Origin of the sequence: Pandoraea anhela (genome assembly GCF_902459655.1) — a bacterium.
In the GTDB taxonomy this organism is placed as follows: Bacteria; Pseudomonadota; Gammaproteobacteria; order Burkholderiales; family Burkholderiaceae; genus Pandoraea; species Pandoraea anhela.
Genome location: NZ_CABPSB010000006.1, coordinates 57672 through 115342 on the forward strand (window position 1 = coordinate 57672; position 57671 = coordinate 115342).

A 57671-nucleotide genomic window follows, 5' to 3' on the forward strand; every position below is an offset into this window, starting at 1 on the left:
ATTGGCCCCGGCAAACGTTCCGCGCACCGCATGGGAGAGCGACCACGAACCCCGGGCCAATGCGAAGTAGCCCTGCGTGTTCATGCGCGACGTGAACGAACGGGTCAGCCCCTTCGCGCTCACCCCTTTGCCTCGTGCGACCTGCTTCGCCGCCGTTTTGGCAACCTTGTCGAAGGCGCGCGCCGCCATCTTCTCGATCATCTGCTGCGTGAACTGCTCGGCCATGCGGTTGAAACCCGCCTTTGCCAACCGACGCGCACTCTGCGTGCCGCTCTGAAGCAACGATCGGCCTACACGCTTGCCGACCCCGTTGCCGACCACGTAACCGATTTCGGCAACGACTCTCGTCCTGATCGCCGCGACGGCCGCCTTGTCGCCCGACTTCACCGCCTGCTCCAGCGCCTGCGCGGCGCCCGCCTTGAACACGCGACTGGCCGCCTTGGTGGTCGCGCGCTTGGCGAGGAAGCCTTTCACCGACGTACCGAACCCGACGGCCATGCCAAGCATCTGAAAGGCCAGTTGAGCGTGTCCCCACTTGGCCGCTTCCTTCTCGTGATAAACGGCGTTTTTCGGATCCGTCAGCGCCATCGTCTTGTGATACGCCGCGCCCAATCCGGCGATACCGGCGCCCACATCGGCCACGCCGCCCGCAATCATCATGGGGTTCATGGTCAGCACGCCCGTCACCACCTTGACCGCGCCGACCACGACATCGACCGCAGCGATCAGCCAGTCGAACACCACGCCGAAAATGCCGCCCTTGCGGGCCTGATTCGCATCCTCGGTTTTCGCGTCCATCTGCTCGCGATACTTCTGGATGTCTTCCTGACGCAGTTTGTCCTGCCGCTCCGCCAGCAATTCCAACGCGCGCTGCGTCGACTTCGCCGTATCCCCCAGCGAGTCCATGGCGATCATCGACGCCATCATGGCGAGCGTCGACGGATCGACATTTTCCAACGCGGCGAGGTCCGAACGGTTCGCGGCATTCGAGGCGCGCAACGCACGCTCGGCCAGTCCGCTGCCCATCGCCAGCAAGCGATCGAGCATGCGCGAGAAAGCATCGTTGGCGTCGCGCCAGTCGGCGCCGGCCGGTGTGTCCGGCGCGAAGTCTTCGCTGCCGAGGCAGTCCGGTCGCTGACGATGCGAGCGCGCCGCCCCGACCGCTTCGGGCGTGGCGTGTGTTCCGTTCGCCGCCGACGCGGGATCGTCGTCACGGGTCGCAATCGGTGCGTAGCCCGTACCTATGGATTGAATGACTGTCATGATCGAATCGGTTTTGAGTCGCTATTGAGTGCGTCGCACCGGGCTCGGGCCGAGCGCGCGAGTGGTTCGTGCTGAGGCGACCGGGCGCAAATGCGCAAGGTGGCGCGATACGCCCGAGCGGCGAATGTCGGATTGCCCATGTGCTCGTAGCTGATACCCGCGAGATATGGTGGGCGCGGATCGGACGCGCAGATCACGCCGGCCTTCGCAAAGCACGGCAACGCCTGCTCGTGCTGTCCGAGGCGCTGGTAGCAAAGTCCCAGTCCGAACCAGTCGTCGAACGACCATTGGTCGAGCGTCGCGAGAATGAAATACACCCGCTGCGCGCCGGCAATGTGTCCCTGTGCGAAGCGCTGCGCGGCATACGCCCGTACGCTCGCGAGATCGGCCTCGTCCAGATCGGCCAGCATGCGCAACGCGCCACCGCGTTCGAAGAAGCGCGTGAGAATGGCGGGCGCGTCCTCCATGCGTTCCACGCCCTCCATTCCCTCCATGCCCTGCGCCTGCTGCACGCGCGCGCCGGTGAATTCGCTCGGCTCGATATCCGGGACCATTGGCGTGCTCACGTGCGCATCGACCCGTTGATCTGGTTGAGCTGCGAGCCCTGCGACGAGTAGATCGTGTTCACGAGCGTCGACGCGCCGTTGTATTCCTGAAGCTTTTTGTTGATCTTGATCTGATCGACGGTGCGGCTGTCTGACGCCTTCTCGACGAACCCTTCGGCCGCCGCCTTGAGCGAGCGAAGGTTCGCGGCGGTGTACTCGTTGTTGCCGCCGGTCGGCGCCTGATAGCCGCTCTCGCCCAGACGCTTCGTGCGGTTCTCCCACTGCATCAACGTCTTCTTCGTCCCGTTCTGGTCGACGGAAATCTCGATGTTGTGCTTGTCGAAGAAGCCACGAATGCCGTCGCCGAGACCGACCTTCTTCGCGGTATCCGAGCCGATTTCGTTGATCAGCGATTCGATCTGGTTGGCGGCGTCGCGCGCTTCCTGCCCTTCCTTCTGGCGGCTTTGCATCTCCTGAATCATGTTCTGCGCTTCGCCGTTGTTCATCTCCATCATCAGCATCGCGTACGCGGCGAGCGTGCCGTGGAAATCGAGTTTTTCGATGACGCCACCGATGGAGACATCACGAATCAGTCCGCCCATGAGCGGGCTATTGAATGAAGCCGTACGCAGCGATGTGTTCGTGCCGGAAACAAGGGTCATAACGTTGGGTTCCTGAAAATCGGGGTAAGAGGGAAGAATGAAGCATGCCGGTCGTGCGCCGGCGATCAAAAGCTGCTCACGATCTTCTTCACGATTTCGCCGAGTTTCGAGACGACCGCGTTGTACAGCGTCAGGGTGTTGTCGTAACGGGTTACGAGACGCTTCAGATGAATCTGATCGATCGTGCTCGAGGCATCGGATTCCCGCGCGTCGGCGTTGCGCGCGCGCACGTTTGCAAGCCATGCGTCCGCCTGCCCCTGTAATGCGCCGAGCTGCGCATCCGCCACGGCGATCGCCGAGAGCATCGGATTGTCGGAAAGCGACGACGGGGACGAACGCGGGGGCGGACGCGATGCGTGGCTCCATGCACCGGGCGTGACAGCGGCGTCGAAATACGCTCGCGCTATCTGCCCCTGGTTTCGGTAGATCATGGCCGGCTCCCGATCAGGCGCAGGATCGGCGCACAATCGGTGCGCGTTGGATCGTGGGAGGCGTGGGAGGCGTGGGAGGCGTGGGGGGTGCGGGGGGTGCCGGGGAAGCGTTCGCGGGCGAATCCGCCCTCAGCCGCTCGACGCTATGCGCCAGTGCGGCGGACAGGCGACGGATCTCGCGCTCGTCACGGCGAAACGGCTCGCTCTGCACGAGCGCTTCGAGACGCTCGAGTTTTTCGCGCGCCTGCGGCGTGCCGGCGGCTTCGAGGCGCGCGACCTCGTCGAGCACCGTCTGATACGCCTGCATCTGCCGGTGCAGCTTCTGGCCGACGCTTCGCATCTCGGCACAGGCACGTTCATACTGCGCGAGCACATCGTCCGCCTCGGCAGACAGGGGAGCGGCTTGGGAAGGTTGTTGCGACGGTTCAGACATGAAAACGCCTCCGTACGTTGCGGTCAGTCAATCGAGACATGTCGCATCGTACGGAGGCGTTGGAGACGCGCCTTTGCAAAGCCCGCTATCCCTTCCGGGAACCGGTCCTGCTTCAGTCATTTCCCAGTAACGCAGAGGTCACGCGCATCGCGTTGCACGATGCGCGGCCCCTTATGTGGTGGGGCGCAGCGGGGCGCGGCGGGCACGCCGGCGAGGCCCTCACGCCTGACCGAAGCCCCCCCCTCCCGGCGTTTCGACGACGAAGATGTCGCCCGGCTGCATTTGCGTACGACCGATATGCGCCAGCGCTTCCCGCGAGCCGTCCACGCGTTCGACGTAGTTGGCGCCCAGCGCGCCGGCACCGCCGCCCTGCGCACCGAACGGTGCGTACACGCGGTTGTTCGAGAGAATCGATGCCGTCATCGGCGTCAGGAAACGAATGCGTCGCACGGCGCCGTTACCGCCCTGCCAGCGTCCCTGACCGCCCGAACCCGTGCGGATACGGTGGCTTTCCAGACGCACCGGATAGCGCCACTCCAGCACCTCCGGATCGGTCAGACGCGAGTTCGTCATGTGCGTCTGCACGGCGTCGGCGCCATGGAAGCCATTACCCGCGCCGCTACCGCCCGAGATAGTCTCGTAGTACTGATACGTCTCGTTGCCGAACGTGAAGTTGTTCATCGTGCCCTGGCTCGACGCCACGCTGCCCAGCGCACCGTAAAGCGCGTTGGTGATGGCCGACGACGTCTCCACGTTGCCCGACACCACGGCAGCCGGGAACACCGGGTTGAGCATCGACCCTTGCGGCACGATCACCGTCAGCGGCTTCAGGCAACCGGCATTGAGCGGAATGTCGTCGTCCACCAGCGTGCGGAAGACGTACAGCACGGCCGCCATACACACCGCGCGCGGCGCATTGAAGTTGTTCGGCAACTGCGCCGACGTTCCGGTGAAATCGATGGTGGCGCTTTTCGTCGCCTGATCGACGCGAATCGACACTTCGATCACCGCCCCGTTATCCAGCGGATAACGATAGTGACCGTCGGCCAGCGCGCCGATCACGCGGCGCACGGCCGCTTCGGCGTTGTCCTGCACGTGGTCCATGTAGGCGAGCACGACGTCGCGACCGAAATCGGCCACCATGCGACGCAGTTCGTCGACCCCCTTCTGGTTCGCCGCGACTTGCGCGCGCAGATCCGCCATGTTCTGGTCGATGTTGCGCGCCGGGTAGCGTGCACCGGCGAGCAACTCGCGCGTTTCACGATCGCGCAGTTCGCCGGCGGCCACGAGTTGCCAGTTGTCGATGAGCACACCTTCCTCCTCGACGTGGGTCGAGTCGGGCGGCATCGAGCCCGGCGTAATGCCGCCGATATCCGCATGGTGACCGCGCGAGCCAACGTAGAACAGCGGTTCGGGCGCGCCGACACGCGTGGCGTCGTCGTCGCTCTTGACGAACACGGGCGTGATCACCGTGACGTCCGGCAAGTGCGTGCCGCCGTGATACGGATCGTTGAGCATGAACACATCGCCTTCGCGCATCTTGCCGCGATTGCGCTCGATCACAGTCTTGATGCTCTCGCCCATCGAGCCGAGGTGCACGGGCATGTGCGGCGCGTTGGCGATGAGATTGCCGTCGCGATCGAACAGTGCGCATGAGAAGTCCAGACGCTCCTTGATGTTCACCGAGTACGCCGTGTTTTGCAGACGCAACCCCATCTGCTCGGCAATCGACATGAAGAGGTTGTTGAAAATTTCCAGGCGTACCGGGTCTGCCTGCGTGCCCAGACCGCGTTGGGTCTCGCGCGGCACCACACGCGTGAGCACGAGATTGCCTTGCCCCGTCATCTGCGCTTGCCAGCCCGGCTCGACCACCGTCGTACCGCTCTTTTCCGCAACGATGGCGGGACCGTCGATGGTGTCGCCCGCGAGCAGGGTGTCGCGCTCGAACAGCGATGCCTCATGCCAGGCGCCGCCCGCGTAGAGCTTCACCTGATCCGCCGGCTGCGGCACACCGGAGGTGCGCGCTTGCAGCGGCGTGATATCGACCGGGGCGTCCGACAGGCCGATCGCTTCAACCGACGCCACTTCGACGATCAGCGCCGCACCGTCCATCAGGAACGAGTAGCGCTGGCGATACGCCGCTTCGAACGCGGCGCGCATTTGTTCGACACTGCCGAACGGCACGGCGATCGCCGAGTCCGTGCCCGCATAGCGCACGTGAACGCGACGCACCGTCTCGATGCGCGACGGCGGCACACCTTGCGCGAGCAGCACGTTGACCGCTTCGTCCGCGAGCGCACCGAGGGCGTCTTCCAGCGCGATGAGACCGTCGTTGCCCAGCGGCGCCTCGATCATGCGCTCGCGCATGGCGGTCTGGTCGGCCAGCCCCATGCCGTACGCCGACAACACACCGGCGAGCGGATGCGCGAAGACCTTGGTCATGCCGAGGGCATCGGCCACGCCGCAGGCGTGCTGACCGCCTGCACCGCCGAACGTCGTCAGCACGTAACGGCTCACGTCGTGGCCGCGTTGCACCGAGATTTTCTTGATGGCGTTGGCCATTGCGCCGATCGCGATTTCGAGGAAACCTTCCGCGAGCGCTTCGGGGGTTTGACGACGCCCCGTCGCCTTCTCGATCTCGGCGGCCAGCGCGGTGAACTTCTCGACGACGACGTCGCGATCGAGCGGTTCGTCGGCGTTCGGGCCGAAGACCTTCGGGAAGTGCGCCGGCTGAATCTTGCCGAGCATGACGTTGCAGTCGGTGACCGCGAGCGGGCCGCCGCGACGATAGGCCGCCGAGCCCGGGTTCGCGCCGGCCGAGTCCGGCCCCACACGCAAGCGCGTGCCGTCGAACGACAGCACCGAACCGCCACCGGCCGCCACGGTGTGAATGCTCATCATCGGCGCGCGCATGCGCACACCGGCGACCTGCGTCTCGAACACACGCTCGAACTCGCCGTTGTAGTGCGAAACGTCGGTCGACGTGCCGCCCATATCGAAGCCGATCACGCGTTCAAAGCCCGCAGCACTCGAAGCTCGGACCATACCGACGATGCCACCAGCGGGACCCGATAGGATGGCGTCTTTGCCTTGAAAGTTGTCGGCGCGCGTGAGCCCTCCGCTGCTCTGCATGAATTGCAGATTCACACCGGGCATTTCCTTCGCGACCTGCTCCACATAGCGGCGCAGAATCGGCGACAGGTACGCGTCGACGACAGTCGTGTCGCCACGCGAGACCAGCTTCATCAACGGCGAGACCTCATGCGACACGGAAATCTGCGCGAAGCCGATGTCGCACGCCATCGCGGCGAGCTTCTTCTCGTGCAGTTGATAGCGGTAACCGTGCATCAGCACGATGGCGAGCGCACGAATGCCCTTGGCGTAGATGCCTTCGAGCGCCAGGCGAGCGGCGTCGAGATCGAGCTCGCGCACCACTTCGCCGTGCGCGCCGACACGTTCGTCGACTTCCACGACTTCGGCATACAGCGCTTCGGGCAGCGCGATATCGAGGTCGAACAGACGCGGACGGTTCTGATACGCGATACGCAGCGCATCGCGAAAGCCATGCGTCGTCACCAGTGCAAGCGGCTCGCCCTTGCGTTCGAGCAGCGCGTTGGTGGCCACGGTCGTGCCCATCTTCACCATATCCACCAGATCCGGCGTGATCGGCTCACCGGCGGCCAGACCCAGCAGGTGACGAATACCGGCCACGGCGGCGTCGCGATATTGCTCCGGGTTTTCCGAGAGCAGCTTGTGCGTGACGAGCGAGCCGTCCGGGCGGCGCGCCACGATATCGGTGAAGGTGCCGCCACGGTCGATCCAGAACTGCCAGCGCGAAGCGGTCTGATGCGCAGGCGCGCGGTTTTGGGCGGAGGGCGTGAGAGCGTTCGTCATGGTGTCACTCGCAAAGCAATGGTCAAACGAAAATCGAAAAGGGGGGAACGACACGCGTCGTATCGTCTTGCATCATTCACTTTCATTTCGTAGTCCGAAACACAGGACGCACGAATCCCGGCGTGGATCCGTTCGGCATTACCGGACGAATCCGCACACTAGCGACGTCGCTATCGGGAAAGATTCAACAGAGCGTATCGGACGCGGCAGCGACGGCTGCCGCGGTGATTCATTGGCACATGGGGTGCGGTCTTGCGTCGATCAGTGCGTGCGCGTCTCGAGCGATTCGAGTTCGCGACCGCGCGTCTCGGGCAGCGTCAGCGCGGCGAGGATCAGCACGCCGTAGGCCACACCGGCGAAGATACCGATCGTCGTGCCCAGACCGTACTCCTTGGAGAGCATGCCGATCAGGAACGGGAACAGGGCGCCGACAGCACGACCGACGTTGTAGCAGAAGCCCTGGCCGGAGCCGCGAACGCGCGTCGGGAACAGTTCCGTCAGAAACGCGCCCATACCGCTGAAGATGCCCGAAGCGAAGAAGCCGAGCGGGAAGCCGAGCCAGAACATGGCGCCATCGGTCAGCGGCAGCGAGGTGTACGAGAAAGCGATCACCATCGAGCCCACGGCGAACAGGATGAAGTTCGGCTTGCGACCCAGACGATCCGTCAGATACGAGCTGGCCAGATAGCCGACCCACGAACCGAAGATGATCATCGCGAGGTAGCCGCCCGTACCCATGACCGTGAGGTGACGCTCCGTCTTCAGGAACGTGGGCAGCCACGTCGTGATCGCGTAGTAACCGCCTTGTGCGCCGGTCGTGAGCAGAGCGGCACGGATCGTCGTCGAGAGCAGCGCCGGGCTGAAGATCGCGGCCAGACTGGGGGCGTCATCCGACTTCGCCTGCTTGGCCTTTTCCTTCTGATACACCTCCGGCTCTTGCACGTAGCGACGAATGAACACCACCAGCAGCGCGGGCAACAGACCGATCAGGAACAGGGCGCGCCAGGCGAGATCACCGGGCAACAGCGAGAACAGCACCGAGTACAGAATCGCGGTCAGACCCCAGCCGATGGCCCAACCCGATTGCACGAGGCCCACGGCTTTGCCGCGATCGCGGGCACGGATCACTTCACCGATGAGCACGGCGCCGGCCGTCCACTCGCCGCCGAAGCCGAAGCCCATGAGCGCACGTGCGACGAGCAGCTGATGGTAGTTCTGCGCGAGACCGCACAGCCCGGTGAACACGGCGAACCACAGCACGGTGAGTTGCAGCGTGCGCACGCGACCGATGCGATCCGACAGAATGCCGGCGACCCAACCGCCGAGGGCGGACGCGAGCAGCGTGAGCGTGCCGATGAAGCCCGCATCGGCGAGGCTGATGCCCCACGTCGCGACAAGCGTCGGAATGACGAAGCTCAGCATCTGGGTATCCATGCCGTCGAGCATGTAACCGACTTTGCAGCTCCAGAACGCGCGCTTTTCGCGCGGCGTGGCGTCGCCGTACCAGCCGAACAGGCTGCCGCCAGCTTCCGCGGGGGCGGAGGCATTCGTCGCTGTGGGGGGCGCGAGTGGGGTTTTGCTTTCCATGAGAAAAAGGCTCCGGTGATGTCCTGACTTGCCGTGTGGTGCACTCGGACCGCGCTCGTCCGACCGGCGTGAGCCGTCACCGGCGAATGATCGCCGGCAATAGTTCTCCCGCCGCTGCCGTCATGGCGCGGTTCTTTTGTTAAAACGTGATACTTGTTGACGCAGGTGTTGCAAGGGCAGACGTGATGCGAAGACGCGCATCCGGAAGCGAACGCATCACGTCGAATACGTTGTGCAAAAACGTCGAAACCTCACTGGCGACGTCAGCGGGCGCGGCCGATCATGCGCACGACCCGGGGCACGCCGTGTCCGCCATCAGAAGACGGCCAGCGAGGCGTTCGGGATATCCGTCATCAGCATGTAGCCCGGACGATGTGCAATCGCGAGCGGCAGCTTCGCGCCCATGAGCGCCGTCTGCGGGGTCACGCCGCAGGCCCAGTACACCGGCAGTTCGACTTCGCGAAGGGTTACGGCGTCGCCGAAGTCGGGCTTGGACAGGTCCGCGATGCCCAGCTCGGCCGGGTCGCCGATATGGATCGGTGCGCCATGCACGCCGGGGAAACGCGACGTGATCTGCACGGCGCGAATCGCGTCGGCCCCCTTCATCGGGCGCATCGATACGACCAGCTCGCCACCGAACTTGCCCACGCGCTGATTCGCGATCTTCGTGCGGTACATCGGCACGTTACAGCCTTCTTCGACGTGACGCAGCGGGATGCCTGCCTTGGCCAGCATGTCCTCGAACGAGAACGAGCAGCCGATGGCAAACACCACGAAATCGCTCTGCCAGAACTCGGCGAGATTATCGACCTGCACATCGAGCTTGCCGTCGCGATAGACGTTGTAGCCAGGTACGTCGGTACGAATGTCGACCTCACGGCCCAGCGACGGCACGTGCCACTGGCCCGGCTCGCCCACGCCCAACAACGGGCACGCCTTCGGATTGCTCTGGCAGAAACGCAGGAAGTCATGCGCATGCGCCACCGGCAGGATAGCGAGATTCGCCTGCGCGAAGTCGCCGCAATAGCCGGCGGTCGGTCCACGGAACTGCGCCGAGCGCACGGCCTGACGGAATTCGTAAGGCGTGATGGTCTCGCGTTGCGAAGTGAAATCGTGCGGCGTGGCTCGATGGTTCATGACAGATCCGGCGTTTGGGGGGAGATGCCATGGCGGCATCGGATAGGCAGAAGCATAGAAAGAAAAAAAATTTATCGCTAACGAGTTTTTGTTCGCATCGCCGTATAGAATTTCTTAACGACTTCGGGGGTTTTCCCGAGGTTCGTTGCATTTATTTTCACTGCCCCGTTCACCGTACATTGTGGGTTTTGGGCAGCTTCCCGGCTTGCAGACCCCATGAATACGCGCTTTCTCGAAACCTTCGTCACGCTCGCGGTGCTGCGCAACTTCCGGGCGACGGCCGCCGCATTGCACGCGACCCCGGCCGCCATCTCGCAACGGCTCAAGGTGCTCGAAGAAGAGTTGAAGACGGAACTCGTCGACCGCGAAAGCCGCGAGTTTCGTCTCACGCCGAACGGCGAGTATCTGCTGGGGTATGCGAAGGCGGTGGTGGAAGCGGCGCGGCGCCTGCAAGCCGCAGCCTCCGGCGAGAGCACGCTGCGTGGACGACTGCGGCTCGGCGTGATCGAGACCGTCGTGCATAGCTGGCTGCCGCACTATCTGCGACGCCTAGCGGCCGACTATCCCACGCTCGAAGTCGAATTGACGGTCGACGTCTCCGTGCAGTTACAGCGCCGTCTGATGGCCGACGAACTCGATCTGATCATTCGTGTGGAAGGCAGCGACGACAGCAGCGTGGTGTGCAACGCGCTCGCCAACTATCCGGTGCATTGGATTGCGCGCAAGGGAATGTTCCCGAACCCGCGCAGCGGACTTGCGAAGCAAGTGCTTCAGCACCCGATCCTGACCTATGGACGCGGCACTGCGCCCCATCGTGCGCTCGAAGACATCGTGGCGAAGCTCGCGGGGGTGCACGGTGTGCCGCTGTCGGAAACGCGCGTGACCGGGTCGCCGTCGATCGCCGTGATCGTGCAACTCGTGCGCGACGGTTTCGGCGTAGCGGCGATTCCGCGGCTGTTCGTCGATACGCTGATCGCGAATGGCGAAGTGGTGGAGTTGCCGTTGCAGCCGGCGCCGCCGTCCATCGTCGTGTCGATGTCGCGACGCGCCGATGCACCGCTCTTCGTGCACGGCGCCGCGACCGCCGCACGCACGGCGTGCGCCGAGTACTGCCAGAAGAGCGATCGTCGTCTGGTGGAATTGCTGTGAGGGCGTGAGACGTCGGCGATTCAGCGGAAATGCGCCAGGCGCGTGACGAACGTGAAGTCGGCTTCCGCCGCCATCAACGACATCAACACGAGCAGCGCCAGCGGCGGAATCAGAATCGCGTAGACGAGCGCAAGACGCTCCCATCGCATGTGCATGAACACGGCGACGATCAGCCCGGCCTTGGCGATCATCAGCACGAGAATCAGTCCCCATCGCAACACGCCTTGCAGATTCGCGTAGTCGACGAGATACGAAAACGTCGAGAGCACGAACAACAGCCCCCATACCTTCAGATAGAGACCGACGGCGTGTTGCTGCCCGGCGGGTTCGCCCGCCGCCGCGCCGGCAGATACCGTAGAGGATTTCATCGCTCCTCCTACCAGAGATAGAACAGCGCAAAGATGAACACCCACACGAGATCGACGAAGTGCCAGTACAGGCCGGCGATCTCCACCAGTTCGTAGTTGCCGCGTCGCTCCAGCGTACCGTTGAGCACGTTGCGCATGACGCTCAGCAGATAAATCACACCGGCACTCACATGCAGCCCGTGAAAGCCGGTAATCATGAAGAAGCACGCACCGAACTGCGATGCGCCCATCGCGTTGTCCCATGGACGAATGCCTTCGTGCACGATCAGATTCGTCCACTCGAACGCTTGCATGCCGACGAAAGCGATGCCGAAATATGCCGTCGCCAGCAGGCAGGCAGCGGTCTTGTCGCGGTCGCGTCGATAGCCGTAATTCACCGCCATCGCCATCGTGCCGCTGCTCGTGATCAGCACGAACGTCATGATCGCGATGAGCAACAGCGGCACCGGATGACCATTCACGCTGAGCGCGAAAATCTCTGCGGGATTCGGCCATGGCTCGGTCGTCGACATGCGCACCGTCATGTAGCCGATAAGGAAGCTGCTGAACACGAAGGTGTCCGAGAGCAGGAAGATCCACATCATCGCCTTGCCCCACGGCACGCGGAACGTGGCGCGATCTCCTGCCCAGTCGGTGACCACGCCGCGCCAGCCGTCGGGTGGCTCGGCAGGCGAGGCGACAGACGATGACGTATTCACGATGCGACTCCTCTTTGCGACGTCCTACGCCTGCAGATCAGGACCCGACGCCGGTGCCGCACAGACGCTGCGCGATCTCGGGTGTCAGGTTGACGATGGCCGCGAACAGCACCACCCAAAGCACGAACAGGAAGTGCCAGTACTGCGCCGTGAGCGACAGCCGCTGCGCGCGCGCGACGTGCGTCATGCGGTGCGACGCGAGCAACGCCCACGCCACCACGCCGCCGCACAGGTGCAACGCATGCAGACCGGTGAGCAGAAAGAAAAAGCTGTTGGCCGGGTTGCCGCTCACGCCATAGCTACGACTGGCAAGATCGTGCCAGACCCACAACTGACCGGCCACGAAGGCCAGCGCCAATGCGCCGGCGAGCCCCCAGTCGCGCCGGGAACGACGCAGCTCCCCGCGACGGGCCTGAGAGGCCGAGGACTGCATCACGATGCAAGCGGCGGCCAGTACCCCGGTCGTCACCCAGAGCGCATCGACGGGCGGCAGCGGACGCCAGTCGCCAAGACTCATGCGCATCACATAAGCCACCAGCATCAACCCGAAGAGCATGCCGATCACGCCCATGAGCCACCAGAGCGCGATCTGCGACGCCGAAAGCCGACGCGGCTGCGCCACGGGCGCCCCGCCGGACGGTAGGGGAGGTATCGGTGGCCAGGACGGAACGGGTCTCATGGTGTCGCTCCTTTCGGGGAATCCGGCGGCGGCGTGTTCGGCTTGTGCGGATCCGAAGCGTCGCGATGCAGCGCCGCCGAGTCGCCGTGCACGAGCGTGGCGGGACGCCGCGGGTCCGGCGCGAGGTTCTGCGGCACGAAGTCGTCGATGTCGTCCGGCACGCTGTACTCGTAGGGCCAGCGGTACGCCGTCGGCAGCACCGGCCCCCAGTTGCCGTGTGCCGGCGGCACGTGCGGCGTCTGCCATTCGAGCGACGCCGCACGCCACGGATTGGCCCCGGCGAGCTTGCCGTGCCGCACACTCCACGCGAGGTTGAACAGGAACAGCAATTGCCCCAACGCCACGACGAACGCCGCCACTGAAATATAGGCGTTCATCGTATGCGCCGAGTCGGGGATGAAGCTGTAGTTCTTAAACTCGTAATAGCGACGCGGCATGCCGAGAATGCCGAGGTAGTGCATCGGGAAAAAGATCGCGTAGGTGCCGAGAAACGTAATCCAGAAGTGCCACTGCCCGAGGCGATCGTTCAGACGTCGGCCGGTCACGAGCGGGTACCAGTGGTAAATGCCCCCGAAGATCACCAGCAACGGCGCGACGCCCATCACCATATGGAAATGCGCCACCACGAAGTACGTGTTCGACAGCGGCATGTCGACGCTGACGTTCCCCAGGAACAGCCCCGTCAGACCGCCGATGCAGAACGTGCTGATGAAGCCGATGGCGAAGAGCATCGGCACCGTCAGATGAATGTCGCCACGCCAGAGCGTGAGTACCCAGTTGTAGACCTTGATGGCGGTGGGAATCGCGATGATGAGCGTGGTCGTCGCAAAGAGAAAACCGAAATACGGATTCATGCCGCTGATGAACATGTGGTGCGCCCACACGACGAACGACAGCGCCCCGATGGCGAGAATCGCCCAGACCATCATGCGGTAGCCGAAGATGTTCTTGCGCGCGTGCACGCTGATCAGATCGGAGACGATGCCGAACGCAGGCAACGCCACGATGTAGACCTCGGGGTGGCCGAAAAACCAGAACAGATGCTGGAAGAGGAGCGGACTGCCGCCACGATAGTCGAGCGGTTGTCCCATCGAGACGAGTGCCGGCATGAAGAAGCTCGTATGCAGCGTCTTGTCGAGCAGCATCATCACACCGGAGACGAACAGCGCGGGGAAGGCCAGCAATGCCAGCACCGTCGCCATCACGATGCCCCAGACCGTCAGCGGCATGCGCAGCAGCGTCATGCCCTGCGTGCGCGCTTGCAGCGCCGTGGTGACGTAATTGAGCCCGCCCATCGTCGCCGCCACGATGAAGATCACCAGCGAGACCAGCATCAGCACGATGCCCCACGCCGTACCGGGCGTGCCCGGCAGGATCGCCTGCGGTGGATAAAGTGTCCAGCCCGCCCCGGTCGGCCCGCCCGGCACGAAGAAGCTCGCCATCAACACGACGACCGCCAGCAGGTAGACCCAGAAACTGAGCATGTTCAGGAACGGGAAAACCATGTCGCGCGCACCGACCATCAGTGGAATCAGGTAATTGCCGAACCCGCCGAGAAACAGCGCCGTGAGCAGATAAATCACCATGATCATGCCGTGCATGGTGACGTACTGGTAATAGTGGCTGGCGTCGATGAAGGCGAACTTGCCGGGGAAGCCGAGCTGCATGCGCATCAGATTCGACAGCACCAGACCGACCAGTCCCACGGCGATGGCCGTGCAGGTGTACTGCACCGCGATCACCTTGTGGTCCTGACTCCAGACGTATTTCGTCCAGAAGCTTTGCGGGCCATGCGCACCGTAAGCGCCGGCGTGGCCGGCATTGTCGGCATTGCTGGCGTGGTCGCTGTCGGCATTCCCAGTCATGGCCCACCTCCCAGTGAATTCCTTGCAGTTCCTCGTTATCGCCGGTGCGCTGCCTGCGTCACACCGAGCGGTCTATGGCGCGGGCCGGATCATCGGCACGCCCGGCTGTGCCGGCCCGGACGGCTGCGGACCGGCGCCCTGACGCGGCGGGATCGCGAGCGGCGGCGCGGTCGTCGTGGGATCGTTCAGCAATGGCAGACCGGGGGTGCCGCCGGGCCGGCGCGCCGGTGGCGAGGGCTGGGACGGTTGCATTCCCCGGCTGGACGATGAAGGAGACGACGGCGACAGCGGTGCGTACTGCGCCGGTGCCCGGGGCGTCTGGAGCGTGTTCTGCGCCAGTGTCAGCGCCGTCGCAGCGGTTTGCGTGGACGTTGACGCCTGCGCAGTGGTCGACGCCATGGCCAGAGGAAAGAGAGCGACGGCGGCGGCTCGTTGAAGCGGTTTGAACATATCGATCGATGACAAGGCGACGGGTTGAACAAGGACGGTACGCGCGACGACGGCGTCCGTGCGGGCGGCATCCGGCAGCCAGGCCGCCGGATGCCGTTGCGCCAGGGGCGCGGGTGCATCGGGCTTCGCCGGCGGGCTCGCGCCCAGCGTCCGGATGTAGGCGATCAGCGCTTTCAGTTCGTCGTCGCTCAGTGCCACGATAGGCATGATCGGCGCAAAGCCTTTGGGCACACGCGCTGTCGGATTGCGAATGAAGGTAGCGAGGTAGGCATCATCGACGTGGGCGGTACTGCCGTCCTGAAACGTCTCCGTCTTCCCGTAGAGGCCATGCCACGTCGGCCCCACACCGGGCGAGCCATCCACCGAATGACAGCCGACACACCCCTTGGCCTGCGCGAGCCACTTGCCCTTTGCCGCGAGCGGGTCGGCCGCGGTCGCCCCGGCTTGCCTGGCCTGCAACGCGGCGAAGGTCGGCAGGCTGGCGACCCAGGCGTCGTAGGCGGGTTTGTCGTCGACGACCACGACACCGCGCATGTTCGCGTGCCCGACACCGCAGAGTTGTGCGCAAAGAATGTCGAAGCGCCCCGTGCGCGTGGGCGTGAGCCACATTTGCGTGACCATGCCCGGCACCATGTTCATGCGGGTGCGAAACGGCGGGACGTAGAAATCGTGCAGCACATCTTTGGCGCGCAGCAACAATTTCACCGGCTCGCCCACGAGCAGGTGCAACTCGGGTGCGTCGACGATGCGGTTGTCCTGATTTGCGGGATCTTTAGGATTCAGGCCAAGCGGATTGTCCGCGCTCACATAGCCGGGATCGGAGGTGCCCAGACGCCCGTCCGGGCCCGGCAGCCGGAAGCGCCATTGCCATTGCTGACCGACGACTTCGACGACCCGCGCGTCTTTGGGCGGATCGATGAGCCGCGCGTAGACGAACAGCCCTGGCGCGAGCATGGCGGCGATGCCGACGGTCGTGATGCCGATCAGCCAGGCTTCGAGCCGCCGGTTATGGGGTTCGTACGCCGCCCGATGCCCGTCGCGATGGCGGTAGCGGAAAATCGCCCATGCGACGAAAAGATTGACGACGACGAAGGCCACGCCGGTGATCACCAGCGTAATGGTGAGGGTGTCGTCCATCTGACGCCAGTTCGACGCCAGCGGGGTCAGCCACCACGGACTCCAGACATGAAAGGCGAGCGCGGCGGCAACGACGACGATCAGGAGGATCGGGAGGGCCATGGAGCGCGTTGCACGCGCAGCGCGCACACGCCGATGTGCACGCCCGCACGGCCCTTGCCGGACGAATCGTCTTGCACGATGTCGGTCTCCCTCTTGTTATGTGCTTTAAGGCTAGTCGGACATGACGACGTGTCAAGGCAAACTTGGGTGCGCTGGCGTCGCAACCCTATCCGGCGTAGCATTCGCTCAAATTGCTTGCAAACGAGAGATGAGTGCAATGGAAATGCATCGTAAGGAAATTGGCCAGTTCATCGCCGCACGTCTACAGGAAAATCTCGAGACCGCCCGTACCCAATGGCAACAGAGTGCGCCGGTAAATTATTTCGTCGTCGACAATGTATTGCCCGAAGCGCTGGCGGCGTCGGTGCGCGCGGGTTTTCCCGATGCGTCGACGATGATGCTGCGCAAGAGCCTGCGTGAGCTGAAATACGTGTCGGCGCAGATGAACCGGCACGCGCCGATTCTCGAAGAGGTGATCTTCGCGTTTCAGATGCCGGAAGTCGTCGACCTCGTCACACAGATTACCGGTCTGCGCTCGCTGTATCCGGACGAGCATCTGTATGCCGGCGGGATTTCGATGATGGGCCCGGGCCACTTCCTGAATCCCCATCTGGATAACTCCCATGACAAGGATCGCGCGCGCTATCGCGTGTTGAATCTGCTGTATTACGCGTCGCCGGGCTGGCGCGAGTCGTTTGGCGGGAATCTGGAAGTGTGGCCGAACGGCACGAAGGCCGAACCCGTTACGATCGTCAGCGAATTCAATCGTCTGGCCGTGATGGTGACCAATCAGCATTCCTGGCATTCCGTGTCGCCCAACCTCAGTCAGGAACAGCGCTGCTGCGTGTCGAACTACTATTTCTCCGATCACCCGGTCGGCGACGACGAATATTTCCATCCGACGTCGTTCCGCGGACGCCCCGATCAACCGGTGCGCGACGTCGTGCTGCAAGCGGACGCGGCAGCGCGTCGCATCGTGCGCACGCTGTTCCCGCACGGGGTGACGGATAACAAGCACGTCTACAAGAAGGACTGATTCCCGATGTCCAGACGCGAGCGCATACGGATTCTGTCGGTCGACACGCTGTCCGCGCAGCAGCGCAGGCTGGAGCGGCAAACCTTCGAATATGCGCGCGAAGACGGCGCAACGCAGGTGCTGGACCGTGAGATCTATCACGTCGGCGACGGCGCAGCGGTGCTGCTCTACGATCTCGCGCGACGCACGGTCATTCTCGTCGATCAGTTCCGCTTGCCGGCCTATTTACGCGGCGAAAGCGGTTGGATGCTCGAGGTGCCAGCGGGATTCGTGGACGGTATCTCACCGGAGGTGCGCGCTCGCGAAGAGGCCGCCGAAGAAGCCGGATATCGGGTGGGAGAGGTGCGGCAAGCCTTTAAGGCGCTGATGATTCCCGGGTGCATTCCGCACCTCGTGTACGGCTTCGTTGCACCGTACACGCCCGACGACCGCATCGGCAACGGCGGCGGGCTGATTCAGGAAGGTGAAGACATCACGGTCGTGGAGCTCGACATCGACCGCGCCCTCGACATGGTCGCCAGCGGGGAGATCACCGACGCAAAAACGATCATGCTGCTTCAGCATGTCGCACTTCACGTTTTTCGCTAGATGACGGGGCTGCGCGTGGCGATCCGGGATTGCGCCACGCGCCCGGCCAGGGGCGCGCGCGTGCCGCGCGCCTGATGAATTTGCGGCGCCCGACACACGGAATGAAGGCTCAGGACGCGGCCACGACGCGCCGACGCACCTTGTTCAACACGAAGTGCACACCCCGGCGGAGGTCGCCGTTGGAGATGCGGCCGACCGTTGTCGCCATCATGCCCCAGGCGAGCGCGAGCGGACGCGGCCAGCAAATGATCGGCGCCACCCAGAAGCGGAACAACGCACGCTTGCCGAAGCGCGCCGAGAAACGTCGGTAAGTCTCCCGCAAATCGCCTTGCCGCGCGAGTCGCTGGCGCACCAGATTGAACGGATGGTAGGACTTGAGCATGCGCGTCTCGAACTGTTCGATGGCGCTCGCGCTCAATCCTTCCGGACGATAGGAGTCGAGAATTCGGCCCAAACGCTCCACGAAGACCTCGGAGAAGTCGTAACCGCCGGAATTCGCCCGCTTGCACGCGAGAATGTAGCGCTTGAGATAGGCGTTGTGGCCGACCTTGAGCGCGGCATTGACGACCAGATGCACCTGCACGAGGTTGCTGCCGCAGAATTGGCGGGCGTCGATCTCCTGCTGCACACGGCGGTTGATGATGCACGCCGAAATGAACGTGATGTGCGAGCCCAGCTCGGAGAGAAACGTCCCCATGTCGTCGAACACGTCGACACGGGAGTCGCCGCCCGGATGCTCCGCCACCGGATCGACTTCATAGCCGAAAGGACGCAGACCGACCACACCGTACTCCGCCTTTTGCAGATGGTCGATCAAATACGAGAGCGTGCCGGCGACATAGATATCGTCGTCGCCCATGATCTGGACGTAGTGGCCCTGGGCCTCGTTGAAGCACTGCGCAATGTTCGCGTCGGAGCCGATATCGACCGTATTTCGGATGTATCGGATCGGCAGACCCTGCTTGATGGCGCGCGCGACGACCTCGGGCGTGGCGTCGGTCGAGTGGTTGTCCGACACGATCACTTCGAGCAGGCCGGGCGCAAGCGAACGCGACTCTTCGATGAGACTTCGCAAATTCAGTTCGAGATAGTTCGCCCGAGTAAAAGTCGGAATTGCGATAGTCAGCAGAGGTGAAGCTTCAACGTTCACGAGTCATGTCTCCAGGCCCGATTGCACCGATACCAGATAAAGCAGGCAATGGGTAAATTCACAAGCAGATTAACCGACGCCAGCACCGTCACCAGTCCGGCCGAAGAATAATGGGTGGCGGCCCAGAAAATGATCGGCACGGTGACGATCGCGGACGTCGACAGCGCCGCCATGAACGGCTCGCGCCGGAAGCTGCGCAGATGCGCGGCCAGACCGCCGATCAGTTGGTTGCTGAATACGAAGACGAGCAAGCCGGCCAGTTGCCAGAAGGGCAACACCCGCTGCGCGTACTTCGTATCGGCGAACCACCAATCCGCCGCCAGCACGCCCAGCGCCATCACGACGAAAATCCCGGACGACATGGCGAAATCGCGCCAGAACATGTGATCGAGGGTGTGCCAGTCGCGCATGGCCGCTGCGCGCGCCATCTGCGGAACCCGGCGCGTGATCCAGGATTGTGCGACAAGTCCGAGCGTATTCACAATCGCGAGCGACAACCCCAACTGCCCGGCGATGACGGCGCCCTGAGTGTGGAACAGAATCGGGATGTTGATCTGCGTGAGCAGGTAGCCGCACAGCAGGTTGATGCCGAGCCGCCACTGCAACGGCCACACCTCGTTGCGCCAGGCAAAACCGTGCCCGGCGTTGCTGAGCGCGATTTGCAGCAGCCCGCGCCGGTAGCGCAGCAGCCAGACGAGGGGAATGAGCAGCGTCGCGGCGGGCACCATGACCGTGGCCCAAAGCCCCGCGCCGCTGGCGAGCGTCGCCCAGCAGGACAGCGATCCGCAGACCGCCAGGGTCAGGCGCAGCGCATACACGCGACCGATCTGGCCTGTGCCTTCGAGAATCGACAGGAATGGCGTGACGATGAGGCCGGCCGCCGTGAACGAACAGAGCACGAGCCAGGGCGTGAGCCACTCGATGGCGGGGGAGTGCTTGGTGCCGAAGAACAGGATGCCTCCGGGCACGATCAGCAGCAGAAAGACCAGCGCCGTGACGCCATACCAGCGCAGGGCGCTGTGCGCGAGGGCATGGAAATAGGCGCTCGCTTCGCCTTCGACGCTGCCGTCCGGCTTCCAGGTCAGACCGGTGAACGCATGTGCTGACACCTGCACGAGCACCATGGACAGCCCAAGATCGAACAAGGAGTAGAGCGCGGCAACGCTGATAAAGCTGTAGTACCAGCCCTGAATTTCCGGCGAGAGGAAATGAACGGCAAGAATCGTCGTCAGCAGCCCGGCTCCGGCCTGCCAGAGCCGGAGCGAGAGCACGAGTGCGAGATCTCGCGAAATGAACGACTTGCGCAGAGGTATGCTGTTCACCGGCGCCGTGCTCCTGTTTCGACGTCGGTCATGACAGTCATACGCGGGCTTTGCTCAGAAAATCTTCGATGCGAGATCGTAATCGCTCGGACGGCCGACGTCGAGCCAATGTTCGAAGATCGGGAAGCACGACACCGGCTGCGACGCCTTGATCAGGTTGGCCGCGACATCGGTCATGTTGTAGTGCCCCGTTTTCGGGAGCGTGTCGAATACGCGTTTCGAGAGGAAATAAATGCCGCTGTTCACGAGGAAACTGAAACTCGGCTTTTCTTCGATATGCGTGACGAGCGAATCGGTTGCGCTGATGACACCGAACGGCACTTGATAACTGTATTGCGTTGCCGCAATCGTCATGGCCGAATTGCTGCGCAGGTGGAAAGCGAGAAACATGCCGATATCGAGATTCGTCAGAATATCGCCATTGAACACGAGCGTGTTTTCGTCCTGAAACGGCACGAGCGAAAGCGCACCGCCGGTGCCAAGCGGCACCGTTTCGTGAACATATTGAATATCCACACCGAACTTCTCGCCATTACCGAAGTGTTCGGTAATCTTTTCCGGCAAATAGTGGGTGGAAATAAAAATCCGATTTGCGCCGTGGCTCACCAGTTTCTCGATGCTGATTTCGAGCATCGGCCGACCGTTGACCTGCAACATCGGCTTTGGCGTGTCCTCGGTAAACGGACGCAAACGCTTGCCGAATCCGCCCGCCATCACCACCGCCGTGAAATTCCGGTTGATGTAGTGGGGAGCGTGGTTGACGGCCTGATGATCAATGACGGAGACGGGGTGTCCGTCATTGTCCGTCAGCACCAGTTGCCGCAGCGAATGTGTTCTAAAGAGACGTTCGCGCTCTTCACGCGATGAATGAACGCTGGCGGTAATCGGAACCGGCCTTGCGCTGCTACTCTTGATTCTGTGTATCTCAATGGCCAGATCCTCGAGTTTGTTGCCCTCGAGGAAGGCGCGGCGTACATCGCCGTCCGTGATGATATTGACGAATTTCCCTTGGTCGAACAGCAGTGCGCAGGCAACCGGTCCGCTTGCCTGGATTCGGGCGATGACGTCGGATATCTTGGAGTCGAACGATACACTAAGGCTATCGATGTTGTCGAAGTTCATCATGATCACTACTGCAATAAAAGCTGAGGAATGAATACGCAGTGGGGCGAAAGCCGCGAATCAGGCGGCTCGCCCACCAGTCGTATCGGGACAACGACACGACTTATGCTGCATGCAGCGGTGGAGGGGCATGAAACAGGCCCGAGGCACTCGACTTCACGCGAACGTGACGCCTGAGGCGCCGCCAGAAATAGCGATCCCCGAGTTAATCCAAGGATAGCATGTCACCCCGTCCATCCAGCCCGCTCACCATAATTGGGCGCCTGTCGTCCAAACGCCGTAAGCTCGCCGCCCCTGATCGATGAGCGCCGGGTGGGCCTGTTTGGCGTAAGCGTAATCCGGCGGATTGGCGTAGATCAGCTTGTAATCTTCGCCATCGGATATGTAGAGATATTCAGGCGCTCCGGCAGAAGCCGGCTGCATCGTAATGGGCCGCGCCATGTATTCAGGAAACAGTCCTGGAATATCTCCATGCACCGCCGCCGGTATGATTTTGTCGCCCATGAGCTGCTGATATGGCGTTCCGTTGGCTGCCGGAGGGACTTGCGCCGGAAATGCGCCGTGCTCCGACTTGTACCGCGCAAGCTGCTTTGCGATGTCGTACATCTCACGAATGCGGTCTTTCGCCTGAATTCGCTCGTATGACAGCGAAATCATCGTGAATCGCTCGGCGCCGCGTCGCCAGTTCTCACCTCGCAAATACATCATGACCACGTCCAGCACATCTACCGTCTTGGTTCTTCGGGGACTATTGTTCACCGTGATGATGGCGTGCGGCTTTCTGAAGTCGTAGTCGGCGATATTGAAGCGCTGGCGCAGGTAGGTGTTCCAAAGCAATGGCACGCCCGGCCCCCAATCGGCATACTCGGCGGCCGAAACACCGAATCGGTCCCGCGTGCCGTACACCGTGATCAGATAGCCGGTGTACTCGTAATTCCAGATCATCCGGTTACCGATTCGCGTCCCAGCCGACTGATCGTAGAACACAAAGGTACGCGTGTCCTTGAGCTCCGACTCGTGCGCCTTGACGAATTCCATGATCGCGGTCTGACGGAAAAAATCGCGCCATAGCAGGGATCCCACATTGACCGCTGCGCCGAGCGACGACCCAACGACATAAGCGACGAGCAGATTGCGGCCGAAAAGGCGCCACACACGCCATTTGCCGAATGCCAGATCGATCAGGTTGATGAACGAGAGGATCAGCAGGACGACAGCGGCGACGCCCGGCAGGATATGCCGGCTTTCGTAAAAACTCTTCAGGTCCGGCGTTTTGCCGACCACGATGTAAGGATAAGTGGCCGCAGCAAAAAACAGCATGCCCAGCCCGAATTGACAGGCCACGAACTTCAGCGAGCGGCGCTCCTGTGAACGCGGCAACAACTGAAGCAAAACAAACGCGATGACCGTCCCGCCGATAATCAACGGCGCAGGCGTATGCGAAGCGAAATAGTCGCGCACTACCGGTACGACGAGCGTGAACGATTTGACGATCGCACCGAACAAGTGACCGCGAGCGATCTCGTTGTAGCTGTCGTACAACGGCGACTGCACCCGGGTGATTCGCACCACCATGAAAATGAATGGCAGGGCAATCAGCAACGCGTGTCGCAGCACAAATGCCAGGAAATGCGGCCAATAGCGATTGGCAAAGCCGATCAGCCGGCGTTTGGCCCACGTCAACGTCCAAGCGTCATCGGCAATGATCGGCTCGGGAACGGCCACTCGCCACCCCCGTCGATCTTCATAAAGCAGGAACGCGAACAACAGCGCGTAAAGGAGCAGTAGCGAATTGAGATAAAACGAGAAGAAGAAAAACGGAACGCTGAAGAGAATTGCCCGACGACGATCGTTATTCGCGACAAACACCGCAGCGCCGATCCAGAATGACGCAATGTAGACGTTATAGAACGCGACGCTCGTCAAAAACCGGATCAACGCCACGTGGGCTGCGCAATAGAGCAGGAACAGCTCGAACGCCTCGGTGCCGCTCAGGCGTTTGCGACGATACAGCACATACGCAAAAGCGGCGCCCGATATTACCCACGCGACCAGAGCGATTCCTCGCATCGCCAGCGAGGGCGATGGTAATGCATTGATAAAGCTCGTTACGTAACCGCCCCACCAGATACCAAGCTCTTTGCCGATTCGAATCGTCTCGGTCGAGTTCTTAAAGATCCAAACCCAGTCGTCCCAGAAATATCCGGGATTGCATAAGATAAGGGCCGTCCCGCCGAGTATCGCGAACAACGCGATAGGGAGGCGTCTGATCCATAGATTCGCCTGATTCATTCGACTACTTCCTCGATTACTTCGCGCCTACATAAGTGAGCCACGCCACGCCTGCTGGGAACAGGCGTGGCGTGGCTCGTGCATCTTCCAATTAAATTGTTTCGTCCTGGGCGTAGTCGCGCGCAGCCGGTTGACCGATCAACGAATCCCAGCGGGCCGGTGAAATGCCGTTGCCCGGCCGCCGAATAGACAGGTTTTGTTCGGAAAAAACCTCGCCTTTCGCAATCGGGCGTGCCGCAACGATGCTCTTTCGTGCGATCTGCCGATTCGGCAATTCAGAAGCCGTCGGGCGTTTTCGGCCATCGCCAAGCGCCACGCCAACGCGCCGGATCGCGCGCACCATGGCCGTTAATTCGTCTGGTTCGAGACTGGCCTTGTGATCCGGCCCTTCCATGGAGCGATCGAGCGTGAAGTGCTTCTCGATGACCTGAGCGCCTAATGCAACTGCGGCGATCGGAATTTCGATGCCCTCGGAATGGTCCGAATAGCCGAATGTCGCCCCCGGAAAGGCCGCAGCAATCGTCTGCATGGCGCGAAGGTTGATCTCTTCAGCAGGCGCGGGATACTCCGTCGTGCAATGCAGCAGCGTGAGCTTGTCGATCGGCACACCAGCCTTCTCGCATGCCTCCACCGCTTCCTCGATCTCCCCAAGCGTCGCCATTCCCGACGACAGAATGATCGGCAATCCCATCGTCGCCAGTTCGCGCAAAAACGGGATGTTCGTCAAATCCCCCGACGACACTTTGAATGCCGTCACGCCGAGAGTTGCAAGAAATCGCGCGGACTCGATATCGAATGGCGTCGATAAAAAGCCGATGCGCTTCGATTTCGCATAAGCGGCCAGATCGCGGAAAGCGTCCTCATCGAGTTCGAGCTTCTTGAGCATCTCGAACTGGCTTTCGGAATGGCCTGTGGTTCGCTTTTGATAATCGGCTTTCTGCGCCGTGCGAGTCACGAGGGCTTCCGTGCGAAACGTCTGGAACTTGACGAAGTCAGCATCGGCCTGCGCCGCTACGTCGACGAGTCGACGAGTCGACGAGCCAGATCCAGTGAACCGTTGTGATTCACACCGGCTTCGGCGATCACTATGCAACGCTCGCTCATGTCAAGCATCCTTCTGATTTTTTAGGGCGTTCGGTAATGAGGGCAACGCCATAGGTTATACCGACGGCGTTGCGCATTCGTGTCAAAGGGCTTGCGCGAGACGGCGATTTTCTTCGATCTCTTCGGCCGGCAGGAACGGGAACATATCGTCGAGCGGTTTCGATTCGATCTTGCCTTCGGCATTCTTGAACGACGTGGCCTTCGGCGAAATCCACTGCTCCGGCGAAACCATTACTTCACATAGCACCGGGGCGTCGGTGTTCACCACCTCAGCAAGCGAGTCGCGCAATGTCGAATGCTGACTGACCTTCACGTAGCCCAATCCAAACGCCTTGGCCAGCGCCTCGAAATCGGGATTGTAGACGTTGGAGCTGGGCCCGCTACCCACAAAGCGACCTTCGAAGAAGTTGTTCTGCGTGGCCTTGATCGAACCGTAGCCATCGTTGTTGAACACGAAGACTTTGACCGGAAGCTTGTTGGCGCCAATGGTCAGCAGTTCCTGCGCGTTGAGCATGAGGCTGCCGTCTCCGGTGATGCACAGTGTGCGTTTGCCAGTGGCGTAATGCGCCCCCACGGCCGTCGGCAAATCCCAACCCATGGAGCCCCAGTTACCGTTCAGTGCGGCGCGCTGGTGCTTCTTGATCTTGTAGGCCTGATAGAAGCTCACACAATCGAGGCCGTTGCCGGTCACGACCACATCGCCTTCGGCCGCGACATCCGAAAGCGTGTCCATGAACACGTAGGAGTTGATGAACTCGCCATCGACACGCGGGTCGTCGGTGACCATGGGATAACGAGTCTTCCAGGTCGTGCACAAATCGAGCCACGGACGATGCGCTCCTTCGTACTCGCGCAGCGCACCCAGCAAGCCCGGCACGAAATCGCGCAAATCGGCCAGAATCGGCAAATCCGCCTTCAACGGGTGCCCTTCAAGCTGACCCGCGTCGACATCCACGAAAATCTTCTTTGCACCAACAGCGAATTTCTTGGTTTCGAACCCTGTTTTCGCGACACAGAAACCCACGCCAAGACCGAGAATCAGATCCGAATTTTGCAGGATGATGTTCGCGTGACGTTGGCCGGCGGTGCCGAACACCCCGAAGGAATATTCGTTGTCCCACTCGAGCAGATCTTTGCCGGTATAAGGGATCAACGTAGGAATTTCGAGCTTGTTGACGAGGTCGAGCACCGCTTCATGCATGCCGGACAGTCGCACGCCATTGCCCAGAACCAGTACCGGCCGCTTCGCGCTCTTCAGCGACGCCAGAATTTCCGGCAGATGCAACGCGGCCTGATCCGGCGTCTCCGATTCGCCCGTCCAATGCGGGAGCGAGTCCCAATCGACTTCAGCCGACTGCATATCAAGCGGCAACTCGAGCCACACCGGCCCCGGACGCCCCGACTTGGCGATGTGATAGGCCTTTTCCAGTTCGCTCAGGATCGTGTTCGGGTCGCGCAGCGACACGGCATATTTGGTGACCGGCTTGACCATCTCGAGGACGTTGCCCTCCTGCGGGCCAACCTGACGCACCTTCGTGTAATCCGCAACCAGGTTGGAGCGCACCTGGCCCGAGACGATCAGCATGGGCACGGAGTCGTACCAGGCGCCGACCACGCCGGCCAGTGCATTCACCGCGCCGGGACCGAACGTCGCGAAGCAAACCCCGAAACCGTTCATCCGCGCGTAACCGTCCGCGGCAATTGCACACGCCTGCTCGTGATAGTTGCACACGTAGCCCAGTTTTTCGCTTTTACCCAGCGCGTCGAGAAGGTACATGATGCCGCCGCCGGACAGCATGAAAACTTTACCGATACCGCGCTCTTCGAGAAAACGGATAACAACGTCAGATACGTTCATAACCAGCTCTTAAGGGTGTTGGGGGGTGACAATACTTGCCGAAAAAATTAGCGCGAAAAATAGTCGCCATCCGCGACATCGGTGTCGACCACCACGCCGGCCGCGATCAGCGCGTTATTACCGACCTTGACGCCGGGCAACAACGTGGCGCCCGCGCCAACGAACGAACCTTCGCCCACCGCAGCACCGCCGCACAGCGCGACCATTGGGGCAATGAAACAGTGCGCGCCGACAACGCAATCGTGGTCGATACTCGCTGCCGTGTTGATGACCGTGCCCGTACCGATTTTGGCGTGCGGCTGAAGGATCGCACCCGCCATGATCTGGCATCCCTGCGCGAGTTCGACTTCCGCGCCGACGATTGCCGACGGATGCAGCACAGACACGAAGGCGAAGCCCTTGGCCGACCACAGGTCGAACAACTTGCGGTTCACGCGGCTTTTGACCGTGGCGCCCACACCGTTGGCAAGCCGGGCCTCATTCGGGTCCAGCTTATCCATCCATTCGTCCCCGCCAATCACGGGCACACCTAGCACGCGTGTTCCAACTTCCAGCCGGGGATCGATCAAACCGTCAATCGTTGCGCCGCCTGCGCGAAGCGAATCGATCACGACCTTTGCGTGACCACCACCGCCCAGCACATAGAGTTTCGAGTTCGTCATACTGCGTTCATCGCCATCGCGGCAATCAAAGGTGAAAATCGAAAAATTTCTTCATCAGGATGTTCGACAGATCGCAGGTTTTGAGCACCTGCTTGATCTGCGGGGCCGCCTGTCCCTGACCGTAAAGCGACACGTTCGCCGGCAGTGCCGTACGGAACTGCGCAGACAGCGCACGATTGATGGCCGCCACGATCGATTCGGCATCGTCCGCGCAGTCGATGACCGAGGCCGCCTTGAGACGTCCGCGTTGCCGATCGCCAATATTCACCGTCGGCACACGCAGGGCCGGTGCCTCGATCAATCCGCTCGACGAATTCCCGATGACCACATCAGTGATTTGGAGCAGCCCCAGATAACGTTGCTGCCCGAGCGAGTCGAAGAATCGGGCACGCTGAGGATTCGCAGCCGTGAACGCCCGGATAACGCGCGCGATCGCCGAATTGCCGGGGTCGGCGTTGACGCCGGTGAATACAATATTAGCGTTCGGGAAGCGTTCGAGCGCGGCAATCAAGGCGTTTGCCGCAATCGCGGGGTCCTGTGCGTTGAGCGTGACCGGGTGATAGGTCACCGCAAAAACCGGCGCATCGAGCGGGAGGCCGGTGTGCTGCATCAGTGCCGCACGGTCGGGCAACGTCGTACGCGTCAGATGATCAAGTCCCGGCGCACCGAAGTTGAACACGGCGGCGGGGTTCTCGCCGAGTTGCAGGACGCGGCGACGATAGTCGTCGGCGGCCACGAAGTGGAGGTGCGAGAGCTTCGTCACCGCATGGCGGATCGATTCGTCCATCGCACCTTCGCTGGTCTCGCCGCCATGAATGTGCGCCACCGGAATTTTCATCAGTAACGCCACCTGCGCCGCTGCGAGCTCCTCGTAGCGATCGCCCAGCAGCACGATCAGGTCCGGCGCCAGACGCTCATAAGCATCGGCCAGCCCGATGACGGCAAGCCCCGTCGATTTGGACGTGGCAACCCCAGAGTCGCCGGACAGCTGCATGTCGACCCGTGCGTCGATCGGAAAACCATCGCGCTCGATCACGTCCACCGTCCGACCCCATGCATTGCAAAGATGGGCCCCCGTGACGATCACCTGCAACTCCAGGTCGGGGTCCGCCTGAACCTCGCGCATCACCCAATACAGATGGCCATAGTCCGCACGCGTGCCCGTGACGAAACAGATCCGACGGCGCGTATGACTCATGAGCCGGCAATCTCTCGACGAACGGCAGCAACGACTTCGGACAATTGTGCCTCGGTGATCGATGTCGAGCACGGCAATGTCACGATCCGTTCCCAGATGCTTTCGCTCACGCGAAAATCGCCACGTGGCGCATCCGCAAATGGCGCCTGATAGTGCAACGGCTTCCAGAACGGACGCGCGTCGATACCCGCCTCACGCAGCGCCGCACGAAGCGACACGGAGTCGCCCGACTTCAGAATGAAACCCGAGAACCAGCAAGCGCTCTGAGCGAACTCCGGCGCCGGGAACGGCAGCGCTTGCGGCAGATCCTTGAACGCCTCATCGTAAAAACGTGCGATCGCACGCTTTTTCGCCACGAAAGTGTCCAGCAACTCCATCTGCGCGCAGCCGACGGCCGCCTGCAAATTGGTCATCCGGTAATTGAACCCGACACGATCGTGATCGTAGTCGGCACCGACTCGCGCCGTCGTTGTAAGGTGACGAACCAGATCGACGAGCTTCTTGTCGTTGCCCGAAATCGCACCGCCACCGCCGGCCGTAACGGTCTTATTGCCGTTAAACGAGAACATGGTCAGATCGGCGCCCATGTCGCCAAGCTCACGCCCCTTGTACTTCGCCCCCAGACCGGCCGCCGCATCGGCGACCACGGGCACGCCGTGCTGACGCGCGGTGGCAACAATCGGGTCCATATCGGCGGGCATGCCGAGCGTATAGACGGGCACGATGGCGGCCACGCGCTTGCCCGTGGCGATATGCACCGGCAAACCGTCGGCACCCGGCTTCGTCTCCCGTTCGAGTGCATTTTTCAGCGCTACCGGATCGAGTGTCCACGAATGGGCATCGATGTCGAGCAACCAGGGCTGCGCATGCGCATGCGCGACGGCATTCGCCGTTGCGATGAAGCTCAGTCCCGGCACCACCACGAGATCGCCGGGCTTGACGCCGACAGCCACGAGCGCCGCATGCAGGCCCGTGGTGCCGGCCGACGTAGCGACCGTGTAAGCGTAGCCGGACGCCTCGGTGATCTGTTGCTCGAAGCGGGTGACAAAGGGGCCGACCGTCGAGACGAACGTGCTATCGATGCACTCGTTCAGATATTCGCGCTCTTTGCCCGCGAGATTGGGGATGGCTAACGGAATCATTGTGCAGTCTTCCCTTGACCTTCGAATACCGTATCGCGATACCAACGGTACGTCAGTGCGATACCTTCGTCCAGAGAGACGACACCCTGAACACCAGTGAGCTTGTCGAGCAAACGCGTACTCGGGCAACGACGTGCCGGCGAACCAGGCGTCGCGGCCTGCGGCACCAACGTCAATTTGCGGCCGACTGCCGAGACCACGGCGCTTGCGACCTCGCCGATGCTGACTTCGGGGGACTCGTTACCGATATTGACCGTCTGGCCGAGCGCGCTATCCGATTCGGTGAGTGCCCGAATCATCCGCACGGCATCGCTGACGTAGCAGAACGTGCGCTTGTGGTCGACACTGAAGACGTCGAGCGAATCACCGTCCTTGGACTTCCAGGCCTTGAAGAGCAGTTCGGGAATAACGTGCGACATGCCCATGCGCGGACCGTACACGTTGTGCAGACGCACGTTGGTCACCGGCAGACCGCTCATGTTGCACATGGCCTCGCCGTACAGCTTGGAGAGCATGTAGCTAGTACGAGGCTGCTCCAGTGCCGTCAGCGCGATCGGCGTCGTTTCCGGCGTCGGGATCGGCATATCCATGTGAATCAGCGTGCCGGCGTACACCTCGGAAGTCGAGCTGAACAGCAAGCGCTTGAGTGCCTTCTGACGTCGCGCGAGGTTGATCACGTTTTCGGTCATGCGCACGTTGGCGGTCAGCACTTCGTAAGGACGTTGCAGCACGTGCACGACACCGATGATCGCCGCGAGGTGGTAGATGTGCGTGTAGTCGTCGTCCAAAGACTGCAACGTGGATTCATCGAGCAAATCCGCGTTGATGATCTTCACGCCATACTTGGTGACAGCGTTCTCGATGAACGGATCCTGAACACCACGCTTGAAATTGTCGAGAAGATGAACCGTGTGACCTTCCTCGCCCAAACTGTTGGCAAGGTGTCCACCCACGAAACCAACCCCGCCCGTAATCAAAACCTTCACGTTTCACTCCTGTTTGTTTGTGTGTCGGCGCGTTCGTCGCGCCGTCGGTGTACTCGCCGTTGCCGGGATCATCAGGCCCCGCCCGCGCCCCGACAGACCTCAGGCGGGCGAACCTCGTCCGATCGATTCGACGCGGCAGCCCAGCGCCGCGAACTGTGCTCGCTGTTCGTGCGAAAGACAATCGTTGGCGTCGAGGATGTAAGGTTTACGCCCACCGAGCCACTCGGCCGGCTGCAATCCTCGGAATTCCTTGTGCGGTACAGCGAACACGACGGCGTCGACATCCGGGCAAGCGTCCAGATGCGTCGAGACGTCGAGTTTGAGTTCGTCCCAATGCGCGAGCAAAGGATCGTGGCACGCGACTTCCGCGCCTTCAATGACGGCGCCTTCGTAGAACGGTTGCGACGGCGAATAACGGGTATCTGCGACGTCCTGACGATAGGAGATACCTGCGAGGAGCAATCGCTTGTCCGCAAGTCCACCGAGCGCACCGCGGACCTTGTCCAGAGAGTAGAGCGGCATGTCCTGATTGATCTTCACCGCACTGCGCGACAGCGGAAATTCCATGCCGGAAAGACTGAAAATGTCCTTCGCCGCGAGATCGGCAAACAACGGATCTTTCGTCAGGCAATACCCGCCGACACCGAAACCCGGTTGCTTCATGTTGTTATGCGTCGGACGCTTGCGGATCGCATTGATCACTTCGAACATGTCGATACCGACCTTCTCCGCGAAACGGCCCCATTCGTCCATGAACGCGATGTTGACAGCGCGGTAGCTGTTCTCCAGCACCTTCGACGTCTCCGATGCGGTGGTATGAGACAGGCGCGTCAACGGGAATGCCTCGACATTGACGACATGCGAGAGGAATTTTTCGCACGCGTCGCCGGCTTCAGGCGTATCTCCGGCGAACACGCGCCAGAAATCGGTGATGGACGCAAGATAGTTATCGCCCGGCATCACACGCTCATACGCATGCGCGAGGAGGAAGGCCCCAGCCTTGAATCCGCGCGCCTCGGCGCAACGATCAAGCACCGGGCGGATCACCTTCGAGCAGGTGCCCGGCGGCACGGTCGTTTCGACGACCACCAGCGTACCCGGCTGGATATGCTCACCCAGCGTCTCGATCGCGCGAATGAAAGGCCCGAACTCCAGGTGGCCTTCGCCGGTGAGATCGCCAATATCGAAGTGCACGTCCACCACAACGATCGACGCCGACGCCAACACATTCACATCGGTGCTCGCCTTCAGATTTCCTGCCTCGTGCGCGCGACGGGTCTGGTCGATGAGATTCTGGTCGGTCGTACCGAACGGAAACTCTCCGTTGTTGATCTTGCCAACGCGGTGCTTACCCGTTTCGGTGGCAAGGTCGAGCCCGACGACGTCGAATACCGGCTCACCGCCGTGACGCGTCCCGGCGCGGGCGCAGGCAACTGCCATGGCCGCACCGACAAAACCAAGGCCCTGAATGCAAACAAGCTGTTTCATGTCTTACTCGGATATCAAATCGGGTTCGTGAGGCGGGGTCCGCGCGCGATGCCACTCCATCGTGCGCCGGATGGCTTCTTCCAGCGGAATCGAGACCTGCAAATCCAGTTCCGTCGCCGCGCGCTGCAACGACGGCAGATACGCCGACGGCTTGGCGCCGGGCACCGGCGTGCCCTTGATGACGACCGTGCCCGGGCGTCCTGCGACATTCGCCACCTTGTGCGCGAGCTCACCGATCGAGACGATCTCGTCGCCGCCCACGTTGTACGGCACGCCCGAGCGCCCGCGCGTGAGGATGCGAATCAGCCACGTGACGAGATCGCCGGCATACAGATACGAGCGCAACGGCGTGCCGTCGCCCCCCACGACGATGTCGCGTTGCGCCAGCGCATCGCGCATGAAGTTGCCGATCGCGTAATTGCTGTCGAGCGAGAGATACGGCCCCACGAACGCAAAGCAACGGGCGATCAACGCGCGGTAGCCGTGCTGCTGCGCGGCCACCGACGTCAGAATTTCCATCATTCGCTTGGACTGACCGTAGACGATACGCTCGGAAGCATAATCCGCCACGCCCGCCGGGCCCTCCACGCACAGATTGTCGACAACCGAGTCCATCGGCGAATAAACCGCGCCCGACGTGGTGATGAGCACCGCTTCCGAGCGATGCGCCGCAGCCATATCGAGCAGACGCCGCGTGCCGTCGATGGCGGCATCGAGATGCCGCTGCGCCCAGTCGGCCGACTGCTCGAGATTGGTCTCCGACGCGGCATGCAGAATGTGCGTGCAGGGTTGGGCGGGAAACGCGAAATCGGTCAGGCGACCGGCAACGAAGTGCAACCCGGTGCGGCCACGCAGATGCGGTGCGCGCTGCTCGAGGAAGGTTTCCGGCGAACGGCTCAGCACCGTAATGCGCAAATTCAGCGCGTGCTTCTCGTTAGCCCACAGCAGGCTTTCGAGCAGCCAGATACCGAAAAAACCGGTGCCGCCCGTAATGAACAGGTGCGCCCCGCGCAACTGCGCCAGATCACCTTCGAGTTGGGCGGCGATATGTTCCAGGTCCTGCTGAAACAGCGTGTGGCCGCTCGGAATCGTGTGCGCCATAAAACTCTCAGTCAACTCAGTCAAAATTGATGCGTTCGCGCTCGACCACCATGGGACGCTTTACCGTATGCGTCACCAGCAGGCCGACATACTCGCCAAGCAGTCCCATCAGCAGGAACAGCATGCCCATGAAGAAGAACACGCCGACCGCCAGCGGCGCGAGGCCCATCTGGAATTCGTCCCACGCCAGAAGCTTGCGCACGACATAATAAATGCCCGCGAGAAAGCTCAGGCCGCTCAGGCCGATACCGATCATCGTCGCCACACGCAGCGGCGCCTTGGAATGGTTGACGATACCGAGCAGCGCGCTGTCGAGATAAACGAGGAAGGTGCCTTTCGAAATGCCGCGTTTGCGCACCGGCTTGTCGAACGGGATCTCGGCGCGAGCGTAGCCGATCTCGCAGATCAGCCCGCGGAAATACGGATACGGGTCTTCGATCTTGCGAAGAATGTCCATGACCGCTTTGTCGTAAAGCCCGAAGCCGGTGAAGTTCTGCACCTGCTCGACTTCCGAGATGCTCGTGATGAGCTTGTAGTGAGCCTTGCGCAACAAGGGCATCAGGCCGCGCTCTTCATGCTTGCGACGCACGCCGATCGCGACCTTGTAGCCCTCTTCCCACTTGCGGATGAATTCCAGCAGCAGTTCGGGCGGATCTTCCAGATCCGACGCCATGCCGATCACGGCGTCGCCCTGCGCGAGCAGCAGCGCATGGTAGGGCGAGCGGATATGACCGAAATTGCGCACATTGACGATGGCCTTGAGGCGTTTGTCCCTGGCTGCGATTTCCCGGATCACCTCGACGGTGCCGTCGGTCGACGCGTTATCGATCAGCAGAATCTCATAGTCGAGATGGGGCACTTGCGCCATCACGGACGTGATGCGCTGATGGAGTTCGGCGATGTTATCGCGCTCGTTGAAACAGCCAGCAACGATACTAACCAGTTTCTTTTCGCTCATCCGCGCTGTACTTTTTTGAATGTGAATCGATCGTGGCCCGCAAAGGAAATGACCACGCTGATGACCATGAGCAGCCCCTGCGCCAACCAGAACGGCATGCCAAGGACATTCACCAGCAGCCATAACCCGGCAATGCCGATGAGCGCGCTGCCGCCATACACGACGTAGCAACGCAAATACTCGCGCCACCACGAGGCGCGCGAGTTGAACACGAAGAACTTGTAGGTAATGAACGACTCGGTAATGCAAACCACGTTGGCGATCGCACCGATCACCACAATGTGCAGGTGCGAGCGCAGCGCGTAGTAAAGGCCAACCGTGGCGAAGTAGCCGAAAGCGGTATTGCACCCGCCCACGATCAGGTACCGCAACATCTTCTTACGGGTTTCCCGATCGCCGGTAAAAGCCGCTTTCAGCTTGTTCAACATGGTGCTTTGCCGCCTTTCGTTGAGACCTCGCGCATCCGAGTCGTCACACTCAGAAGTTCACGCCAAGGAATGTTTCGATCTTCTCGGCGATGAAGTCGAGCTGCGGCGCTTTCAATCCCGGGAACGTGCCGACCCAGAACGTATCGTTCATGATCACGTCGGTGTTGGTCAATTCGCCGCTCACACGGAAGTTGCGGCCGAGCATGTACGGCTGGCGCGTGAGGTTGCCCGCGAACAGCAGGCGCGTGCCGATCTTGTTCTGATCCAGATACGACAGCAGGTCGACGCGGCGCAGGCCGGCTTCCGGCTTGAGCGTGATCGGGAAGCCGAACCACGACGGATCGGAATTGGGCGTGGCTTCCGGCAGAATCAGGAATTCGGCACAGCTTGCCAGACGGTCCTTCAGATACTCGAAGTTGCGGCGGCGCGCCTCGATGAACTCCGGCGCACGGTCGAGCTGAGCCAGACCGCAGGCCGCCTGCATGTCCGTGATCTTCAGGTTGTAGCCGAGATGCGAGTACGTGTACTTGTGGTCGTAACCTTCGGGCAGATTGCCGAGCTTCCAGCAGAAGCGCTTGTTGCAGGTATTGTCCTTGCCCGGCGGGCAGTAGCAGTCGCGGCCCCAGTCGCGGAACGACTCCGCGATCAGGCGCAGGTCCGGATCGTTCGTGAACACGGCGCCGCCCTCACCCATCGTGATGTGGTGAGCCGGGTAGAAGCTCAGCGTGCCGATGTCGCCGAACGTGCCGACCATCTTGCCGTCATAGGTCGAACCCAGCGCGTCGCAGCAATCTTCGATCAGCCAGAGGTTGTACTTCTTGCAGATCGCGACAACCGCTTCGAGGTTGTACGGGTTGCCCAGCGTGTGGGCCAGCATGATCGCCTTGGTCTTCGGGCTGATCGCCGCTTCGATCTTCGATGCGTCGATGTTGTACGTACCCAGTTCGACGTCGACGAACACCGGCACGGCGCCGAATTGCAGAATCGGGTTGACCGTGGTCGGGAAGCCCGCCGCCACGCCGATCACTTCGTCGCCCGGCTGAATCGCACGCTCGCCCAGCTTCGGCGATGTCAGCGTGGAGAACGCGACCAGATTCGCCGACGATCCCGAATTGACCGTGATCAGGTGCTTCACGCCGATGAACTTGGCCAGACGCTTCTCGAACTCGTCGTTGAAGCGCCCGGTGGTGAGCCAGCCGTCGAGCGAGGCCTCGACCATCAACTCGAGCTCACGCGCGCCAATGACCTTGCCGGACGGCGGAATTACCGTGACACCGGCCTCGAAGTCGGGGGCACGCGTGGAGAGTTCGCCGTATTGACCGACCAGCTGAATGATTTGCTCGCGGAGCTGTTCTTTAGTGGGGGACGTCATTTGGTTTGGTAAGCGTTGATTTGTGAAAGAGTCAGCGCACGCATGTCGGCGTTGCGCAAAAACGCCTGATGCCACTCGACGATATGGTCGATCGCTTCGGAGAGCGTCCAGCGCGGCGTCCAGCCGAGCAGCGTCTTCGCCTTCGAGCAGTCGAGCTTCAGATACGTCGCTTCGTGCGGTTGGGGGGCCGAATCGCGCTGCCACGCAGCGCCGTCGCCCCAACGGGCGACCAGATGCTCGACGATCCACTGCACGGGTTGCGTATCCGAGTCGCTGGGGCCGAAATTCCAGCCGCCGACGAACGCCGGACCTTCCGTATAGAGCTTCTCGGCGAGCCGCAGGTAGCCGCTGAGCGGTTCGAGCACGTGCTGCCAGGGACGGATCGCATGCGGATTGCGGATCTGCACCGGCGTGCCGCGACTCAACGCGCGCATCATGTCGGGAATCAGGCGGTCGCCCGCCCAGTCGCCGCCGCCGATCACGTTGCCGGCACGACCGCTGCCCACGGCGACACCGTGTTCGGCGTAGTGATCCGGGTGGAAATACGAGTTCCGGAAGGCGTCGGTCACCAGTTCGGCACAGCCCTTGCTATTGCTGTACGGATCGAAACCGCCCATCGGCTCGGTTTCACGGTATCCCCATACCCACTCGCGATTCTCGTAGCACTTGTCGCTCGTGACGTTGACCACGGCGCGCACGGAAGGCGTATGCCGCACGGCTTCGAGCAAATGCACGGTGCCCATGACGTTGGTGGAATACGTCTGCACCGGCTCCTTGTACGACAGACGCACGAGCGGCTGGGCCGCCATGTGGATGACGATTTCGGGCGCGACTTGGGAAAAAACTCGTGTCAGATGATCGAGGTCGCGAATGTCGCCGATGATCGACGTCATGCCGTCGGCGACACGCGCCGTTTCGAACAGGCTCGGTTGCGTCGGCGCCTCAAGCGCGTAGCCGGTCACCTCGGCACCCAGTTGTTGCAGCCATAGGCACAGCCAGCCGCCCTTGAAACCGGTGTGGCCAGTCACCAGAACCCGTTTGCCTCGCCAGAATTGCTCGCTCATTCCCAAATTTTCCAAGGCGCCTGACCCGAATTCCACAGATCTTCGAGGTGATTCTTGTCGCGCAGGGTGTCCATCGGCTGCCAGAAGCCCTTGTGGAACCATGCCTGCATCTGCCCCTCACGCGCGAGACGCTCCATCGGGCCGCGCTCCCAGATCGTGTCGTCGCCGTCGATATAGTCGATGACCTTCGGCGAAAGCACGAAGAAGCCACCGTTGATCCACGCGCCGTCGCCGTGCGGTTTTTCCTGGAAGCTACGAATGAGATTGCCTTCGAGATCGAGCGCGCCGAATCGTCCGGGCGGCTGGGTCGCGGTCAGCGTACCCAGTTTGCCGCTCGCACGGTGAAATTCGATCAGCTTGGTGATGTCGACGTTGCCCACGCCGTCGCCATAGGTGAAGCAGAAGTCTTCGCCGTTCAGATACGGCGCGACGCGCTTCAGACGCCCGCCGGTCATCGTGTGTTCGCCGGTATCGACCAGCGTCACGCGCCACGATTCGGCGTTGTTCTGATGCACTTCCATCTTGTTGTCACGCATATTGAACGTGACGTCGGACATGTGAAGGAAGTAGTTCGCGAAGTATTCCTTGATGACGTAACCCTTGTAGCCGCAGCAAACGATGAAATCGTTCACGCCATGCGCGGAATACGTCTTCATGATGTGCCAGAGGATAGGCCGGCCGCCGATTTCAATCATCGGCTTCGGCTTCAAATAAGTTTCCTCGGAGATACGGGTGCCCAAGCCACCAGCAAGCAACACTGCTTTCATTTCAATTGCGTCCTCTTTAACCGGGTCGGGAAATCGGTGCTTGCTTCAATCTGAACAATCAACCACGCCGGATTGTTAAAGCATTTCCGAAACGCAAGCCAACATCGCTTTGATAATTCCGGCAAATGCAAATCGATCAACACACGGAATGAATTGATTAGCAGACTTTTCTATTGTTATAAATCACTGCAAATGGCCGGGGGCTCGGTGGACGGCACGCCCGCCGTTCCTTCAGCAAGCCTCTCGCACTCATGATGGGAATATTCCCAAGCAACAGGCTTCCCCCGATGTGAGGCTGAACCGATTCAAAATCGTGCAACGAAAGCACCTGAATCGATGCTCGACATCCCGCTTATCGGAATTTGCCGTACTTAGACGCTTCATAAGCACTCAATGAGCAAGGCCGGCGTACATCTTCGGCAAAGGTCATCCATACATCGGACGAAAATCAAGCATCGGAAACCCGAGATTATACACAGCCACTTTTCACCCTCGTCAACCTGATCCCGGACGCGCCAAACCGTTTGTGCGGCAAAGCCGACACCCCCGGCATCGGGCTTGACAACCGGCCAAGCAACTTATGCGCAGGTTCGGCCCTCAGAACACGGATTCTCAAGATAATGGAGGTCGTCGTGCACGCCTTGCGCGGACTGCTAAATTTGCGCACACTGGCGAGCTGTCCCGGGCCGGGCGACGCGTCCGTCGATGCCATCAAAACTATCAAAACCTCCCCGGGAAAGCGCCTACCGTTACTATTACTTATGACTGTTACAAATCACCGGCCGCAGGGCTCAGGCGGACTGTCCGTCTCCCTTGTCGTGTATCGGCCCGATGCCCGATTGCTTGAGCGCACCCTGGCCAGCCTGGCCGAGGCGAGCGCCGAATTGCAGCGTCAACGGCCCGGCATGTCCCTCGCCGTGAGCATCGTCGACAATGGCGGACTGGCGCAGGCGCAGGTCCGACTGGACGCGCTTGAGCGCCCGGGTATCTCGTATCAGGTCATCAGCGGTCACGGCAACGTCGGGTATGGACGCGGCCACAATCTCGCAATTTCCCAGGCTCACAGCGACTACCATCTGGTGCTCAATCCGGACATCGACCTGGCGCCTACGGCATTCGTCGAGGCGCTCGCGTTCTTCGATCGGCATCCCGACACCGCCTTGATCACGCCCCGCATCGGCGACGAGCACGGCGGCATTCAATATCTTTGCCGTCGCTTCCCCACGTTGCTCGATCTGTTCGTACGGGGTTTCCTGCCGACCGGCATGCGGCGGCATTTCCGGCGGCGTCTCGCGCGCTACGAAATGCGCGATGTGATCAACGAACACGACGTGGTCTGGAACCCGCCCATCGTGAGCGGCTGTTTCATGTTGTTCCGAACCAACAAGCTCGCGGAACTCGCCGGCTTCGATCCGCGCTATTTCCTGTACTTCGAGGACTACGACCTCAGCCTGCGCACCCACGATGTGGGACAGGTCGCCTACGTGCCCTCGGTGCGCGTGCTGCATTTCGGCGGGGGCGCATCGCGCAAGGGTTGGACCCACGTGAAGATGTTCGGCGCATCGGCCTTCAAGTTCTTCAACCGCTTCGGCTGGAAACTGCTATGAGCCGTCTGCTTGTCACCGGGGCAAACGGCTTCGTCGGCCGGGCACTTTGCCGGACGCTGCTCCAGCAAGGGCAGTCAGTCACCGGGCTCGTGAGAACACCCCAAAGTTGTATTCCCGGCGTTCAGGAATGGGTGCATCGCGGCAAGGATTTCGACGGTATCGAGGCCGGCTGGCCGCAGGGACAATCGTTCGATGCCGTGATTCATCTCGCAGCGCGCGTCCATGTCATGCGCGACCGCGCGGCGGACCCAATGAGTGAATTTCGCTCAACCAACGTTCAGGGAACGCTGAACGTCGCGCAAGCCGCCCATCGTCACGGCGTGCGGCGCATGGTCTTCGCAAGCAGCGTCAAGGCCCTCGCGGAAGTCGATGGCGGACGTCCCTTGCGAGAAGACGACCCTGCACAACCGCAAGACGCTTACGGGCACTCGAAGCGAGAAGCCGAGCAGGCGCTCGTCGCCTTCGGTGCACGCACCGGCATGGAAATCGTCGTCGTCCGCCCGCCACTTGCGTACGGACCGGAAGTGAGCGCAAACTTCCTGAGGTTGATGACGGCAGTGGCGCGCGGCATTCCTCTGCCGTTAGGTCGGGTCGAAGCGCGGCGCAGCATCGTCTATGTGGACAATCTCGCGCAGGCGCTGGCGCAATGTGCGACCGACCCGCGCGCAGCCGGCCATTGTTTTCACGTCGCCGATCGCGACGCGCCGACGGTCGCCGCGCTGGTGCGCGCGATGGGCCGGCATTTGGGCAAGCCGGACCGTCTCGTGCCGGTCCCCGTGAGCTGGCTGCGTCTGGCGGGTCGAATGACGGGCCGCACCGACGCCGTCGATCGTCTTGTGAGCAATTTGCGGCTGGACACGTCGCATATCGAATCCGTTCTGGGCTGGCAGCCGGCGTTTTCGACGGACGAAGGACTGGCCGTCACCGCCGAGTGGTACCGTTCCCGGCATTAAGGCAGGCAGACGTATGTCGACGCAACTCCTCGCGCTTTCCCCCTGGTGGTCCCTGACGCTGACCGGCGTCGCGGCGGCTGCCGTATGCGCACTGATTCTCGGATTTCTGCTGAAATCGGGTCTCGCGTGGCAACTCGCCACCGACCTGCCGAACCATCGTTCTCTGCATACTCGCCCGACCCCACGCGTGGGCGGCTGGGGCATTGCACCGGTCGCGGCAATCGGCATCTGGCAGCTCGCGCCATCGTTGTGGCTTATCGCCTTGCTCATGCTGTTCGTAGCCGCCGTCTCGCAGATCGACGACCGGCGCGGGCTGCCGGCGCGGGTACGGTTTACCGCGCATCTGTTCGTCGTGGTCACGACCGTGAGCGTGTATCCGGCCGCGGTACCGGTGTGGGCGCTCGCCGTGATCGCGATTCTGATGGTCTGGCTCGTCAACCTGTATAACTTCATGGACGGCGCCGACGGCATGGCGGGCGGCATGGCGCTCTTCGGCTTCGCGGGATACGCCGCAGCCGCCATGCTGAGCGGGCACGCCGCGCCGTCGCTGGCGCTCGGCTCATGCGTCGTCGCCGGCGCTGCGGCGGGCTTCCTGTGCTTCAATTTCCATCCCGCCCGGATATTTTTGGGCGACGCCGGTTCGATCTCGCTCGGATTCCTGGCAGGCGCCTTCGGTTATTGGGGATGGCGTGACGACGTCTGGCCGATCTGGTTTCCGGCGCTGGTGTTCTCGCCCTTCATCGGCGACGCATCGGTGACGCTGCTGCGACGCCTGCTGCGTGGGGAGAAGGTCTGGCAGGCGCACCGGGAGCATTACTATCAACGCATGGTACGCAGCGGGATGGGGCATGCGAAGACGGCGGCTGTTTGGTACGTCGTGATGCTGAGTGGCATAATTCTCGCCGTGTCGGCACTTGACTGGCCCCCGATGATTCAATGGGTTAGCGTCGGCGCGTGGGTGCTGGTGCTTGCCATGATGGGCATTGTCGTCGACGCAAGATGGCGCCGCTTCAATTCAGCAACTTTGGAAAACCGTGGAGTGTGACGCAGATGGCGCAGCACAAAGCATCTTGGCGATCACTTGGCGCGTTTCTGTTCGACCTGCTCGCGGTCGCCGGAACCTGGCTTGCCGCCTATCTGGTTCGTTTTAACGGCGAAGTGCCGCCCCTGTTCTGGTCGGGCGCGGTGAGCGCCCTCGTCTGGGTGCTGCCCGTCTATGGCGTGATGTTCCTGACGTTCGGCCTGTATCGCGGCATGTGGGTGTTTGCCAGCCTGCCGGATCTGATGCGCATCGTCAAAGCGGTGGTGGCCGGCGGATTCGTCATGATGATGGGCGCGGCCATGATTCAGCCCAGTCCGATCATCCCCCGCTCGGTCCTGCTCGTCTCCCCGCTATTCCTGTTTCTGGTCATGGGCGGGTCCCGCGCGGTGTATCGCGCGTCGAAAGAGTTCTACCTGTATGGCGGTCTCATCGGACAAGGCAAGCCGGTGATCGTGCTCGGTGCGGGGAACTCCGGCGCCAGCCTCGCGCGCGAGCTGTCGCGCTCCAGCGAATGGCGTCTGGTCGGTCTGCTCGATGACGATCCCGCCAAGCAGGGCCGCGAAATCTACGGCTATAAGGTGCTGGGCCCGATTTCGGATCTGCCTCGCTGGGCCGCCGAGTTGAAGAGCGAAAACGCGATCATCGCCATTCCGTCGGCGTCGGTCGAAGCGCAGCGACGCGTGGCCACGATTTGCGTGCGGGCCGGTGTGCGCGCCATGGTGCTGCCCGAGTTGACGACCCTCATTCAGGGCCGCGCCTTTTTGTCGCAAGTCCGCCAGATCGATCTTGAGGACTTGCTGGGCCGTCAGGCGATCAAGATCGATATGCCTGAGGTCAAGGCGCTGCTGCGTGGCGGTGTGGTGATGGTCACCGGCGCGGGGGGCTCCATCGGTTCGGAGTTGTGCCGGCAAATCACGCGCTTCGAGCCTGCGCAACTGATCGCGTACGATCAGTCCGAATACGCCATGTATCGCCTGACGGAAGAATTGCGCGAGCGTTTTCCGCATCTGCCCGTGGTCCCGGTGATCGGCGACGCGAAGGATTCGCTGCTGCTCGATCACGTCATGTCGCGCTTCAAGCCGCACATCCTTTTCCATGCGGCCGCGTACAAGCACGTGCCGCTGATGGAAGAAATCAACACATGGCAGGCGATTCGCAACAACGTGCTCGGCACCTATCGCGTGGCGCGCGCAGCCATCCGTCACGACGTGGGTCACTTCGTGCTGATTTCGACCGACAAGGCCGTCAACCCGACCAATGTCATGGGCGCGAGCAAACGTCTCGCGGAGATGGCCTGTCAGGCGTTGCAGCAAACGAGCGCACGAACGCAATTCGAGACGGTTCGGTTCGGCAACGTACTGGGCAGCGCGGGAAGCGTGATCCCGAAGTTCCAGCAGCAAATTGCTCAGGGCGGCCCGGTGACGGTCACGCATCCGGAGATCACACGATTCTTCATGACGATTCCCGAGGCGGCGCAACTGGTGTTGCAGGCGTCGAGCATGGGACAAGGCGGGGAGATTTTCATCCTCGATATGGGCGAGCCCGTCAAGATCGTCGATCTCGCACGCGATCTGATTCGGTTGCATGGACTCAACGAGGACCAGATTCGCATCGAATTCTCCGGCTTGCGGCCCGGCGAGAAGCTCTACGAAGAACTGCTGGCCGACGACGAAGCCACGACGCGCACCCCGCATCCGAAATTGCGTATCGCGCAGGCGCGTGCCACGCCGCAGCATCTGCTCGACGAATTGCTGCCCTGGCTCGAGCAACGCCGTGTGCCGAGCGATCAGGAAGTGCGTCGCGACCTGCAACGCTGGGTGCCGGAGTATCAGCCCGCGCTCGGGCCGGCGCTTCAGAGCGTGAATTCGACGTACCGCGCCTCGTAAGTCCCGGGATCCGGCGCGCCCATGCGTTCACCGGCGCGCTCGGTCAATGCGTTTGCGACATCTCGCGGGGCTGAGGCGCTGCGGGCGCGGCGCTCATCGCCGCCCGTCGCGTGCGGGCGAACGACAGCAGCAGTCCACCCCCCACAATGATGAGCATGCCCACGATGCTCAGGCCATCGGGGAAATGGCCGAAGATGAACCAGCCGAGCAGCGCGGCCCACACCAACTGCACGTACATGAACGGCGTCAATGTCGACACGGGCGCATGACGAAATGCGTGGATCACGCAGAAATGGCCGATCCCTGCGTAGATGCCCAGCGACACAATACCCAGCGTCTGCGGTAGCGTCGGCATCGTTTCCAGCGGTATCCACGGCAAGGCAAAGCTCAGACAGACGGTGCCCACCAGCGCGGTGTAGAACAGCATGGTGATGCTGTCTTCCACGTGACTGAGTTTGCGGGTGAGAATCTGGTAGAAGCTGAAGGAGACGGCGGACAGCAGCACCAGCAGCACGCCCTCGAGCGGCAGATGGCTGCTTGGCCGCGAGATCAGTACGGCGCCGGATGCGCCGACGAGAATTGCGCACCAGCCCAGACGTCCGACCTTCTCGCCGAGCAGCGGCCCCGCGAGCATCGTTGCGATCAAGGGCGACATGAACGCGAGACCGGCCGTCTCCGCCATCGGCAGGATACGCAGCGCAATGAGTCCCGAAAGGCTGGTGCCCAGCAGCAGCAGGCCGCGCACCACCTGTGCGCCCGGATGTTTCGTGCGCATGATCGACCCGCCGCGCGACGGCGCGAAAACCACCACCATCAGCACCAGATGCACGGCATAGCGCGCCCATACGAGCAGCGGCACGGCGATACTCAAAGACAAGGCTTTTGCCGTGGCGTCCATCGAAACGAGCAGCAATTGCGAGAGAAGAAGCCAGCCGATGCCGCGCATCGGGTTCGACGCGCCTGACGTGGCTTTCGCAGGGACTTTCGCGGGGGCTTTCGAAGGGACGTTCGTGGACACGGTCGGGGGTCGGTCGGGGGTCGGTGACTCGTTCTGGACATCGCGGGACAGGCACCGTCGCCGACCCCGCCTCTCAATCGCTAGTGGTTGGCGAAGCCGGGACTCCAGAAACCGAACGCATGTTCGGGCCGTAGCGGGTCGACCAGATCGGGCCTCGCCTTGCGACCGTACGCCGCGTCTTCCGCCCCGTGTGCAATGATTTTGTAATCCCGGCCGTTCGACATGTACAGGTACTGGTGATTGGCGGCAGACAGCCCGCGCGGATCGGTCGGCACCACCGCCAGATACTTGGGAACGAGTCCCGGAATCCAGCGATCCCGGGGCGGATGCGAAGCATCGTTCACGCTGACTTCCGCCACTGGATACGCGCCATTATCGGCGTAATACGCGTTCAAAGCGTTGCGAATGACCGTGAGATCGGCTACGACACGCGCGTAGCGATCAGCCGAACACGAGAAATCGGAAAGGCTAAGGCGCGTGAGCGGCGCGAGAAAAGCGTCGATGTTCTCGTGCCGGAACCAGAGGGTCCGATAGTACCGGGCGACGACCGATAAATCGTGCGATGCGTCCGGCGTGAAACGCACATGTAATGTGACACGACAGTCGCGAACGGCAGCAAGATTCAGATCCTTGAGGAGATAGCGCGATAGCGGCAGCGTCCCCGCGAACGCCACCACATCGAGCGGTTCGTCGGCGGGATTCCCGAAACGACGCTCCTCATGCCAGGCCGATCTGAAAATGCTGGCGTATTCGTAATAGACATATTTCTCGTGCCAACGCGCGGTGTCGTCGTCCACCCAGATCATCGACGAACGCTCGATAGGCTCACGCGGCAACGAGCGCAGATTGACGATCGTCGAAGCGTCCTTGATCCAACGCAGTTCCCAAGTGAGATAGATGTTCCACGTGCTCACCACGAATGCACCGATCAGCGCGGCGAGCAATGCGCCTTGCACGGCACCCCCGCTGCGAACCGGCAGTAACCCGCCGAGCACGCGCCCGAGCAGCACGCCCGCCAGAGCGACCGGCAGATTCACCAGCAGCGCATGACGCGTGTCCCATCCAAAGGTGGACGGCAACTTGCCGACCACAACGTAGGGAAACGCTGCCGCGACGAAAAACAGCACGCAAAAGACGACCAGTCCGAGCGTACCGGGCAGATACGCCCGTGTTGATGTCAACCCGCGTTGCGCTCTCACGAACCGCAGCGTCCCGTATCCTGCCAACGCCGTGCAGACAGACCACGCCACGAAAGCGGTCATGTTCGTGGACAGCAACGCCCAAGCGCTCTCGAACGGTCCGAATAACGTGATCTGCGCGAATTGAGAAAACGCCGCCGGCCACGTCTGCGGCATGATTTCGATCTGGTTGTATGTTGCGTACAGGCCGAAAGTCTTCCAGAAAACGAACTTGATGCCGACGAACAAAACCGGCACCAGGAGATAGTCGGCAAACCGGCCAAGACGAAGCAGCGCGACGAGCGGACGCCTGTCCAGCCATTCGTGGCGGCGATGCCATAGCAGCACCAGGAGCGCCACGCCATAAAATGCGACCAAAGACACCGTCAGGAAGCTGACGAAGAACATCGCCAGCGCGGCCAGTCGGGCAACGAAGCGGGCCACCTTTCCCGAAGGCGGCGCCATGGCAAGACGCCACGCCGTCAGAAATAGCGCATAACAAACGACATAAGGCAGCGTGATCAGCTCGAAATACATCTGATAGGCGGTGTATGAGCAGAAGATCGCCGCGGCAATCACGCCTTCACCATCCGACAGCACGTGCGTGCGGCGTGCCACGGAGTACACCATCAGGGTCGCGACGAGGATCGAAAGAAAAGCCGTTACCTTGTACGCCAGCAATACGTTCGGCGCGAACCACATCAACCGATGCAGATAAGCGAGCCACGGGAGACCGTTCTCCCGGAACATCGCAAAGAGCTGAGCTGCGTTGTGGTCCTGATAAAGCCCGTAGATCAACGAGCCGTCCCAGTAGGCGCCGTTGTTGAGCAAGAGCGGGAAGTGACAGACGACAACGAGCACGACCAGCAGCAACGGCGCCAGGCAGCGATGACTTCGGATGTTCATTCGGTCTTCATGAAGGGTAAGCAAACGCATGCCGGCGCGCGTCCCCCTGGCATGCGACAAGGCCGCCGGGGCGGCAAAACACGGAGCATATAATACTCGGCGGAGCACGATGCACGTCACGCCGAATATGGAATATGAGATACTTCGGCCCGATCGGGAGGACTCGACCACACGGTTAAGGTTGCCCCGCATAAGCGCTCAGGAATCGTCAGTTCACGACTTGTTCGATCGCCTCCTTTTCATAAATTTCAGGAATTGGAATACATGGCGTCTCTCGGCCCGGTGAGCCTCGCCGAAAGCGAAGCGTTGTCCGTCGTCGTGCCGGTCTATCGATCGGCCGCTTCGCTGCCTCTCCTGCATGAGCGATTGACCGCCGTGCTTGAGATCCTCTCTCCGGCGCATGAAATTATTCTCGTGGAAGACGGTGGCAACGACGGCACCTGGGACGTCATCACTTCGCTTGCCGCCACAGATTCACGCGTGCGCGGCATTCGCATGAGCCGTAACTACGGGCAGCACAATGCCTTGCTGTGTGGCATTCGCGCAGCCGTGCATCCCCTGATCGTCACGCTCGACGACGACCTCCAACATCCGCCCGAAGAAATCCCCCGCCTGCTGGACGAACTCCGACGAGGCGACTTCGACGTGGTTTACGGTGCACCTGAGCGTGAGCAGCACAGCTTCTGGCGCGATACGGCCTCGGTCGTCACCAAAATTGCGCTGATGAACGCGATGGGTGCGCAAACCGCGCGCCATGTGAGCGCCTTTCGCGTGTTCCGCACGTCGCTGCGCAACGCATTCGCGGATTACAGCAGCCCGCTGGTATCCATCGACGTGTTGCTGACCTGGGGGACAACACGCTTCACACACCTGAAAGTGCGTCACGAACCGCGACGTATCGGCGTGTCCAACTACAGTGTCTGGAAGCTGTTCACCCATGCGATGAACATGATCACCGGCTTCAGCACGGTCCCGCTGCAGCTCGCCAGCTTCATCGGCTTCGGCTGTGTACTCCTTGGCATCGTGTTGCTCGGCTACATCTTCCAGCAATTCGCCATGTACGGTCGTGTCGTGCCCGGCTTCTATTTCATCGCCTCGATCATCACGGTGTTCGCCGGCGCACAGTTGTTCGCGCTCGGCATGATCGGCGAGTATCTTGCACGCATGTATTTCCGCAGCATGGACAAACCCGTCTACTCGGTCGCGGAAACGACGTCCCGCCCCTCTGCTGGCCACGACAAACCGGTGAACGCTTCGTGAGTACGCTGACTCTGTTTCTGATGACCCGCAAGGGGTATCAACTTCTCGCCGACACGGTGGACACCTTCCGGGATCTGTTTGCGAAGGTGGTCGTCGGTCGCGACGCTACGCTCGACGACGACTACGCCGCGCAGACCATCGCACTGTGCGAGCGTCACGGCATTGCTTGGACCGAGCGCAGCCAGCACCGCGAGATCGACACCGACTACGCGATGGCCGTTGGCTGGCGCTGGATGATCGACTTTCCTGAAGACCGGCTCATCGTCTTTCACGATTCGCTCCTGCCCCGCTACCGCGGCTTCAATCCGCTCGTGAGCGCCCTGATCAACGGCGACGATCGCGTGGGGGTGACTGCACTGCTGGGGGCATCGGAATACGATGCCGGGCCGGTGCTTGCGCAGGCGTCCATGGCGCTCGCCTATCCCTGCACGATCGCGCGCGCCATCGACGACATTTGCGCGTGCTATCGCGACGCCGCGCTCGCCGTGTTCCCTCAGTTGGCGCAAGGCACCCCGCTACAGGGCGTGCCACAGGACGACGCCGCCGCCACCTACAGCCTGTGGCGCGACGAAGAGGACTACCGGATCGACTGGCATGGCGACGCCACGCGGCTCGTGCGTCACATCGATGCGCTGGGCAGTCCGTATGCAGGTGCCCGAACGCTGGTGAACGGCGTGCTGGCCCGCGTCGGACACGCGCAAGCCCTGCCGGATGTGCCGATCGAAAACCGTACCCCAGGCAAAGTCATTCGCATCGACAACGGCTTGCCCGTGGTCGTTTGCGGGCAGGGTCTGTTGAAAATCGTCGAGCTGACGGATGTCGCGAGCGGTGCGTCGCTACTGCCGCTGACGAAGTTTCGCTCGCGCTTTGCGTGATGGCACATGGGTAATGCGGTCGCAACGTGCGGCACGCAGCGGGAATCCGCATTCAGCGATGCGCCTGCCTGCGATATCTAACTTTCGGCAAATGGCGCTCACCCGGCAAATCGTACGCTTCGGTATCGTCGGACTCGTCTCGAACGTGGTGCTGTATGGGCTCTACGTGATCGCGACGAGTCTCGGTGTACAGCATACCGTCGCGATGACGGCAGTATTCGCGCTGGGCGTGATCCAGACGTTCGTGTTCAACAAGCGGTGGTCGTTCGCCTATCGCGGGCCGGGCGGCGGTGCCATGCTGCGTTACGTGATTGCCTATGTGGCGGCCTACGGCATCAACCTGACGGCAATGCTGTTGCTGGTCGACGTCGAAGGTTTTCCGCATCGCGTGGTGCAAGCCGTCATGGTCGTGGTGGTTGCAATCTTCATGTTCCTGGCACAACGGTTTTGGGTCTTCCGAAGCCGGTCTATCTCGGTCTGACTGTCAATGAAACGCTGTCCGAATTGCGGCGATCTCGGTGTCGACGCGTCATGGAATTGCTCGGTTTGCGGCGCGACGCCACGTCGGGTGGGCGAGGTGCTGGAATTGGCGCCCGCGCTCGCCTCGGCCAACAGTGGCTTCCGGGCCGAGCATTTTCTCCCGCTCGCGGAAGTCGAAGAGCGCAACTTCTGGTTCCGCGCCCGCAACCGGATCATCTCCTGGGCGGCGCGGCCCTTCATGCGCGCCGGCACCACGTTCTGCGAAGTAGGATGCGGCACCGGTTATGTGCTTGCTGGTCTGGCGCGTGCTTACCCCGACGTGAAATTTTCGGCCACGGAGATTTATTCGACAGCGTTGTCGTTCGCCGCGACACGTCTGCCGTCAGCGTCGTTCTATCAAATGGATGCACGCTCCTTCGCCTTTGCCGATGAGTTCGACGTCATCGGGAGTTTCGACGTACTCGAGCATATCGAGGAAGACGAAGCGGTCATGCGTGAGCTGCATCGGGCGCTCAAGTCGAAGGGCACGCTGTTACTGACTGTCCCGCAGCATCCCTTCCTGTGGAGTCAGCAAGACGAGCAGGTATGCCACGTGCGTCGCTACACGCGTGCCGACATTCGCGCCAAACTGGAGCGCAACGGGTTCCGGGTGACGCTGGCCACGTCGTTCGTCTCATTGCTTTTTCCGGCGATGCTGGCGTCTCGCAAACGATCGCGTATCGATGACGCCGAATACGACATGACGGCGGACCTGCGTTTGAGTCCCCCGGTCAACGCGATCATGGGGGCCGTCATGGCGCTCGAATTTGGCATGATTCAACTTGGTGTACGCTTTCCTTTTGGTGGCTCGCTGCTGATCGTCGCGCAGAAGACCTCGTGATATTTACCAATATCCGCATGAACCCGACTCTTCCCCACGCCATACCGTTCAATCGACCGTACATGACGGGCAACGAGCTAACGTACATCGCGCAGGCGCACACGCTCGGCAAGCTCGCCGGTGACGGGCCGTTCACGGCGCGCTGTCAGCAGTGGCTCAGAGCGCAGACGACCAGCCATCAGGTGCTGCTCACGCACTCGTGTACTGCGGCTTTGGAAATGGCGGCCCTGCTGCTCGACCTGCAGCCCGGCGACGAAATCATCATGCCGTCCTACACCTTCGTGTCCACGGCGAATGCCTTCGCGCTACGCGGCGCCACGCCGGTGTTCGTCGACATTCGCGAGGACACACTCAATCTCGACGAGACGCTGGTGGAGGCTGCCATCACGCCGCGAACGCGGGCGATCGTCGTGGTGCATTACGCCGGCGTGTCGTGTGAGATGGACACGTTGCTGGCGATTGCCGCCAGGCATGGACTCAAAGTCGTAGAGGACGCAGCCCAAGGTGTACTGTCGCGTTACAAGGGGCGTGAGTTGGGCGCCATCGGCGACATTGGTGCATTCAGCTTCCACGAGACGAAAAATGTCATCAGCGGGGAGGGCGGTGCGTTGCTGGTCAATCGCACCGACTTGGCGCAACAGGCCGAGATCATCCGAGAGAAGGGAACGGACCGGAGTCGCTTTTTCCGCGGCGAAGTCGATAAGTACACGTGGCAGTCGATAGGTTCGTCGTTCCTGCCGGGTGAAATCACGGCGGCCTTCCTGTGGGCGCAGTTGGAGCAGGCGGAGTCGCTAACCCGGCGCAGGCTGGCGTTGTGGGATACGTACCACGCGTCACTCGCTGCGCTCGAGCGTCGAGGCGCCATCCGCCGTCCGGTGATTCCGGCGGACTGCGAGCACAACGGGCACATGTACTACGTACTGCTCGCACCGGAGATCAACCGCGACCGGGTCCTGGCACACTTGAAGTCGGTCGGCGTGCATGCCGTATTCCACTATGTGCCCCTGCACTCCGCGCCGGCGGGCGTCAAAGTCGGCCGCGCCGCGGCCGCGCTTCCGATCACCGATGGCCATGCCGCTCGGCTGATCCGTCTTCCGATGTGGATCGGGCTGACGGCGGAACAACAGGCTCACATCGTGCAGGCGCTGACCGACGCCGTGACTCGTTGCATGGATCGGTAGCGCCAAGCCCCCTGACGGGTGGCTGCCGATCGGATGTCGAAAGCGAAAAACAAAAAACCCCGCGAGCCGTAGGCTTGGCGGGGTTTATGCGTGCCTCCGGGCGAGGCCGGGGTTGTGCCATGGGTCAAGCTGGTGGAGCGGAGGAGGATCGAACTCCCGACCTTCGCATTGCGAATGCGAGCAAGTCGACATTGATCGAAATTGATTCACGTTTATCGAAACATGCACGTTTATGAATTTAAACGATTTTTACTGAAATCGCCCCTCATTGCTGTTGATCGAGATTCCCTCGCTGGCGCATAATCTGGTTACATGGCGGTTACACGAAATCGCCGACTTATGGGCAAGGGGGTTGGGTGGCGAAGGTCAACTTCACTGCGGCTCGTGTAGAGGCGCATCGCTGCGAAGGGGGTAAGTCGCAGTCATTTCTTTGGGACAGCAAGACGCCCGGGCTTGGCTTGCGAGCAACACCCAGCGGAGCCAAGGCTTATATCTATCAAGGGAAGATCCATGGCTCGACGGTTCGGATGACGATCGGCGATCCGAGAAGCTGGACGATCGACAAGGCTCAAGAGCGCGCTCGCGCTCTCCAGACGCTCATCGACGGCGGAGTTGATCCGCGCGAGCGAGAGGCCGAGCAGAGGGCCGAACACGAAGCCCGCCAGGCAGCGAAGCGCCGTCAGGACGCGACTGTTGGCGAAGCATGGCAGCATTATTTGGAGCATCTGCGAACGAAGATTTCCCCCAAAACGAAAAAGCCGCGGTCCGAGAGATACATCCTCGATCACATCAACCTCTCCTCGCCGGGCGGCGGTATTGCGAAGCGCGGCGGCAAAGAAAAGGTGCGTGGGCCATTGGCCCCGCTCATGCCGCTGCGGTTGACCGAGATCACGGCGACGTCCATGTCCGAGTGGCTCGAGGCTGAGATACCCCGAGGACCGACAAATGCCGGTCATGCATTCGGTCTGTTCAAAGCGTTCATTCGATGGTGTGACAGTGACGAGGCATACGCGGGCATCATTCCCCACGACGCCTATTCGTCGCCGAAGGTCAAAGGTATTCTCCCGCGCAGCGCGGCAAAGGACGACTGCCTACAGCGGGAGCAGCTTTCCGTTTGGTTTAGCGCCGTGCGTGGCATCGCGAATCCGGTCATCAGTGCGTACCTGCAGGGCCTCCTGATCACAGGAGCCCGCCGGGAGGAACTCGCCGCATTGCGCTGGGATGACGTGGACTTCCGATGGAGGAGCCTAACGATGAACGACAAGGTGGAAGGTACAGGTGGTCGAACTATTCCACTCACCCCATACTTAGCGGGCCTACTGCGTCACCTTCAGCGCCTCAACGAGATGCCCCCAAATAGACGCCAAGCCGCTCGACTCTCAGAAAGAGGGGAACAATGGGAGCCTTCCGAGTGGGTGTTCGCCAGCAAAACTGCATCGGACGGCAAGATAGCCGAGCCGCGTCATGCGCACAATCGAGCGTTGACCTCGACGGGTTTACCTCACCTTTCCCTGCATGGTCTACGCCGCTCCTTTGGCACGCTTTCAGAGTGGGTTGAGGTTCCGGTCGGTGTCGTCGCTCAAATCCAAGGGCACAAGCCGTCCGCGCTTGCTGAGAAGCACTATCGCCGCCGTCCTCTCGACCTGCTACGTGTATGGCACGACAAGATTGAGGCCTGGATGCTTGAGCAGGCACAGATTGAGTTCGGACCGTCAAAGTGATGGTCTACGCACCAGCACATCGGCTGAACATCAACCGAAGGGTTAGTGTTCAGCCATATATTGAGGTCCATCATGCCTCTTACCGATCTGGAAGTTCGACGTGCAACGCCACGGGAAAAAACATACCGGATCTATGATGGTCGCGGTATGTATCTTGAAGTTGCGCCCACAGGCGGAAAATACTGGCGCTTAAAGTATCGATTCAATGCTCGCGAAAAAAGGCTGTCGTTTGGTGTTTATCCGGACGTAACGCTAGCTCACGCACGCGGGAAGCGGGACGAAGCACGGGCCATGCTGGCTGATGGGATCGATCCCAGCCAAGCCAAGAAGGAGAAAAAACGCCTCGCCCAATTGAGCTCAGCCAATACATTCAGGGTCGTTGCGCTGGAATGGTTTGAGAGACAAGCGCCAGGATGGACCGACAGCCACTCGGAAAAAATTATGGGGCGCCTCGTGAAAGATGCGTTTCCCTTGCTGGGGCCGCGCCCGATAGCAGAGATAACTGCGCCAGAAGTTCTCGCAGTGTTGCGCCGTGCCGAATCGCGTGGCGCAAACGACACCGCACATCGGCTCCATCAAACTTGTGGGCAAATTTTCCGTTATGCGGTTGCAACTGGTCGTGCGATGCGAGACGTGAGCGTTGATCTCCGCGGCGCTTTGCGGCCCAATACACACACGCATTTCGCTGCTCTTACCGACCCTCACAAAGTGGGTGAAATGTTGCGGGCGCTAGACGGATTCGCCGGCACGTTCGTTGTTGGCGCCGCATTGCGACTAGCGCCTCTGCTGTTCGTCCGCCCCGGGGAGCTGCGTCAGGCGGAATGGTCACAGTTTGATCTAGATCGTCGCGAGTGGCGCTACGTCGTGTCGAAAACAAAAACGGAACATCTTGTCCCACTCGCGACTCAGGCTGTAGAAATCCTGAGAAAGCTGCATGGCCTTACTGGAAACTGGCGATTCGTGTTTCCTGGCCGAGATCGCAGGAAGCCAATGAGCGCAGCGGCAATAAACGCCGCATTACAGCGACTAGGATTTGATACACAAACCGAGATCACTGGCCATGGCTTTCGCGCTATGGCAAGAACGATTCTTCATGAGCGCCTTCGCTTTCCGGCGGAAGTGATAGAGCATCAACTTGCGCACCGAGTACCGGATATTCTTGGCACTGCTTACAACAGGACGAGATTCCTTGATGACCGAGTCAAAATGATGCAGGCGTGGGCTAATTATCTCGATCTACTAAAGACAGGACATGAAAGGAATAGTGAGGAAGTCAGAGACATGAAGGCTGCGACGATCCACGTCACCGAAGGCCTCAACTGCCAAAATTTGCTTGAGGCGTTCCTATCCGGCGCAGATCTCGGTAGCGGTGGTTCCGACAATAGCGCCCACCCACTCCCCTACTTAGCTGTCGCGAAGCTTCTCCGCTATTTCGCGCACGCATTTGCGGTTGCGCACTACGCCGATAGACTCAACCATAAATCCAAGGCGCATTAACGCAGTCCGTGGCCGAAACGAGCCGCTAGGATTTTCACCCGATCGCCGCGCCGTTTTTTACATCTCGCCTGCGCCCAACTGAACTGCGGCTCTCACTCTCCATCTGACCAACGGCACATTGTCCTCCGTTAGTTGCGTGCCGACATTGCCAAAGCAAATCGCAGATTCGCCTGAGCGCAACGCCGAAGGCTCGCACGGCCTAACAACTTCTCCAGTTGCCACCCTTCACGCGCCCCGATTTTTTTGTCAGCATTGCGCTCGAATGAGTCGATGCGTCTCACGAAGAGAACAACTACTGAATTTCAGCAGCAATTTAAAAGACCTATCTACCTACTATTCGACCGAACTGGTGAATTCCACCAGTTCGGCTAAAATGACGAGCATGATGCCCGACCAAAGCGCTCCAAAAACCACGCCCGCTCACTTCTCCGGCCACGAGACGTTTCCATTGCGTCAGATGTGGCTCAAGAAGGTTTGCCATGAAGCAATCGACGGCCAAATTAGCAAGACTGTCTTCACCGATGGCAACGCTATTGCGACCTTTGGGGTTGGCAAAAACATGGTGGCCTCGATTCGGCATTGGGCGTTAGCTTGCGGTGTCATGTCCGAGGCAGGCGATCATTTCAAAATGAGCAGTCTTGCCTACGAAATTCTAAAAGACAGTGGACTTGATCCCTATGCCGAGAACCCGTCATCGGCATGGCTTGCACATTGGCAACTTGCGGGTCGATGCTATCGCTCGACGACTTGGTATTGGTTGTTCAATCACGTCACAGCTCCGTCGTTTACGCGCCAGGAGCTCGAAGAGCCGTTGGCGCGCTATGCGCGCCAACTTGACCCCAAACATCGCCTTTCCGCGTCGACGCTGTCTAGAGACTTGGAGACATGTTTGCGTAGCTATGCGCCGCGTGTGGCTGGAGGGTCGCCGGAGGATTTCGCCGAACCATTGCTAGGCGAGCTAGGTCTGCTGCAAGAGATTCACAAAGGCCAATATGCATTTCGACGCGGCCCTAAAGCTTCTTTGCATGACGGCATCTTTGCCTACGCCTTAGTCGATTTTTGGAACCGCGAAGCGGGTGGGCAAAGTTCGCTAGCTTTTGAGACCATTGCTTACGCTGATGGCTCCCCCGGTCGCGTTTTCAAACTTGACGAGGAGTCGATCGCCCAACGGCTGATCGCGCTCTCGGACTTCACCAATCGCAAACTCGAGTGGACCGACTCTGCCGGCCTTCGCCAGGTCCACCGAAAGGACCTGACGAAGGACGACCACAAAAACATGATCAGACGCGCTTATGACTGACAAAAAGCAAGTGGTTCTGTCGGACATCGTCCAAATTTCGCGCCAATATCAGCGCTCTATCCGCGTCGACGCCGACATTGGACGTGTAGACGCCCTCTCCGGCTACATCTGCCATGCCACGGCTGGCGCCGTGGTCGATAGCATGTGCGTACAACTCTCGGGGACCAACCAACGCAGCTTTACTTGGACCGGCCCCTTTGGCGGAGGTAAGAGCTCGCTGGCCGTCGCGCTGGCAAGTGCGCTACATCCCGACAAGAACCTTCGGGTGAAAGCGCGAGAAGCTTTGCACTTGAATTCCAAGCCCGCCTTCGACAGGGCCTTCCCGGTCCGCAAAGGATGGTTGATCGTGCCGGCCGTGGGACGACGCGGGAGCGTCGTCGCTGCACTTAACGCAGCCCTTCGGCAAGCGCAGGGTAAGACAGTGGACGGCCGCAACAAGCCTAACAGCCAAACCCTTATCGCCGAATTGCTCGTGGAAGCGCAGAGCCGTCCACATGACGGTGTGCTGGTCCTCATCGACGAAATGGGAAAGTTCCTGGAAGCCTCAGCGCTAGGTTCGGGGGACGATGTCTATTTTTTCCAAGAACTCGCCGAAGCGGCCGCACGCTCAGACGGTCGTTTGGTGGTAGTCGGCGTACTGCATCAATCCTTCGCGCAATATTCCGCTCGGCTTGGCATCGACACTCGTGACGATTGGGCTAAGGTACAGGGCCGCTATGTAGACCTGCCTTTCGTAGCAGCCAGCGACGAAATTGTAGAACTTATCGGTCGCGCGATCGAAACCGAGCGGCGGCCGGACTGGATTCCCGAGACATCAAAGGCGATCGCCGACGCTATCCGCTCGCGCCGCCCCGCTGCTGGGCAAGGCTTCGCCAACGCGTTGGCCGGCTGTTGGCCGCTACATCCGGCCATGGCAGCGCTACTTGGGCCAATCTCCAAACGACAATTCGGGCAGAACGAGCGCAGCACATTTGGTTTCCTGTCATCAGTTGAGCCGTATGGCTTTCGTTCCTATCTGAACTCGACCCTTGTCAGTGAAGCAACTTGGTATCGCCCCAGCGACTACTGGGACTACCTTCACTCAAATCTTGAGCCTGCCATTCTCGCGTCCCCTGACGGTCATCGTTGGTCGCAAGCGGTCGAAGCGATCGAGCGAGCCGAGGCTAAGACAGGTGATCCGCTGCTGGTGAGTCTGATTAAGAACATCGCGATCATCGACCTCTTCCGTGCCGGTTCTGGCTTAGCGGCCGACGCTGCCGTGATCAAGGTGCTCTTTTACGACAAGACACAAGAGGAACTTGACAACGCGCTGCAGCAGCTCTCCGCTCTCAAAATCGCCCTTTACAAAAGCTATACCGGCGCCTGGTCGGTCTTCGAAGGCAGCGATTTCGACATTGACCAGGCCATCGCGCAATCTCTAGCCGCCTCGCCTGGCGTTGACTACGCACGCCTCGCGCAGCTCATGGGATTACATCCGGTAGTCGCCAAGCGCCACTACCACGAGACGGGCTCCATGCGTTGGATGGAGCTGACTCTGTGCAGCATCGAGCAGGCCGAGAAGATCTCCACCGACTTCCGCCCACGTAAGGGCGAGTTCGGAACATTTATCCTAGCCCTGCCCGACAAGGGTATGAGTCCACGGACCGCTAGCCTTCGTGCGCAAGCGTGTTCGAAGCTCCGTCCATGGCCAGTGCTGGTCGGCATTCCTGAGAATCATGCCCGAATCGCAGAGCTTTCGGCCGAGCTGGTGGCATTGGAGCAGGTAAAAGAGCGCCATGAGCTGTCCGGAGACGCTGTGGCTCGCCGCGAAGTCTATGCGCGGCTAGCAGCAACTCGGGCGAATCTGGAA

Annotated in this window: 47 protein-coding genes and 1 pseudogene (2 of these 48 cut by a window edge); 16 read left to right on the top strand and 32 right to left on the bottom strand. The window is 61.3% G+C overall.

The window, feature by feature from the left end; translation table 11 throughout:
* From sctE to PAN31108_RS10585, 8 genes are all read right to left on the bottom strand, one after another.
* Positions 1-1263 carry the 5' portion of a type III secretion system translocon subunit SseC family protein gene (gene sctE, locus PAN31108_RS10555; protein WP_150668825.1) on the bottom strand. 246 nt of this gene lie to the left of the window's left edge, so only the first 1263 of its 1509 coding nucleotides appear in the window; it begins with the start codon at positions 1261-1263; its stop codon lies off the left edge, out of view.
* Positions 1260-1829: a SycD/LcrH family type III secretion system chaperone gene (locus PAN31108_RS10560; RefSeq protein WP_246183884.1), complete on the bottom strand. Its 570-nt coding sequence runs from the start codon at positions 1827-1829 to the stop codon at positions 1260-1262. The genes sctE and PAN31108_RS10560 overlap by 4 nt, the downstream gene beginning before the upstream one ends.
* On the bottom strand, positions 1826-2470 hold the full coding sequence (locus PAN31108_RS26345) for a hypothetical protein (RefSeq protein ID WP_174994923.1): 645 nt from the start codon (positions 2468-2470) through the stop codon (positions 1826-1828). Before PAN31108_RS26345 ends, PAN31108_RS10560 begins: the two co-directional genes overlap by 4 nt.
* Positions 2471-2535: 65 nt before the next feature.
* Positions 2536-2901, bottom strand: a complete 366-nt coding sequence (locus tag PAN31108_RS26350; RefSeq protein ID WP_174994924.1) for a hypothetical protein — start codon at positions 2899-2901, stop codon at positions 2536-2538.
* Positions 2902-2914: 13 nt separating this feature from the next.
* Complete coding sequence (locus PAN31108_RS10570) at positions 2915-3334, bottom strand: hypothetical protein (protein ID WP_150668827.1); 420 nt, start codon at positions 3332-3334, stop codon at positions 2915-2917.
* 219 nt (positions 3335-3553) lie between these two features.
* Positions 3554-7228, bottom strand: a complete 3675-nt coding sequence (locus PAN31108_RS10575) for a hydantoinase B/oxoprolinase family protein (protein WP_150668828.1) — start codon at positions 7226-7228, stop codon at positions 3554-3556.
* Between the two features lie 261 nt (positions 7229-7489).
* Positions 7490-8815, bottom strand: a complete 1326-nt coding sequence (locus PAN31108_RS10580) for an MFS transporter (protein WP_150668829.1) — start codon at positions 8813-8815, stop codon at positions 7490-7492.
* Between the two features lie 315 nt (positions 8816-9130).
* Positions 9131-9952, bottom strand: coding sequence for a putative hydro-lyase (locus tag PAN31108_RS10585; protein WP_281350056.1), 822 nt, complete (start codon positions 9950-9952; stop codon positions 9131-9133).
* Positions 9953-10168: 216 nt separating this feature from the next.
* On the opposite strand from PAN31108_RS10585, the gene PAN31108_RS10590 reads away from it, so the two are divergent.
* Positions 10169-11101 carry a LysR family transcriptional regulator gene (locus PAN31108_RS10590; protein WP_150668830.1) on the top strand — a complete coding sequence of 311 codons (933 nt, stop codon included), beginning with the start codon at positions 10169-10171 and terminating at the stop codon, positions 11099-11101.
* Positions 11102-11121: 20 nt separating this feature from the next.
* Here PAN31108_RS10590 and PAN31108_RS10595 read toward each other — a convergent pair whose 3' ends face one another.
* The 5 genes and pseudogenes from PAN31108_RS10595 to PAN31108_RS10615 form a co-directional block, all read right to left on the bottom strand.
* On the bottom strand, positions 11122-11469 hold the full coding sequence (locus PAN31108_RS10595) for a cytochrome C oxidase subunit IV family protein (protein WP_150668831.1): 348 nt from the start codon (positions 11467-11469) through the stop codon (positions 11122-11124).
* An 8-nt stretch (positions 11470-11477) separates the two neighbouring features.
* Entirely contained in the window at positions 11478-12167 is a 690-nt protein-coding gene (locus PAN31108_RS10600) for a heme-copper oxidase subunit III family protein (RefSeq protein WP_150668832.1), read from the bottom strand.
* 37 nt (positions 12168-12204) lie between these two features.
* Positions 12205-12846 (bottom strand): cytochrome c oxidase subunit 3, encoded by a 642-nt coding sequence (locus PAN31108_RS10605; RefSeq protein ID WP_150668833.1) that lies wholly within the window; start codon positions 12844-12846, stop codon positions 12205-12207.
* Positions 12843-14711, bottom strand: a complete 1869-nt coding sequence (ctaD, locus tag PAN31108_RS10610) for a cytochrome c oxidase subunit I (protein ID WP_246183885.1) — start codon at positions 14709-14711, stop codon at positions 12843-12845. The genes PAN31108_RS10605 and ctaD overlap by 4 nt, the downstream gene beginning before the upstream one ends.
* Positions 14712-15275: 564 nt before the next feature.
* Positions 15276-16400: pseudogene (locus PAN31108_RS10615) on the bottom strand (cytochrome c oxidase subunit II); the annotation flags it as partial.
* Positions 16401-16617: 217 nt separating this feature from the next.
* On the opposite strand from PAN31108_RS10615, the gene PAN31108_RS10620 reads away from it, so the two are divergent.
* Together PAN31108_RS10620 and PAN31108_RS10625 are read left to right on the top strand one after the other, a co-directional pair.
* Complete coding sequence (locus PAN31108_RS10620; protein ID WP_246183886.1) at positions 16618-17436, top strand: 2OG-Fe(II) oxygenase; 819 nt, start codon at positions 16618-16620, stop codon at positions 17434-17436.
* A gap of 6 nt (positions 17437-17442) precedes the next feature.
* Positions 17443-18024, top strand: a complete 582-nt coding sequence (locus tag PAN31108_RS10625) for an NUDIX hydrolase (RefSeq protein WP_150668835.1) — start codon at positions 17443-17445, stop codon at positions 18022-18024.
* A 109-nt stretch (positions 18025-18133) separates the two neighbouring features.
* Here the strand turns inward: PAN31108_RS10625 and PAN31108_RS10630 are convergent, their stop codons facing one another.
* The 17 genes from PAN31108_RS10630 to rfbF form a co-directional block, all read right to left on the bottom strand.
* On the bottom strand, positions 18134-19174 hold the full coding sequence (locus PAN31108_RS10630) for a glycosyltransferase family 2 protein (RefSeq protein ID WP_150668836.1): 1041 nt from the start codon (positions 19172-19174) through the stop codon (positions 18134-18136).
* The gene (locus PAN31108_RS10635; RefSeq protein WP_150668837.1) at positions 19171-20496 is read right to left on the bottom strand and encodes a hypothetical protein; all 1326 of its coding nucleotides are present in this window, start codon (positions 20494-20496) and stop codon (positions 19171-19173) included. Before PAN31108_RS10635 ends, PAN31108_RS10630 begins: the two co-directional genes overlap by 4 nt.
* 54 nt (positions 20497-20550) lie before the next feature.
* Entirely contained in the window at positions 20551-21621 is a 1071-nt protein-coding gene (locus PAN31108_RS10640) for a nucleotidyltransferase family protein (RefSeq protein ID WP_150668838.1), read from the bottom strand.
* A gap of 243 nt (positions 21622-21864) precedes the next feature.
* Entirely contained in the window at positions 21865-23910 is a 2046-nt protein-coding gene (locus PAN31108_RS10645) for a hypothetical protein (RefSeq protein WP_150668839.1), read from the bottom strand.
* Positions 23911-24001: 91 nt separating this feature from the next.
* On the bottom strand, positions 24002-25003 hold the full coding sequence (neuB, locus tag PAN31108_RS10650) for an N-acetylneuraminate synthase (protein WP_281350057.1): 1002 nt from the start codon (positions 25001-25003) through the stop codon (positions 24002-24004).
* Between the two features lie 93 nt (positions 25004-25096).
* A complete protein-coding gene (locus PAN31108_RS10655) occupies positions 25097-26872 on the bottom strand; it encodes a thiamine pyrophosphate-binding protein (protein ID WP_150668840.1) in 1776 nt (591 codons plus the stop codon).
* Positions 26873-26919: 47 nt separating this feature from the next.
* Positions 26920-27534, bottom strand: coding sequence for an acetyltransferase (locus PAN31108_RS10660; RefSeq protein ID WP_150668841.1), 615 nt, complete (start codon positions 27532-27534; stop codon positions 26920-26922).
* A gap of 25 nt (positions 27535-27559) precedes the next feature.
* Complete coding sequence (gene neuC / locus PAN31108_RS10665) at positions 27560-28732, bottom strand: UDP-N-acetylglucosamine 2-epimerase (RefSeq protein ID WP_150668842.1); 1173 nt, start codon at positions 28730-28732, stop codon at positions 27560-27562.
* Complete coding sequence (locus tag PAN31108_RS10670) at positions 28729-29874, bottom strand: DegT/DnrJ/EryC1/StrS family aminotransferase (protein ID WP_150668843.1); 1146 nt, start codon at positions 29872-29874, stop codon at positions 28729-28731. The genes neuC and PAN31108_RS10670 overlap by 4 nt, the downstream gene beginning before the upstream one ends.
* Positions 29871-30860 carry an NAD-dependent epimerase/dehydratase family protein gene (locus PAN31108_RS10675; protein ID WP_150668844.1) on the bottom strand — a complete coding sequence of 330 codons (990 nt, stop codon included), beginning with the start codon at positions 30858-30860 and terminating at the stop codon, positions 29871-29873. The genes PAN31108_RS10670 and PAN31108_RS10675 overlap by 4 nt, the downstream gene beginning before the upstream one ends.
* 99 nt (positions 30861-30959) lie before the next feature.
* Entirely contained in the window at positions 30960-32348 is a 1389-nt protein-coding gene (locus PAN31108_RS10680) for a nucleotide sugar dehydrogenase (protein ID WP_150668845.1), read from the bottom strand.
* A gap of 3 nt (positions 32349-32351) precedes the next feature.
* Entirely contained in the window at positions 32352-33449 is a 1098-nt protein-coding gene (locus PAN31108_RS10685; protein ID WP_150668846.1) for an NAD-dependent epimerase/dehydratase family protein, read from the bottom strand.
* A 16-nt stretch (positions 33450-33465) separates the two neighbouring features.
* Positions 33466-34407, bottom strand: coding sequence for a glycosyltransferase family 2 protein (locus tag PAN31108_RS10690; protein ID WP_150668847.1), 942 nt, complete (start codon positions 34405-34407; stop codon positions 33466-33468).
* Positions 34404-34835 (bottom strand): GtrA family protein, encoded by a 432-nt coding sequence (locus PAN31108_RS10695; RefSeq protein WP_150668848.1) that lies wholly within the window; start codon positions 34833-34835, stop codon positions 34404-34406. The genes PAN31108_RS10690 and PAN31108_RS10695 overlap by 4 nt, the downstream gene beginning before the upstream one ends.
* 49 nt (positions 34836-34884) lie before the next feature.
* A complete protein-coding gene (gene rfbH, locus PAN31108_RS10700) occupies positions 34885-36207 on the bottom strand; it encodes a lipopolysaccharide biosynthesis protein RfbH (protein ID WP_150668849.1) in 1323 nt (440 codons plus the stop codon).
* Positions 36204-37271 (bottom strand): CDP-glucose 4,6-dehydratase, encoded by a 1068-nt coding sequence (gene rfbG / locus PAN31108_RS10705; protein WP_174994925.1) that lies wholly within the window; start codon positions 37269-37271, stop codon positions 36204-36206. Before rfbG ends, rfbH begins: the two co-directional genes overlap by 4 nt.
* Positions 37268-38038: a glucose-1-phosphate cytidylyltransferase gene (rfbF, locus tag PAN31108_RS10710; RefSeq protein WP_150668850.1), complete on the bottom strand. Its 771-nt coding sequence runs from the start codon at positions 38036-38038 to the stop codon at positions 37268-37270. The genes rfbG and rfbF overlap by 4 nt, the downstream gene beginning before the upstream one ends.
* Before the next feature lie 761 nt (positions 38039-38799).
* Between rfbF and PAN31108_RS10715 the strand changes: the two genes are divergently transcribed.
* Genes PAN31108_RS10715 through PAN31108_RS10730 form a run of 4 tightly spaced genes read left to right on the top strand, consistent with a single transcriptional unit; the run spans position 38800 to position 43526 of the window.
* On the top strand, positions 38800-39645 hold the full coding sequence (locus PAN31108_RS10715; protein WP_150668851.1) for a glycosyltransferase: 846 nt from the start codon (positions 38800-38802) through the stop codon (positions 39643-39645).
* A complete protein-coding gene (locus PAN31108_RS10720) occupies positions 39642-40598 on the top strand; it encodes a UDP-glucose 4-epimerase family protein (protein ID WP_150668852.1) in 957 nt (318 codons plus the stop codon). Before PAN31108_RS10715 ends, PAN31108_RS10720 begins: the two co-directional genes overlap by 4 nt.
* A 13-nt stretch (positions 40599-40611) precedes the next feature.
* Positions 40612-41643, top strand: coding sequence for an MraY family glycosyltransferase (locus tag PAN31108_RS10725; protein WP_150668853.1), 1032 nt, complete (start codon positions 40612-40614; stop codon positions 41641-41643).
* 5 nt (positions 41644-41648) lie between these two features.
* Positions 41649-43526 (top strand): polysaccharide biosynthesis protein, encoded by a 1878-nt coding sequence (locus tag PAN31108_RS10730; RefSeq protein ID WP_150668854.1) that lies wholly within the window; start codon positions 41649-41651, stop codon positions 43524-43526.
* Between the two features lie 43 nt (positions 43527-43569).
* On the opposite strand, the gene PAN31108_RS10735 is transcribed toward PAN31108_RS10730, so the two are convergent.
* Together PAN31108_RS10735 and PAN31108_RS10740 are read right to left on the bottom strand one after the other, a co-directional pair.
* Positions 43570-44544: a DMT family transporter gene (locus PAN31108_RS10735; RefSeq protein ID WP_217426297.1), complete on the bottom strand. Its 975-nt coding sequence runs from the start codon at positions 44542-44544 to the stop codon at positions 43570-43572.
* An 80-nt stretch (positions 44545-44624) separates the two neighbouring features.
* A complete protein-coding gene (locus PAN31108_RS10740; protein ID WP_174994926.1) occupies positions 44625-46628 on the bottom strand; it encodes a type II secretion system protein GspG in 2004 nt (667 codons plus the stop codon).
* A 264-nt stretch (positions 46629-46892) separates the two neighbouring features.
* Between PAN31108_RS10740 and PAN31108_RS10745 the strand changes: the two genes are divergently transcribed.
* The 9 genes from PAN31108_RS10745 to PAN31108_RS10785 form a co-directional block, all read left to right on the top strand.
* Positions 46893-47888, top strand: coding sequence for a glycosyltransferase family 2 protein (locus tag PAN31108_RS10745; protein WP_150668856.1), 996 nt, complete (start codon positions 46893-46895; stop codon positions 47886-47888).
* Positions 47885-48763, top strand: a complete 879-nt coding sequence (locus PAN31108_RS10750) for a methionyl-tRNA formyltransferase (RefSeq protein WP_150668857.1) — start codon at positions 47885-47887, stop codon at positions 48761-48763. The genes PAN31108_RS10745 and PAN31108_RS10750 overlap by 4 nt, the downstream gene beginning before the upstream one ends.
* Before the next feature lie 91 nt (positions 48764-48854).
* Positions 48855-49244: a GtrA family protein gene (locus tag PAN31108_RS10755; RefSeq protein ID WP_150668858.1), complete on the top strand. Its 390-nt coding sequence runs from the start codon at positions 48855-48857 to the stop codon at positions 49242-49244.
* 6 nt (positions 49245-49250) lie between these two features.
* On the top strand, positions 49251-50123 hold the full coding sequence (locus tag PAN31108_RS10760) for a class I SAM-dependent methyltransferase (RefSeq protein ID WP_150668859.1): 873 nt from the start codon (positions 49251-49253) through the stop codon (positions 50121-50123).
* A 17-nt stretch (positions 50124-50140) separates the two neighbouring features.
* Entirely contained in the window at positions 50141-51304 is a 1164-nt protein-coding gene (gene rffA / locus PAN31108_RS10765; RefSeq protein ID WP_150668860.1) for a dTDP-4-amino-4,6-dideoxygalactose transaminase, read from the top strand.
* 356 nt (positions 51305-51660) lie between these two features.
* A complete protein-coding gene (locus tag PAN31108_RS10770; protein ID WP_150668861.1) occupies positions 51661-53025 on the top strand; it encodes a tyrosine-type recombinase/integrase in 1365 nt (454 codons plus the stop codon).
* A gap of 72 nt (positions 53026-53097) precedes the next feature.
* Complete coding sequence (locus PAN31108_RS10775; RefSeq protein WP_306440141.1) at positions 53098-54522, top strand: tyrosine-type recombinase/integrase; 1425 nt, start codon at positions 53098-53100, stop codon at positions 54520-54522.
* A gap of 136 nt (positions 54523-54658) precedes the next feature.
* Positions 54659-55822: a DUF4007 family protein gene (locus PAN31108_RS10780; RefSeq protein WP_246183887.1), complete on the top strand. Its 1164-nt coding sequence runs from the start codon at positions 54659-54661 to the stop codon at positions 55820-55822.
* Positions 55815-57671, top strand: the 5' portion of a protein-coding gene (locus PAN31108_RS10785) for an ATP-binding protein (protein ID WP_150668862.1). Its footprint extends 1479 nt past the window's final position; the window shows 1857 of its 3336 coding nt (coding positions 1-1857); the start codon lies at positions 55815-55817; its stop codon lies beyond the right edge, outside the window. The genes PAN31108_RS10780 and PAN31108_RS10785 overlap by 8 nt, the downstream gene beginning before the upstream one ends.

What these genes read in the sequence shown, in the direction of transcription:
- PAN31108_RS26345 (WP_174994923.1), bottom strand. Translation starts at nt 2,470, where the DNA reads ATGACCCTTGTTTCCGGCACGAACACATCGCTGCGTACGGCTTCATTC.
- PAN31108_RS26350 (WP_174994924.1), bottom strand. Translation starts at nt 2,901, where the DNA reads ATGATCTACCGAAACCAGGGGCAGATAGCGCGAGCGTATTTCGACGCC.
- PAN31108_RS10570 (WP_150668827.1), bottom strand. Translation starts at nt 3,334, where the DNA reads ATGTCTGAACCGTCGCAACAACCTTCCCAAGCCGCTCCCCTGTCTGCC.
- PAN31108_RS10575 (WP_150668828.1), bottom strand. Translation starts at nt 7,228, where the DNA reads ATGACGAACGCTCTCACGCCCTCCGCCCAAAACCGCGCGCCTGCGCAT.
- PAN31108_RS10580 (WP_150668829.1), bottom strand. Translation starts at nt 8,815, where the DNA reads ATGGAAAGCAAAACCCCACTCGCGCCCCCCACAGCGACGAATGCCTCC.
- PAN31108_RS10585 (WP_281350056.1), bottom strand. Translation starts at nt 9,952, where the DNA reads ATGAACCATCGAGCCACGCCGCACGATTTCACTTCGCAACGCGAGACC.
- PAN31108_RS10590 (WP_150668830.1), top strand. Translation starts at nt 10,169, where the DNA reads ATGAATACGCGCTTTCTCGAAACCTTCGTCACGCTCGCGGTGCTGCGC.
- PAN31108_RS10595 (WP_150668831.1), bottom strand. Translation starts at nt 11,469, where the DNA reads ATGAAATCCTCTACGGTATCTGCCGGCGCGGCGGCGGGCGAACCCGCC.
- PAN31108_RS10605 (WP_150668833.1), bottom strand. Translation starts at nt 12,846, where the DNA reads ATGAGACCCGTTCCGTCCTGGCCACCGATACCTCCCCTACCGTCCGGC.
- ctaD (WP_246183885.1), bottom strand. Translation starts at nt 14,711, where the DNA reads ATGACTGGGAATGCCGACAGCGACCACGCCAGCAATGCCGACAATGCC.
- PAN31108_RS10620 (WP_246183886.1), top strand. Translation starts at nt 16,618, where the DNA reads ATGGAAATGCATCGTAAGGAAATTGGCCAGTTCATCGCCGCACGTCTA.
- PAN31108_RS10625 (WP_150668835.1), top strand. Translation starts at nt 17,443, where the DNA reads ATGTCCAGACGCGAGCGCATACGGATTCTGTCGGTCGACACGCTGTCC.
- PAN31108_RS10640 (WP_150668838.1), bottom strand. Translation starts at nt 21,621, where the DNA reads ATGATGAACTTCGACAACATCGATAGCCTTAGTGTATCGTTCGACTCC.
- PAN31108_RS10645 (WP_150668839.1), bottom strand. Translation starts at nt 23,910, where the DNA reads ATGAATCAGGCGAATCTATGGATCAGACGCCTCCCTATCGCGTTGTTC.
- PAN31108_RS10655 (WP_150668840.1), bottom strand. Translation starts at nt 26,872, where the DNA reads ATGAACGTATCTGACGTTGTTATCCGTTTTCTCGAAGAGCGCGGTATC.
- PAN31108_RS10660 (WP_150668841.1), bottom strand. Translation starts at nt 27,534, where the DNA reads ATGACGAACTCGAAACTCTATGTGCTGGGCGGTGGTGGTCACGCAAAG.
- neuC (WP_150668842.1), bottom strand. Translation starts at nt 28,732, where the DNA reads ATGAGTCATACGCGCCGTCGGATCTGTTTCGTCACGGGCACGCGTGCG.
- PAN31108_RS10670 (WP_150668843.1), bottom strand. Translation starts at nt 29,874, where the DNA reads ATGATTCCGTTAGCCATCCCCAATCTCGCGGGCAAAGAGCGCGAATAT.
- PAN31108_RS10680 (WP_150668845.1), bottom strand. Translation starts at nt 32,348, where the DNA reads ATGAAACAGCTTGTTTGCATTCAGGGCCTTGGTTTTGTCGGTGCGGCC.
- PAN31108_RS10685 (WP_150668846.1), bottom strand. Translation starts at nt 33,449, where the DNA reads ATGGCGCACACGATTCCGAGCGGCCACACGCTGTTTCAGCAGGACCTG.
- PAN31108_RS10690 (WP_150668847.1), bottom strand. Translation starts at nt 34,407, where the DNA reads ATGAGCGAAAAGAAACTGGTTAGTATCGTTGCTGGCTGTTTCAACGAG.
- PAN31108_RS10695 (WP_150668848.1), bottom strand. Translation starts at nt 34,835, where the DNA reads ATGTTGAACAAGCTGAAAGCGGCTTTTACCGGCGATCGGGAAACCCGT.
- rfbH (WP_150668849.1), bottom strand. Translation starts at nt 36,207, where the DNA reads ATGACGTCCCCCACTAAAGAACAGCTCCGCGAGCAAATCATTCAGCTG.
- rfbG (WP_174994925.1), bottom strand. Translation starts at nt 37,271, where the DNA reads ATGAGCGAGCAATTCTGGCGAGGCAAACGGGTTCTGGTGACTGGCCAC.
- rfbF (WP_150668850.1), bottom strand. Translation starts at nt 38,038, where the DNA reads ATGAAAGCAGTGTTGCTTGCTGGTGGCTTGGGCACCCGTATCTCCGAG.
- PAN31108_RS10715 (WP_150668851.1), top strand. Translation starts at nt 38,800, where the DNA reads ATGACTGTTACAAATCACCGGCCGCAGGGCTCAGGCGGACTGTCCGTC.
- PAN31108_RS10720 (WP_150668852.1), top strand. Translation starts at nt 39,642, where the DNA reads ATGAGCCGTCTGCTTGTCACCGGGGCAAACGGCTTCGTCGGCCGGGCA.
- PAN31108_RS10725 (WP_150668853.1), top strand. Translation starts at nt 40,612, where the DNA reads ATGTCGACGCAACTCCTCGCGCTTTCCCCCTGGTGGTCCCTGACGCTG.
- PAN31108_RS10730 (WP_150668854.1), top strand. Translation starts at nt 41,649, where the DNA reads ATGGCGCAGCACAAAGCATCTTGGCGATCACTTGGCGCGTTTCTGTTC.
- PAN31108_RS10740 (WP_174994926.1), bottom strand. Translation starts at nt 46,628, where the DNA reads ATGAACATCCGAAGTCATCGCTGCCTGGCGCCGTTGCTGCTGGTCGTG.
- PAN31108_RS10745 (WP_150668856.1), top strand. Translation starts at nt 46,893, where the DNA reads ATGGCGTCTCTCGGCCCGGTGAGCCTCGCCGAAAGCGAAGCGTTGTCC.
- PAN31108_RS10755 (WP_150668858.1), top strand. Translation starts at nt 48,855, where the DNA reads ATGGCGCTCACCCGGCAAATCGTACGCTTCGGTATCGTCGGACTCGTC.
- PAN31108_RS10760 (WP_150668859.1), top strand. Translation starts at nt 49,251, where the DNA reads ATGAAACGCTGTCCGAATTGCGGCGATCTCGGTGTCGACGCGTCATGG.
- rffA (WP_150668860.1), top strand. Translation starts at nt 50,141, where the DNA reads ATGAACCCGACTCTTCCCCACGCCATACCGTTCAATCGACCGTACATG.
- PAN31108_RS10775 (WP_306440141.1), top strand. Translation starts at nt 53,098, where the DNA reads ATGCCTCTTACCGATCTGGAAGTTCGACGTGCAACGCCACGGGAAAAA.